The organism is Streptomyces yangpuensis (genome assembly GCF_001005295.1).
GTDB lineage: Bacteria > Actinomycetota > Actinomycetes > Streptomycetales > Streptomycetaceae > Streptomyces > Streptomyces yangpuensis.
In genome coordinates, this window is record NZ_LBMK01000008.1 from 113190 (window position 1) to 169875 (window position 56686).

General features: G+C 73.1%; 51 protein-coding genes, 1 tRNA gene and 1 pseudogene (1 of these 53 running past the window's edge). 30 read left to right on the top strand and 23 right to left on the bottom strand.

Annotated elements, in window-relative coordinates; all coding sequences use genetic code 11:
- Positions 1 to 111 precede the first annotated feature (111 nt).
- From AAT21_RS29680 to AAT21_RS29690, 3 genes are all read left to right on the top strand, one after another.
- The gene (locus AAT21_RS29680; protein ID WP_046780222.1) at positions 112 to 849 is read left to right on the top strand and encodes a class I SAM-dependent methyltransferase; all 738 of its coding nucleotides are present in this window, start codon (positions 112 to 114) and stop codon (positions 847 to 849) included.
- Between the two features lie 128 nt (positions 850 to 977).
- Positions 978 to 1391, top strand: coding sequence for a rodlin (locus AAT21_RS29685; RefSeq protein ID WP_046780054.1), 414 nt, complete (start codon positions 978 to 980; stop codon positions 1389 to 1391).
- Positions 1392 to 1742: 351 nt separating this feature from the next.
- Positions 1743 to 2042 carry a hypothetical protein gene (locus AAT21_RS29690; protein WP_046780055.1) on the top strand — a complete coding sequence of 100 codons (300 nt, stop codon included), beginning with the start codon at positions 1743 to 1745 and terminating at the stop codon, positions 2040 to 2042.
- A gap of 293 nt (positions 2043 to 2335) precedes the next feature.
- Here AAT21_RS29690 and AAT21_RS29695 read toward each other — a convergent pair whose 3' ends face one another.
- The 6 genes from AAT21_RS29695 to AAT21_RS29720 all read right to left on the bottom strand — a co-directional run bounded on the left by AAT21_RS29695 (position 2336) and on the right by AAT21_RS29720 (position 6231).
- The gene (locus tag AAT21_RS29695; protein ID WP_046780056.1) at positions 2336 to 3166 is read right to left on the bottom strand and encodes a class I SAM-dependent methyltransferase; all 831 of its coding nucleotides are present in this window, start codon (positions 3164 to 3166) and stop codon (positions 2336 to 2338) included.
- Positions 3167 to 3275: 109 nt separating this feature from the next.
- Positions 3276 to 3506 carry a hypothetical protein gene (locus AAT21_RS29700; protein ID WP_046780057.1) on the bottom strand — a complete coding sequence of 77 codons (231 nt, stop codon included), beginning with the start codon at positions 3504 to 3506 and terminating at the stop codon, positions 3276 to 3278.
- Between the two features lie 80 nt (positions 3507 to 3586).
- The gene (locus AAT21_RS29705; protein WP_107081428.1) at positions 3587 to 4822 is read right to left on the bottom strand and encodes a mannosyltransferase family protein; all 1236 of its coding nucleotides are present in this window, start codon (positions 4820 to 4822) and stop codon (positions 3587 to 3589) included.
- Positions 4823 to 4936: 114 nt separating this feature from the next.
- On the bottom strand, positions 4937 to 5389 hold the full coding sequence (locus AAT21_RS29710) for a flagellar basal body-associated FliL family protein (RefSeq protein WP_046780059.1): 453 nt from the start codon (positions 5387 to 5389) through the stop codon (positions 4937 to 4939).
- Positions 5382 to 5879, bottom strand: a complete 498-nt coding sequence (locus AAT21_RS29715) for a SigE family RNA polymerase sigma factor (RefSeq protein ID WP_046780060.1) — start codon at positions 5877 to 5879, stop codon at positions 5382 to 5384. The genes AAT21_RS29710 and AAT21_RS29715 overlap by 8 nt, the downstream gene beginning before the upstream one ends.
- A 278-nt stretch (positions 5880 to 6157) precedes the next feature.
- A tRNA-Met gene (locus AAT21_RS29720) sits at positions 6158 to 6231 on the bottom strand.
- A 289-nt stretch (positions 6232 to 6520) separates the two neighbouring features.
- Here AAT21_RS29720 and AAT21_RS29725 point away from each other — a divergent pair.
- The 3 genes from AAT21_RS29725 to AAT21_RS29735 all read left to right on the top strand — a co-directional run bounded on the left by AAT21_RS29725 (position 6521) and on the right by AAT21_RS29735 (position 7829).
- Positions 6521 to 6724 carry a cold-shock protein gene (locus AAT21_RS29725; protein WP_030036890.1) on the top strand — a complete coding sequence of 68 codons (204 nt, stop codon included), beginning with the start codon at positions 6521 to 6523 and terminating at the stop codon, positions 6722 to 6724.
- 84 nt (positions 6725 to 6808) lie between these two features.
- The gene (locus AAT21_RS38495) at positions 6809 to 7081 is read left to right on the top strand and encodes a MerR family transcriptional regulator (protein WP_052758047.1); all 273 of its coding nucleotides are present in this window, start codon (positions 6809 to 6811) and stop codon (positions 7079 to 7081) included.
- Between the two features lie 46 nt (positions 7082 to 7127).
- A complete protein-coding gene (locus AAT21_RS29735; RefSeq protein WP_046780061.1) occupies positions 7128 to 7829 on the top strand; it encodes a ribonuclease H family protein in 702 nt (233 codons plus the stop codon).
- An 11-nt stretch (positions 7830 to 7840) separates the two neighbouring features.
- Here AAT21_RS29735 and AAT21_RS29740 read toward each other — a convergent pair whose 3' ends face one another.
- Complete coding sequence (locus AAT21_RS29740) at positions 7841 to 8596, bottom strand: LamG domain-containing protein (protein ID WP_235439271.1); 756 nt, start codon at positions 8594 to 8596, stop codon at positions 7841 to 7843.
- A gap of 220 nt (positions 8597 to 8816) precedes the next feature.
- Between AAT21_RS29740 and AAT21_RS29745 the strand changes: the two genes are divergently transcribed.
- Genes AAT21_RS29745 through AAT21_RS29755 form a run of 3 tightly spaced genes read left to right on the top strand, consistent with a single transcriptional unit; the run spans position 8817 to position 14044 of the window.
- Positions 8817 to 9671, top strand: a complete 855-nt coding sequence (locus AAT21_RS29745; protein ID WP_157879816.1) for a hypothetical protein — start codon at positions 8817 to 8819, stop codon at positions 9669 to 9671.
- Positions 9671 to 11830, top strand: a complete 2160-nt coding sequence (locus AAT21_RS29750; RefSeq protein WP_046780062.1) for a bifunctional serine/threonine-protein kinase/ABC transporter substrate-binding protein — start codon at positions 9671 to 9673, stop codon at positions 11828 to 11830. Before AAT21_RS29745 ends, AAT21_RS29750 begins: the two co-directional genes overlap by 1 nt.
- 6 nt (positions 11831 to 11836) lie before the next feature.
- The gene (locus AAT21_RS29755; RefSeq protein ID WP_046780063.1) at positions 11837 to 14044 is read left to right on the top strand and encodes a bifunctional serine/threonine-protein kinase/ABC transporter substrate-binding protein; all 2208 of its coding nucleotides are present in this window, start codon (positions 11837 to 11839) and stop codon (positions 14042 to 14044) included.
- A 41-nt stretch (positions 14045 to 14085) separates the two neighbouring features.
- On the opposite strand, the gene AAT21_RS29760 is transcribed toward AAT21_RS29755, so the two are convergent.
- Positions 14086 to 14706 (bottom strand): L-threonylcarbamoyladenylate synthase, encoded by a 621-nt coding sequence (locus AAT21_RS29760; protein WP_046780064.1) that lies wholly within the window; start codon positions 14704 to 14706, stop codon positions 14086 to 14088.
- 227 nt (positions 14707 to 14933) lie between these two features.
- Here AAT21_RS29760 and AAT21_RS29765 point away from each other — a divergent pair, with 227 nt between their 5' ends.
- From AAT21_RS29765 to AAT21_RS29785, 5 genes are all read left to right on the top strand, one after another.
- The gene (locus AAT21_RS29765) at positions 14934 to 17072 is read left to right on the top strand and encodes a SpoIIE family protein phosphatase (RefSeq protein ID WP_046780065.1); all 2139 of its coding nucleotides are present in this window, start codon (positions 14934 to 14936) and stop codon (positions 17070 to 17072) included.
- Between the two features lie 43 nt (positions 17073 to 17115).
- Positions 17116 to 18345, top strand: a complete 1230-nt coding sequence (locus AAT21_RS29770; protein WP_046780066.1) for a serine hydrolase domain-containing protein — start codon at positions 17116 to 17118, stop codon at positions 18343 to 18345.
- A 70-nt stretch (positions 18346 to 18415) separates the two neighbouring features.
- Positions 18416 to 18940, top strand: a complete 525-nt coding sequence (locus AAT21_RS29775; RefSeq protein WP_046780067.1) for a GNAT family N-acetyltransferase — start codon at positions 18416 to 18418, stop codon at positions 18938 to 18940.
- 60 nt (positions 18941 to 19000) lie between these two features.
- Positions 19001 to 19765 carry a class I SAM-dependent methyltransferase gene (locus AAT21_RS29780; RefSeq protein WP_046780068.1) on the top strand — a complete coding sequence of 255 codons (765 nt, stop codon included), beginning with the start codon at positions 19001 to 19003 and terminating at the stop codon, positions 19763 to 19765.
- A 43-nt stretch (positions 19766 to 19808) separates the two neighbouring features.
- Positions 19809 to 20207 (top strand): Cif family virulence factor, encoded by a 399-nt coding sequence (locus AAT21_RS29785; protein WP_046780226.1) that lies wholly within the window; start codon positions 19809 to 19811, stop codon positions 20205 to 20207.
- A gap of 385 nt (positions 20208 to 20592) precedes the next feature.
- Here the strand turns inward: AAT21_RS29785 and AAT21_RS29790 are convergent, their stop codons facing one another.
- Positions 20593 to 21180: a sigma-70 family RNA polymerase sigma factor gene (locus AAT21_RS29790; protein WP_235439272.1), complete on the bottom strand. Its 588-nt coding sequence runs from the start codon at positions 21178 to 21180 to the stop codon at positions 20593 to 20595.
- A 79-nt stretch (positions 21181 to 21259) separates the two neighbouring features.
- Between AAT21_RS29790 and AAT21_RS29795 the strand changes: the two genes are divergently transcribed.
- Positions 21260 to 22132: an alpha/beta fold hydrolase gene (locus AAT21_RS29795; RefSeq protein WP_046780070.1), complete on the top strand. Its 873-nt coding sequence runs from the start codon at positions 21260 to 21262 to the stop codon at positions 22130 to 22132.
- Between the two features lie 163 nt (positions 22133 to 22295).
- Here the strand turns inward: AAT21_RS29795 and AAT21_RS29800 are convergent, their stop codons facing one another.
- Complete coding sequence (locus AAT21_RS29800; protein WP_046780071.1) at positions 22296 to 23480, bottom strand: cytochrome P450; 1185 nt, start codon at positions 23478 to 23480, stop codon at positions 22296 to 22298.
- The gene (locus AAT21_RS29805) at positions 23470 to 24177 is read right to left on the bottom strand and encodes a cyclodityrosine synthase (protein ID WP_079026043.1); all 708 of its coding nucleotides are present in this window, start codon (positions 24175 to 24177) and stop codon (positions 23470 to 23472) included. The genes AAT21_RS29800 and AAT21_RS29805 overlap by 11 nt, the downstream gene beginning before the upstream one ends.
- A 274-nt stretch (positions 24178 to 24451) precedes the next feature.
- Here AAT21_RS29805 and AAT21_RS29810 point away from each other — a divergent pair, with 274 nt between their 5' ends.
- Complete coding sequence (locus AAT21_RS29810; protein WP_046780072.1) at positions 24452 to 25405, top strand: TAXI family TRAP transporter solute-binding subunit; 954 nt, start codon at positions 24452 to 24454, stop codon at positions 25403 to 25405.
- Positions 25406 to 25446: 41 nt separating this feature from the next.
- Here the strand turns inward: AAT21_RS29810 and AAT21_RS29815 are convergent, their stop codons facing one another.
- The 3 genes from AAT21_RS29815 to AAT21_RS29825 form a co-directional block, all read right to left on the bottom strand.
- Positions 25447 to 26826 carry a sensor histidine kinase gene (locus AAT21_RS29815; protein WP_046780073.1) on the bottom strand — a complete coding sequence of 460 codons (1380 nt, stop codon included), beginning with the start codon at positions 26824 to 26826 and terminating at the stop codon, positions 25447 to 25449.
- Positions 26823 to 27506 (bottom strand): response regulator transcription factor, encoded by a 684-nt coding sequence (locus AAT21_RS29820; RefSeq protein WP_079026044.1) that lies wholly within the window; start codon positions 27504 to 27506, stop codon positions 26823 to 26825. Before AAT21_RS29820 ends, AAT21_RS29815 begins: the two co-directional genes overlap by 4 nt.
- Positions 27507 to 27574: 68 nt before the next feature.
- The gene (locus AAT21_RS29825) at positions 27575 to 28960 is read right to left on the bottom strand and encodes an MFS transporter (protein ID WP_235439273.1); all 1386 of its coding nucleotides are present in this window, start codon (positions 28958 to 28960) and stop codon (positions 27575 to 27577) included.
- 305 nt (positions 28961 to 29265) lie between these two features.
- On the opposite strand from AAT21_RS29825, the gene AAT21_RS29830 reads away from it, so the two are divergent.
- Positions 29266 to 30606 (top strand): phytase, encoded by a 1341-nt coding sequence (locus AAT21_RS29830; RefSeq protein WP_052758049.1) that lies wholly within the window; start codon positions 29266 to 29268, stop codon positions 30604 to 30606.
- Positions 30607 to 30670: 64 nt separating this feature from the next.
- Here AAT21_RS29830 and katG read toward each other — a convergent pair whose 3' ends face one another.
- Entirely contained in the window at positions 30671 to 32902 is a 2232-nt protein-coding gene (katG, locus tag AAT21_RS29835; protein WP_046780074.1) for a catalase/peroxidase HPI, read from the bottom strand.
- A gap of 297 nt (positions 32903 to 33199) precedes the next feature.
- Here katG and AAT21_RS29840 point away from each other — a divergent pair, with 297 nt between their 5' ends.
- The 3 genes from AAT21_RS29840 to AAT21_RS29850 all read left to right on the top strand — a co-directional run bounded on the left by AAT21_RS29840 (position 33200) and on the right by AAT21_RS29850 (position 34577).
- A complete protein-coding gene (locus AAT21_RS29840) occupies positions 33200 to 33658 on the top strand; it encodes a Fur family transcriptional regulator (RefSeq protein WP_046780075.1) in 459 nt (152 codons plus the stop codon).
- 89 nt (positions 33659 to 33747) lie between these two features.
- Positions 33748 to 34116 carry an STAS domain-containing protein gene (locus AAT21_RS29845; RefSeq protein ID WP_046780076.1) on the top strand — a complete coding sequence of 123 codons (369 nt, stop codon included), beginning with the start codon at positions 33748 to 33750 and terminating at the stop codon, positions 34114 to 34116.
- Between the two features lie 14 nt (positions 34117 to 34130).
- A complete protein-coding gene (locus AAT21_RS29850) occupies positions 34131 to 34577 on the top strand; it encodes an ATP-binding protein (protein WP_052758050.1) in 447 nt (148 codons plus the stop codon).
- Positions 34578 to 34628: 51 nt separating this feature from the next.
- Here AAT21_RS29850 and AAT21_RS29855 read toward each other — a convergent pair whose 3' ends face one another.
- The 4 genes from AAT21_RS29855 to AAT21_RS29870 all read right to left on the bottom strand — a co-directional run bounded on the left by AAT21_RS29855 (position 34629) and on the right by AAT21_RS29870 (position 37301).
- Positions 34629 to 35534 carry a SigB/SigF/SigG family RNA polymerase sigma factor gene (locus AAT21_RS29855; RefSeq protein ID WP_046780078.1) on the bottom strand — a complete coding sequence of 302 codons (906 nt, stop codon included), beginning with the start codon at positions 35532 to 35534 and terminating at the stop codon, positions 34629 to 34631.
- A gap of 107 nt (positions 35535 to 35641) precedes the next feature.
- Positions 35642 to 36373, bottom strand: coding sequence for a metallophosphoesterase family protein (locus tag AAT21_RS29860; RefSeq protein ID WP_046780079.1), 732 nt, complete (start codon positions 36371 to 36373; stop codon positions 35642 to 35644).
- Positions 36370 to 36624, bottom strand: coding sequence for a hypothetical protein (locus AAT21_RS29865; protein WP_052758051.1), 255 nt, complete (start codon positions 36622 to 36624; stop codon positions 36370 to 36372). Before AAT21_RS29865 ends, AAT21_RS29860 begins: the two co-directional genes overlap by 4 nt.
- On the bottom strand, positions 36621 to 37301 hold the full coding sequence (locus AAT21_RS29870; protein WP_052758052.1) for a nucleotidyltransferase family protein: 681 nt from the start codon (positions 37299 to 37301) through the stop codon (positions 36621 to 36623). Before AAT21_RS29870 ends, AAT21_RS29865 begins: the two co-directional genes overlap by 4 nt.
- 263 nt (positions 37302 to 37564) lie before the next feature.
- Between AAT21_RS29870 and AAT21_RS29875 the strand changes: the two are divergent.
- The 5 genes and pseudogenes from AAT21_RS29875 to AAT21_RS29895 all read left to right on the top strand — a co-directional run.
- Positions 37565 to 38218, top strand: a pseudogene (locus AAT21_RS29875) (HAD family hydrolase); the annotation flags it as partial.
- Positions 38219 to 38304: 86 nt separating this feature from the next.
- The gene (locus AAT21_RS29880; protein ID WP_046780081.1) at positions 38305 to 38823 is read left to right on the top strand and encodes a DUF6328 family protein; all 519 of its coding nucleotides are present in this window, start codon (positions 38305 to 38307) and stop codon (positions 38821 to 38823) included.
- 182 nt (positions 38824 to 39005) lie between these two features.
- Entirely contained in the window at positions 39006 to 42989 is a 3984-nt protein-coding gene (locus tag AAT21_RS29885) for a Pls/PosA family non-ribosomal peptide synthetase (protein ID WP_046780082.1), read from the top strand.
- Positions 42990 to 43084: 95 nt separating this feature from the next.
- Entirely contained in the window at positions 43085 to 44407 is a 1323-nt protein-coding gene (locus AAT21_RS29890) for a M1 family metallopeptidase (protein ID WP_046780083.1), read from the top strand.
- A 234-nt stretch (positions 44408 to 44641) separates the two neighbouring features.
- Positions 44642 to 45121 (top strand): hypothetical protein, encoded by a 480-nt coding sequence (locus AAT21_RS29895; RefSeq protein WP_046780084.1) that lies wholly within the window; start codon positions 44642 to 44644, stop codon positions 45119 to 45121.
- A 76-nt stretch (positions 45122 to 45197) separates the two neighbouring features.
- Here the strand turns inward: AAT21_RS29895 and AAT21_RS29900 are convergent, their stop codons facing one another.
- Positions 45198 to 45683, bottom strand: a complete 486-nt coding sequence (locus AAT21_RS29900) for a hypothetical protein (RefSeq protein ID WP_235439274.1) — start codon at positions 45681 to 45683, stop codon at positions 45198 to 45200.
- A 281-nt stretch (positions 45684 to 45964) separates the two neighbouring features.
- Between AAT21_RS29900 and AAT21_RS29905 the strand changes: the two genes are divergently transcribed.
- The 3 genes from AAT21_RS29905 (at position 45965) to AAT21_RS34780 (ending at position 51762) form a co-directional block, all read left to right on the top strand.
- Entirely contained in the window at positions 45965 to 47884 is a 1920-nt protein-coding gene (locus tag AAT21_RS29905) for a VanW family protein (RefSeq protein ID WP_079026046.1), read from the top strand.
- Positions 47885 to 48067: 183 nt separating this feature from the next.
- Positions 48068 to 50701 (top strand): SpoIIE family protein phosphatase/ATP-binding protein, encoded by a 2634-nt coding sequence (locus AAT21_RS29910; RefSeq protein WP_235439275.1) that lies wholly within the window; start codon positions 48068 to 48070, stop codon positions 50699 to 50701.
- A gap of 62 nt (positions 50702 to 50763) precedes the next feature.
- A complete protein-coding gene (locus AAT21_RS34780; protein ID WP_052758053.1) occupies positions 50764 to 51762 on the top strand; it encodes an RNA ligase family protein in 999 nt (332 codons plus the stop codon).
- An 18-nt stretch (positions 51763 to 51780) separates the two neighbouring features.
- On the opposite strand, the gene AAT21_RS29920 is transcribed toward AAT21_RS34780, so the two are convergent.
- Complete coding sequence (locus AAT21_RS29920; protein WP_052758054.1) at positions 51781 to 53883, bottom strand: SpoIIE family protein phosphatase; 2103 nt, start codon at positions 53881 to 53883, stop codon at positions 51781 to 51783.
- A 268-nt stretch (positions 53884 to 54151) separates the two neighbouring features.
- On the opposite strand from AAT21_RS29920, the gene AAT21_RS29925 reads away from it, so the two are divergent.
- Positions 54152 to 54505 (top strand): hypothetical protein, encoded by a 354-nt coding sequence (locus tag AAT21_RS29925; protein WP_046780085.1) that lies wholly within the window; start codon positions 54152 to 54154, stop codon positions 54503 to 54505.
- 57 nt (positions 54506 to 54562) lie between these two features.
- Here the strand turns inward: AAT21_RS29925 and AAT21_RS29930 are convergent, their stop codons facing one another.
- Positions 54563 to 55699: a pyridoxal phosphate-dependent decarboxylase family protein gene (locus AAT21_RS29930; RefSeq protein WP_235439285.1), complete on the bottom strand. Its 1137-nt coding sequence runs from the start codon at positions 55697 to 55699 to the stop codon at positions 54563 to 54565.
- A 323-nt stretch (positions 55700 to 56022) separates the two neighbouring features.
- Positions 56023 to 56562 carry a flavoprotein gene (locus tag AAT21_RS29935; RefSeq protein WP_046780086.1) on the bottom strand — a complete coding sequence of 180 codons (540 nt, stop codon included), beginning with the start codon at positions 56560 to 56562 and terminating at the stop codon, positions 56023 to 56025.
- A 59-nt stretch (positions 56563 to 56621) separates the two neighbouring features.
- Between AAT21_RS29935 and AAT21_RS29940 the strand changes: the two genes are divergently transcribed.
- Positions 56622 to 56686: the 5' end (the start) of an SgcJ/EcaC family oxidoreductase gene (locus AAT21_RS29940; protein WP_046780087.1), read on the top strand. It continues 343 nt past the right edge of the window; the window shows 65 of its 408 coding nt (coding positions 1-65); it begins with the start codon at positions 56622 to 56624; the stop codon falls past the right edge of the window.

Below are 56686 nucleotides of genomic sequence, written 5' to 3' on the forward strand. Positions count from 1 at the left end.
TCCGCCTCTCCCCGTACCGACGGTGATCGTACGGTCACTCCTGCGCCGCGGGCCCCCACCACACCGGCGCCCCACTGCACGGAGGGCCGGCCCAGCGGCATCATGGGCGGCATGACGACCGAATCCCGTGCTCGTTCATTCAGTTCCGCGGCGGCGCGCTACGCCGCGAACCGCCCCTCGTATCCGCCCGAGCTCTTCGACGCGCTGGCGGAACTGGCCGGCTTTCCCCTGGCCGGCGCCCGCGTCGCCGACGTGGGCGCGGGTACGGGAATCGCCACGTCCTTGCTGGAGGCGCGCGGCGCCCGCGTGGTGGGGGTGGAACCGGGCGAGGGCATGGCCGCCGAGTTCCGGCGCCGCAACCCCCGCACCCCGCTGGTCCGCGCGGACGGCAACAGGCTGCCGCTGTCCTCCGGATGCCTGGACCTGCTGACGTACGCGCAGTCCTGGCACTGGACCGATCCGGACCGCGCCGTTCCCGAGGCGCTGCGGGTGCTGCGGCCGGGCGGCGCGCTCGCCATCTGGCACAACGACCCCGATGTCACGGTCGGATGGATCGCGGAGCAGCAGGCGCGCATCGAGGCCCGGTTCGGGCCCGGCTGGTACATCAACGAACGGGCCCGCCCACAGGACGGGCTGCGGTTCACCGATCGTCACCTGTCGTGGTCGCGCCGCGTCCCCGTCGACACGCACCTGGCCAAACTGTCCACCCATTCCCTCTTCCTCGTCGGCGAACCCGGGACGGACGGCTTCCTGGCCGACGAACGGGCCCTGCTGATACGGCGCTTCCCCGACGGCTGGGTGGAAGAGCACTACGTGGTCGAGCTGAACGTGGCGGTCCGGAGAGCGTGACGAGGCCGGGGAGATGAGGGCGGGGACGGGATGCCGCCGTTCGGGTGAAGGACCGGAACCCGCCGTCGCCCCGTCCGTTGATCAAGGCGCTTACCCCCATGCACTCGTGCGGACATAAGGACCCCCTGATGCTCAAGAAGATTATGGCCACCGCCGCCGCCACCGCATCCATCGTCGGCGCGGGCGCCGCCGTGGCGGCCCCGGCCATGGCCATCGGCAACGACAACGGTGTCAACACTGTCAACGGCAACGGTGCCCAGCAGATCTACGGCAACCAGAAGACCCACGGCGACCAGAGCCCGCAGCTCGGCCTGGTCCAGGGCACGCTGAACAAGCCCTGCATCGGTCTGCCGGTGAAGGTCAACGCCCAGTCCGTGCTGGCGCTCATCGCCAACGTCGGCGTCCAGGACATCAACGTCCTGTCCAACCCGCAGAACCAGCAGTGCACCGAGAACTCCACCCAGGCCAAGGGTGACGAGCCGCTCTCGCACATCCTGGACAACATCCCGGTCCTGTCGGGCAACGTCTCGGCCGGCAGCTGACGAGTTCCCTCGTACGAGCCGGGGCCTCCGACGCCTGCGCGAGTGCCCACGGGGCCCCGGCTTGTTCCACCCGGATCCGCCGATCCGGCCTTCGAACGGCGCGCGGCGGCCGCACGGCCGCCGACGTGGGCACCGATCTCCCCACCACAGAGCCTCCGCCCGACCGGGCCGGAGGCTCTGTCGCGATCCGGAAGCGGGCGAGTCCCGGCGGCAGGGGCTACCGAGGGTTCCGGGCTCCTGGATCGTCTACGTGCTCTGGCCGCTGACCGCCGTGGCCCTCGCGGTGATCGTGGTGTGGCGCCGCGACGTGTGAACCAGCCGGGGGACGCACCATCCGGTAGCTTCGGTTCCATGACCACTGAGCCGCAGAGCTTCGAGATCCTGGTGGTGCCCGAGCACATCGAGAACCTCCGTGGGGCCTCCCCGGCGGACCGCGCCCTGAGGTCGGCCGTGGTCGAGGCGACCGGCGAGCAGGGGGCCTCCGGATATCCCCGGTACAGGGGGCAGGGCGTGGAGGCCGACATCGACCCCGCCACGCGCACCATCGAGGCCCTGCTCATCGACGGCGCGGAGCTGGACTACGGGCTGATCGCCATGGTCGCCCCCAAGGACCGGGGCCGGGGCGGCGGCCGCCGTACGCAGGGGACGTAGGGGGCCGCGGCCGGGTGAAGCCGGGCGGGTCGTCCCCGCCCCAGCGGCAGGCGTCCGGCCCGGACCGCCGGCGCGGGGTCCGGGCCGGACTCGGGTGGTGCGGGCGGGCCTCGCTCACCTGGAGGGTGACGTCGTCCACGACAGCTCTACCGGGCGGCGGCCCGCGCCTACCTGGCCAACGTCGACAAGGACCGCTCCGCCGGGAGTGGTGGGACGCGCACGCGGAAGTGCACCCGGTCATCGAGTGACCGGGCGCGCAGGCCGCACCAGGGGAGGCGGGGAGGCGGGTGGCGTCAGCTCCGCCGGTGGGCGGTCAGCAGCAGGTACTCCCACTCCATCACGCCGTCGGTGGTGTGTTCGGCGGCGAGCGCGTCGAGCGCCGCGTCCAGGGCCGCGACCTTCTCCGGATCGTCGCCCACCGCGCGGTACACCGCGATGGTCGGCCCGTAGCAGGCCTTGAAGAACTCCCGGAAGTCCGGCGGGTTCTTGAAGAGGGTCACGGGGACCGTCCGGCGGCGGGCGACGACATCGGTGACCGCGTCACCGAGCAGCTCGTGGACGTACTCCTCGTTCCCCCACAGCGGCGGCGGCTGCACACCGGGCGGGGGCGGCGGGGCGTACGGCTTCATCGTCGCGAACAGCCGCCCGACGAAGCCCTCGGGGGTCCAGCTGATCAGCCCGACCGTCCCGCCGGCCCGGCACACGCGCAGCATCTCGTCGGCGGCGGCGCGGTGGTGCGGGGCGAACATGATGCCGATGCAGGACATGACGACGTCGAACTCGCCGTCCGCGAACGGCAGCGCCTCGGCGTCCGCCTCCCGCCACTCCAGCTTCGCGCCCTGTACGGCGGCCAGGTGCCGTCCGACCTCCAGCAGCTCGGGGGTCAGGTCGGACGCCACGACGTCCGCCCCGGCCAGCGCGGCCGGGATGGCGGCATTGCCGGAGCCCGCCGCGATGTCGAGGACCCGGTCACCGATCTGGATCCCGCACTCCTTCACCAGCAGCGGCCCCAGCGGGGCGACGACGTGGGAGGCCACGGACGGGTAGTCGCCCATGGCCCACATCGCACGGTGCTTGGCCTTCAGACCGCGGTCGGCCTGCTGCGCCTCGTTCGCATCGGTCATGACAGACGTCCTCCAGCGCCTCGAAGCGGTCCTTCCCCGAGACTAGGGACACTTCGGCGGACCGGCCCGTCGGCGGGGCCACCCGGGTGCCGGTGCCCGGCCGGCCGGGTCAGTCGCGGGCCGTGCGGCCGCCGAAGTCGCGCGCGAAGCCTTCCCGGAATCCGGGTCGTTCCAGCGCGTCCTCGAAGGCCCGTGTGGCGCGGGCGAGCGCGGTCGCGTTCTCCTGGGCGGTGGTGAGTTCGGCGAGGTACGCGCGCAGGCTCAGTCCGCGGTCGGCGGCGAGCACGGCGAGCCGGTCGCGCACATCGGTGTCGACCTCGACGGTGGTGGTGTCGGCCATCCTCCGAGTATGCGCGTCCGGCGCCCGGCCGGGGGCCCGTTCGCCCGGCCGGTACCCCCGCCGTCCGGCCGGCCGTCCCGCTATCCCGCCCAGCGTCCGGTGAGGAAGGTGATGGCCACCGTGGTGCACAGCGGCCCGGCCACGTACAGGTAGGCGCTGCGCACCCGGGGCCGGCGCAGGCTCCAGCCGGCCAGGGCGATCCACAGCGGCCACCACAGCAGGGTGGAGCGGGGTACGGAGGTGTACCAGTAGGAGGTGCCCAGCGCCCACAGGGTGAGGGCGATGTAGAGCGCCTCGGGCCAGCGGCGGCCCCGTACCAGCACGGCCAGCAGGACCACGCCGGTCACCATCGCCAGGAGCTCCGCCTGCCACATCAGGGCGTAGCCCGTGGGCTGGGTGTGCCCGAAGGCAGCCGTCCAGGTGTGGGACCAGGCCTCCCACGGCAGGTGGAACTCCCGGTACCAGCCGCGCTCCTGGGAGTGCTTCCAGGCCATCCAGTCCCCGGTCCACGCATGCAGGTACCAGCTGTGGAGCAGCGGCGGGAGGGCCGGCAGGAACAGCCAGGGGGCGCTGCGCCAGACGGTACGGGTCCGGGCGGTCAGCAGGAAGTGGAGGGCGAGCGCGGCCGCGAGGAAGAGTCCCGTGACCCGCATCGAGCAGGCCAGGCAGGTCAGGACGGAGGCGGAAGCCCAGTTCCCGCGCTGCGCCGCCAGCCAGGCGGGCAGGGCCAGCGCGAGGAAGAGCGACTCGGTGTAGCCGGCGGCGAGGAACACGGCGCAGGGCGAGACCAGCAGGAAGGTCACCGCGCGCCGGCCGGCTTCGTCGTTGCCCAGCAGGTCGCGGGCGATGCGGGCGAGGGCCAGGACGGCGACGCCTCCCGCGACGAAGGAGATCAGTGCTCCGGAGGCGGCCCAGGAGGGGACGACGGTGTGCACGGCGCGCAGGACCAGCGGGAAGCCGGGCAGGAAGGCCTCGCGGTTGTCCCAGCCGACGGTCCAGGGGCCGGTGGCGTCGGGGAAGTAGCCGTCCCTGGCTATGCGGACGTAGAACGTCCAGTCCCAGCGCTGCCAGGGCGTGAGCAGCGACGCGGGCCGGTGGCTGTCGCCGTCGGCGGGGAACAGCCAGCCGACGGCGCCCGCGGTCGCCCAGATGCCGGCGCGGGTCAGCAGGTAGAGCCACAGCACCTCGCGGTCGGCCGGCCCGAGCATGCGCAGGGCCGGGAGCGAGCGGCGGGGGCGAGGGGCGGCGGGACGGCCGGCGGGCGCGGGCCGCGAGCGGGGGACCTCGGCCGGTCGGTGCGGGGCCGAAACGGACATAAGCGGATCTCCTGGCCGTCTGAGGGTGTGCGGAACCGCCGGCCGGGGTTCCCGGGCCGGTGTCCGCAGGCGGCGGTGTGGGGTGGGGTGAAGCCGGGGCGAGTGCCGTGGCCGCTACCGCGGCAGTTGCGTGCTGGTGCTGGTGCTGGTGCCGGAGGGAGGCGGCGAGCCGGGGTACGTTCTGCGGGGCGGGGTGGCGCTCATCGTCGCGGTGGCGGTGCCCGTGCCCGCGGTCGCGCTGGGCGGAGTCAGCCAGGCCCTGGTGCCCTGAGGCGAGGGAAGCACGGACGTCGGCAGGGAGGTCGGCAGATCGGAGGGCGGTACGGGAGAGGGGGTCGTCGCCGGGAGCATCGGTCGGCCGCTGTCGTGTGGCAGGAACGCGGCCAGTGCGGCGCCGGATCCGCCGAGCAGCAGACAGCAGGCGGCCGCGATGCCCATGATCCGGCGCCGCCGGACCCGTTCGCCGTGCTGCTCGATGACGGAGACGGGCGGGAGCGTGGTCGCGGACTGCCCGGCGGAAGCCGCGGCGCGGAAGGCCGACCGCAGCGGGTCGTGGGACTCAGGCATCGGGGGCCTCCTCGGTGCTCGGATCCTGCAGGTGATGTGAGAGCGCGGCCCGGCCGCGGGTGAGGTGGGTCTTGACCGTGCTGGCGGACAGTGAGGTCTCGGCGGCGATCTGCTCGACCGTCAGGTCGCACAGGTAGTGCAGCGCCATCGTGCGGCGCTGCTTCAGGGGCAGCCGGCGCAGCGCCTCGACGAGGGCCACCGCCTCGGGCCCCGGCCCCTCCACGTGCTGCACGGGAGTACTGCGCCGCCAGGCGTCGGCGGAGCGCCTGCGCACCCGCCAGCGGCTGACCGCGAGCCGCCACGCGACGGTGCGGATCCACGCCTCCGGCCGCCCGTCCCGGTCCAGCTGGCGCCGCCGCCCCCACCCCCGGACGAAGGCCTCCTGCACCACGTCCTGTGCCTCGTGATGATCACCGAGCATCACGTACAGCTGTCCTGTGAGCCTTCCCGCCGCTTGTGCGTAGAACGCTTCGAACTCCTCGACGGTCAAAAATCGCTCCCGAATCCATGTATCCCTCTCACCGGGCATACGCCCGGCGCACCGCATCCGGTCGACATCGGACGACATGAACTTCTGTGACTGCCGTCACATGGCGGGCGGCCCGCTCATCGTCGCGCCGGCCGCGGCGGGGACGGTGGCGCCACGAGCCCAGAGGGGGGCCGGACAAGGCCGGACAGGGCCCCGGGGCCGGGCCCGGACGGGGCAAGGGCAGGGTCCGGAACGGCGGAAGGGCCCGGATCCACAAGGATCCGGGCCCTTCCGAGCAGTAGCGGGGACAGGATTTGAACCTGCGACCTCTGGGTTATGAGCCCAGCGAGCTACCGAGCTGCTCCACCCCGCGTCGGTGGACCTCACCCTACGGCATCCGGGGGACCGTCCTCGATGCATTTTCGGGCCGCACTTGCCCGGCAAGTCGGTACAAGGGCGAATTCCCGCCGCGCAAGCGAGATCATTCCCCCTGGTGACAGTGCGTACGTGCGTGTACCTTCTCCGGTAGCTGTCGTGGTTCGAAGTGCCTTGCCCGCGCCTTCCGGCGTGGGCAGTTTTGCTGTGTTGTGCCGTAGGACCAGGGCGATCACCTCCGTCCTCCACGCCGTGTGGAGGACTTACGTCAACGGGAAGGCATGAACATGGCTACGGGAACCGTGAAGTGGTTCAACTCGGAAAAGGGCTTCGGCTTCATCGCCCAGGACGGCGGCGGCCCGGACGTCTTCGCCCACTACTCGGCGATCAACGCCACGGGCTACCGTGAGCTCCAGGAGGGTCAGGCCGTGACCTTCGACATCACGCAGGGCCAGAAGGGCCCGCAGGCGGAGAACATCACCCCCGCCTGATCCCCGGCCGGCCCGGGCACTGGCCCGGGCTCCGGAGAACCGTTTCCTCCCCCAGGTGAACCGGGGGAGTGCACGATCAGGGCCGTGCGGCATCGCCGCACGGCCCTGATCCGTCCCCGGCCCGGCTGCTCCGGCCGCCGGTTTCCCCCGGCCGGGATCCGCGCCCTGCCGGACACCGACGCGGACCACGGCGCCACCCGGCAGTGGCGCGCCCTCGCCGAGAGCAAGCTCCCCGAGCTGGACCGCTTCATCCGGCAGACGCAGATGCTGCGCGACGCCGTCGCCGGCTGCCTCGCCTGCGGATGCATGAACTTCGACACGTGCGGGCTGCCCGCCGAGGGCGGACCGGGCTCCTGACCGGCCGCGGGCCCTACCGCCACCGGGGATGAGGCATGATCGGGGGATGTCTGATCGCATCATTGCCGCCTGTGACGGAGCGGCGAAGGGTAACCCCGGACCCGCCGGCTGGGGATGGGTCATCGCCGACGCCGAGGGACGCCCCGAGCGCTGGGAGGCCGGTCCGCTGGGGCGGGCCACCAACAACATCGGGGAGCTCACCGCGCTCCAGCGGCTGCTGGAGGCGCTGACGCCGGGGACGTCCGTCGAGGTGCGGATGGACTCGCAGTACGCGATGAAGGCCGTCACCCAGTGGCTGCCCAACTGGAAGCGCAACGGCTGGAAGACCTCCTCCGGCCAGCCCGTCGCGAACCGTGAACTCGTCGAGGAGATCGACCGGCTGCTGGCCGAGCGCGATGTGACGTTCCGCTACGTTCCCGCGCACCGCGAGGACGGCGACCACCTCAACGCGATCGCCGACCAGGCCGCCAGCGACGCCGCGCTCCGGCAGGAGGCCGCGGGCACGGCCCTGGGGAACGCGGACATGCCCGTACCGGCTCCCGCCGCGCCCGCGCGCCAGAAGTCCGGTACGGCGAAGAAGCGGGCGTCCGCCGGTTCCGCGACAGGTCGGGGGAGCCGGGCCATCAAGGCGAAGTTCCCCGGCAGCTGCCCCTGCGGGAAGCCGTACGCCGTCGGGGACATGATCGCCAAGAACGGCACCCGCTGGGGCCACGAAACCTGCGCCACGGCGGCGGCCGACACCGCGTAGCGGCCGGTGGGTCAGGGGCGGGTCACGCGGAGGTAGGCCACCTCGTACGACATCGAGGACACGCCCGGCTCGGGCTTCGGGTGATAGCGGCCCGCGCAGACCGAGAGGTTGACGATCAGGTAGGCGCGCCAGCGGCGGCCCACCCCGCGGCGGTCGGCGAAGACCTGCTTGCCGTTGACCCACCACACGACGGAGCGGGAACCGAACTCGACCTTGAGGTCCACCCAGCCGCCGGGGCGGATCGCCGGGTCCCGGTGGTAACGGGAGCCGCCCCGCACGTGGTTGGACAGTTCGAGCAGGTCGGGGTTGTCCGGGTGGTACTCGAAGACGTCGATCTCGTTGTCGCCGTCCAGCCAGGTCCAGATCGCGGGCCAGGCGCCGAGTTCGACGGGCAGCCGTACCCGGGACTCCAGTACGTCACCGGTCCGCACCATGAACCCCTCCTCGCTGCCCTCGGTGGTCAGCAGGCCCGCGTTCCAGTTGCCGTCCGGGCGGCGGGCGGCGCGGAAGGTGCCGGTCCGGCTGAAGGAAGGGTCCGACACGAGGTGGTCGAGCTTGTTGTCGCCCGGGTTGGTGGGGCCGCCGTTCGGATAGGCCCAGGAGCGTCCGGCGACCCACTGGCGGGTCGAGGTGAAGTCCGCCGTGAAGACCGGGGTCCGGGCGACCGCCGCGCTTTCGTCGTCACGTCCGGGTGTGGAGGAGGCGGAGTCGGAGGAGGTGGGGCGTCCGAGGAGGCGTCGGAGCCGGTCGAGAATCTGAGTGAGCACATCGCTCCTTCCCGAGAACGTGAGCTCTTGCAGCATGCCCGCTTCCGGGGGAATGCATACCGGTCAACCGGTTTGTGTTTCGGCCGGGTTCCGCTCCGGAGAGCCGGGCCGGGAGCCGCACGGGCCTGGACCGGCGTGATCCCGGCCGCCAACAACGGTTGCGCATAAGACAGTTGCGCGCCCCCACTGCGGGGTACCATCCGTGCCGTTGGGGGGTACTGTGACACGACGCCATGTCGCGCTGCGCGCCTACGACGGTGCGGCAGCAGGTTTGTTCTCGGTGGCCGTCATGGCCGCGGTGGCCGCAATGGCCGGGTGCACGGCCGACGGGCCGGCCGACGGGAAGGACGGGAGCGGGGCGACCAGCCACGCCCCGCCGACGTCCCCCGCCCCGGCGGCGTCCACCACCGCGCCCTCGGCCGTCTCCCTCGTACCGGAACTGGACGAGTCCAAGCAGCCGAAGACGGCGGCCGAGGCCCGGGAACTCCTCGCCCGGATCCTCATCACCGAGGACGCCTTCGGCCCGGGCGTGGTCCGCAGCACACCGTTCGAGAGCAGTTCCGGCCGCTGGCCCGTCCTCGACGAGGGGTGCGTCTGGCAGACCGCCGACCTGCCGCAGGACGTACTCGCCACGAACACCCGCTACTTCCAGATCCCGGCCGCGGACGGCCACGGCCGCGTCCGGCTCAATGCCACGGTGACCGTCCACCGCGACCGCCGGGAATCGGGCTGGGAGACGGCACGCGCCATGGAGGAGGTCCTGCGCTGCCCCGACCAGAAGGTCCGCGAGGGAGAGCAGCTGGGGGGCCTGCTGGGCAACGCCATGTACCAGGGGGAGCAGCTGAACAACTGGAGCGAGGACGCCTTCAACGAGATCGGCACCTACACCAGTGAGCAGGACGGCGGACCGCACCGGTACTTCTGGTACCAGGCGCAGTTCGGCCCGGTCACCGTGGCCATCGCGGGCAAGGGCGCCGAGGGCTTCAAGGACGAGACCCTCACCCAGCTCGTCGTCCAGGGCAACAGCCGCATGATCGCGCAGGCCAAGCAGGCCCTCGGAAAGGCGGCCGGCTGATGGAGCAGCTGCATCCCTCGGACCCGTCCCGGATCGGCGGCCACCGCCTCCTCGGACGGCTCGGCGCCGGCGGTATGGGTGTCGTCTACCTCGGCCGCACGGACGACGGCGCGCTCGCCGCCGTCAAGGTCATCCGGGCCGAGTACGCCGAGGAGTCCGACTTCCGGGCCCGGTTCCGCCGCGAGGCCGAGATCGCCGCCGAGGTCGAGAGCCCGTGGGCCGTCAGGATCACCGGCGCCGACCCCGACGCCCGGGAACCATGGCTGGCCACCTCCTTCGTCGCCGGCCCGTCCCTGGCCGAGGCCGTCTCCGCCCACGGCCCGCTCCCGCTGCGCGCCGTACGGATCCTCGGCAAGGCCCTGGCCAAGGCCCTGCAGGTGATGCACGCGCAGGGCCTCGTCCACCGCGACGTCAAACCCGGCAACGTGCTGCTCGGCATGGACCGGCCCCGGCTCATCGACTTCGGTATCGCCCGGGGCGGCGAGCACACCGCCCTGACCTCGGCCGACGCCGTACTCGGCACCCCCGGCTTCATCCCGCCCGAGCAGGCCGAGGGCCGCCCCGCCGAACCGTCCGGCGACGTCTTCTCCCTCGGCTGCCTCCTCGCCTACGCCGCCACCGGCCGGCTGCCCTTCGGTGCGGGCACCGTGGAAGCCGTGCTCTACCGCACCGTCCACGACGAGCCCGACCTCGGCCCGGAGCTGCTCGCCGACCCCGAACTCACCGCCCTGCTGCGGACCTGCCTCGCCAAACACCCCGACATCCGGCCCACCGCCGCCGGGCTCGACGAGGCCCTCGTCGAGGACACCCCGGGCGAGGGGACCGACTGGCTGCCCGACCCGGTCGTCGCGACCATCGCCGAACGGGCCGCCGCCCTGCTCGCCCTGCCCGGTATCGAGGAGACCGTCGCCGACCCCGAGGCCGCCCCCGCACCCGGCGGGACCGGCCCGGCGTCGTCCCGCAGGCGGTTCCTCCAGATCGCCGCCGGGGCCGTTCTCGCGATCGGCGGCGGCACGGCGGGCTGGCTGGCGCTGCGCGAGGACGAGGAACCGAAGGGCACATCCGCAACCGCCGCCCGCGCCTGGGTGATCGGCGTACAGGCCGACCTCTCCGGCCCGCAGAAGGCGGCCGGCATCGCCCAGGAGCGCGGCGTGCGGCTCGCCGTCGACGCCTTCAACTCCCGCAAGGACAAACCCTTCACGCTCACCGTCGCCACCGCCGACGACGCGGGCGGAGCGGACCGCTCCGCGGCCGCCGCCACCAGCCTCATCTCCGACCCGGACGTACTCGCCGTGATCGGCCCCACCGGCAACGCCACGGTCACCCCGTGCCTGGAGCTGTACGGCGAGGCGGCGCTGCCCCTGCTCACCGTCTCGGCCCTGGCGAGCGCCTTCAGCGTCGCCGACCGCCGCAGCTTCTTCCAGGTCAGCCCCATCTCCTTCATCCAGGGCTCGGCGCTGGGCCGCCAGCTCGCCCGGCAGCGCGGGGTGAGCAGGCTGGGCGTCCTGTGCGACCGGGACGGCGACGTGGAGGGCTGGCAGGCGATCCTGCACGCGACCCGCACCATCGCCGGCCACGTCCCGGGAGCCACCGTCTATCCACGGGTCGTCCCGCGCGGCACACAGGACCTGTCCCCGGTCGTCACCGACATGCTCGCGCACGGCGTCGACGCCTTCTTCTACGCCGGCACCCCCCAGGGAGCGGCCAGGACCGCCGCCCTGCTGGCCGCCGCCGGCTACCGGGGCCACCGGGCGGCCGACTACGCCGTCATGGGCCCGGAGTTCCTCGCCGCCGCGGGCCCGGCCGCCGAGGGCTGGCAGTTCGTCGCCCCCTACACCGGCCCCGAGGCCCCCGAGACCGCCGAACTTGCCCGCGCGCACCAGGCGGCGTACGGCACCGCGCCCGACATCTGGACGGCGGAGGCCTACGACGCGGCGAGCCTGGTCATCGACCGGCTCGTCACGGCGGCCCGCGGCGGGGGCCGCCCGGCCCGCGCCGACCTGCTCACCGCCCTCGCGGAAGGCTCCTACCGCGGCCTGACCAAGGAGTACGCCTTCGGCAAGGACCGGACGGTGAAGGACAACGCCTACTTCCTCCACCAGGTGGAAGGCGGCCGGATCCGGTACGTGGGCCCCGTCGCCCGAGCCGCGGCCGGATAGCGGCGGATGCGCCCCCTCCTCCCCGCCGATCCGGCCGCGATCGGCGGGAACCGTCTGCTGGGCCGCCTGGGTGCGGGCGGCATGGGCACCGTCTACCTGGGCCGTTCTCCCGAGGGCGTGCTGGTCGCCGTCAAGGTGATCCGCGCCGACCACGGCGCGGACCCCGCCTTCCGGGCCCGGTTCCGCCGCGAGGCGCAGGCCGCCGCCGGGCTGACCGGACGCTGGATCGTCCCCGTGGTCGCCGCCGACCCGGACGCCCGCGAACCCTGGCTGGCCACCCCGTTCGTCCCCGGCCCCTCCCTGGCCGAGGCGGTCGGCGGATACGGGCCCCTGCCCGCCAGGACCGTACGCATCCTCGGCGTCCGGCTCGCCGAGGCCCTGGCCGAGGTGCACGCGGCCGGGCTGATCCACCGCGACGTCAAACCGGGCAACGTCCTGCTGGCCCCGGACGGGCCCCGCCTGATCGACTTCGGGATCGCGCGGGCGGCCGGGGCGACCACGCTCACGGCCGTGGACGCGGTCGTCGGCACCCCCGGCTACCTCGCACCGGAGCTGGCCCGTGCGGGCGGCCCCGTCGCGGGTACGGCCGCAGACGTGTTCTCCCTCGGCTGCGTCCTGGCGTACGCGGCGACCGGGACCGGCCCGTTCGGCGGCGGGCACGCGGCCGCGGTGGTCTTCCGCACCGTCCACGAGGAGCCGGAACTCGGTTCACTGCCGGTCGAGTTGCGCGAGGCGGTCGTCGGATGCCTGCGGAAGGAACCGGCGGACCGGCCGACCCTCGCCGAGCTCACCGCCCTCCTCGGCCCCGACCCGAGCGGCACGGACCATCGCGGCGCCGCCGCGGGCGGTACGGACCCGGGCGGCACGGACCCGAGCGGCACGGACCCGGCGGCGGCCGGGGACTGGCTGCCCGCCCCGCTGCCCCGGATCATCGCCGAGCGCTCCACCCGGGCCCTGGACCTGCCCGCCCCGGAACCCACCCGGATCGACGCACCCGAGCCCGCCCGGCCGTTCACCCGCAGACGGCTGCTCGCGGCCTGCGGAGCCCTGGTCGCCGCCGCCGCGCCGGTCGCCTGGTACACCACCCGCGGACCCGGCGGCCGCGGGACGGCCGCCCCCGAACGGAACCTCCCGGTCCTGACCCTCGGCCTGCAGGCCGACCTCACCGGGCCCGGCCGGGCGACCGGCCAGGCCCACGAGCGCGGCATGCGGCTCGCCCTGGACCACCACAACGCCCGCTCCGACGCCGCCTTCCGGCTGGCCCTGCGCGTCGCCGACGACGGCGGGGACCCGCAGCGAGCCGCGCAGGCCGTCAAGGAACTGATCGCCGACCCGGCCGTGCTCGCCGTGACCGGCCCCACCTGGGACGCGGCCGTGCCGGCACTGGCCGACGCCTGCCTCGCCGCGGACCTCACCCTGGTGCTGGTGTCGGTGGACACCCCTGCCAACGCCACGACGCTGTGGCGCACGGCGTGCGCCACCCGCCCGAACGACGAGGGCCTCGCCCTCCCCGTTCTGCACTACCTGTCCCGGGTGCGGATCTCGCGCCGTACGGCGGTCGTCGAGGACGCGGCGAACGGAGCACCGGCGTGGCAGGTCACCCGGGCGCTCCAGCAGAGTCCCCCGGCGCAGGGCACGGTGAGCGTCCACCGCATCCCCGAGGGCGGCTCCGACTTCGCGGGCACCGTACGCGCACTGACCGAAACCGGCGCCGAGGGCGTCGTGTACGCCGGCACCTCGCCGCAGCGGGCCGGCGAGCTGGCCCGCGCACTGGCCGACGCCGGCTTCCCGGGCCCCCGCGTGGGACTCCAGCACGCCATGGAACCGGCCTTCCACACCGCGGCCGGCCAGGCAGCCGAGGGCTGGGTGTTCAGCGCCCTGTTCATCGATCCGCCGGCCGCGTCCGGCACCGCCGATTTCGTCGCGGCCCACCGCAGCGCCCATGGCGAACCGCCCGCGCGCTGGGCCACCGAGGCGTACGACGCGGTGGGGCTGCTGGCCAGCGCCCTGGCCGGGCTGGGGGGCGAGGGCCGCGACAGGGCGGGCCTGTCCCGCCGGATCTTCCGTACCACCCACCAGGGCCTCGCCAAGGCAGTCGCCTTCGACACCAGGACGCGAGCCCTGACCGGGGACAACCTCGCCCACCTCTACCGGGCCGAATCGGGCCGGTTCCGCTACCTGGGCCGGTACGCGGACGTACGCACCGACCCGTGAGCGGACCACTCGAACCGTGCGGATCACTCGAACCGTGCGGACTACTCGAACCGTGAGGTGTCGCCGGCTCCCCGGCGGACGATCTCGGCCTCACCGGAGGAGAAGTCGATGACCGTGGTCGGCTCGGTGCCGCAGTCACCCGAATCCAGTACGGCGTCCACCTCGTGGTCGAGCCGCTCCTTGATCTCCCAGCCCTGCGTCATCGGCTCGGCCTCGTCCGGCAGCAGCAGGGTGCTGGACAGCAGCGGCTCGCCGAGCTCGGCGAGCAGGGCCTGGGTGACGACGTGGTCGGGGATCCGGACACCGACGGTCTTCTTCTTAGGATGCAGCAGCTGACGCGGAACCTCCGAGGTCGCAGGGAGGATGAAGGTGTAACTGCCCGGTGTGGCCGCCTTGATGGCGCGGAACACGTTGTTGTCGATCTGCACGAACTGCCCCAGCTGGGCGAAGTTCTGGCACACCAGGGTGAAGTGGTGACGGTCGTCCAGGTTGCGGATCGACCGGATCCGGTTGATGCCCTCCCGGTTGCCCAGCTGGCATCCCAGTGCGAAGCAGGAGTCAGTGGGGTAAGCGACGAGCCTGCCCGAGCGGATCATGTCGACCACGTTGTCGATGGTGCGCCGCTGGGGGTTCTCGGGGTGCACGTCGAAGTATTTCGCCATCCGCCGAGCCTACGCCGTCACGGCGCCGCCCCCGACAGCCCCGGGACCCGACGGCCGCCCGGCCACGGCCGCTCCGGACGCTTCCCGGCGGTTTCGGAGGGACCATGAGAGGTGACCGTACGCCCCGGACCTCCCCCGGACCTCCCCGGACCGCCCCGCACCAGGGCCGGACGGGACGGGCCGGGGCGGGTGCCGCCGGGCGACGGTGCCGGAAGGGAGCGTCGCCGATGGGTGCGATCGACGAGCCGGGGGCCAGTGGGCGGCGGCCTGCCGCGGCCGGGCTCGCCCCGCCGAGCGGGCTGCTCGACGTACTGAACGTGGCGGCCGTCGTCCTCGACGCCGACGGCCGGGTCGCCCTGTGGAGCCCGCAGGCCGAGCAGCTGTTCGGCTGGACGGCCGCCGAGGCCCTGGGCCAGCCCGCCGCCCGGCTGCTGGCCGCACCGCAGCACGTCGGCCTGGTGACGGAACTCTTCGCGCGGGTCATGGGCGGCGCCGGCGACTGGGCGGGTGCCTTCCCGGTGCGGCACAAGGACGGCAGCACCCGCCTCGTGGAGTTCCGCAACATGCGGCTCCTCGACGACCGCGGCGACCTGTACGCCCTGGGCATCGCCACCGACCGCACCACGCTGCGGCAGCTGGAGCGGGACCTCGCCCTGTCGGCCCGCCTCGTGGCCCAGTCCCCGATCGGACTCGCGGTCCTCGACACCGAGCTGCGTTACGTCCTGGTCAACCCCACGCTGGAGCGGATCAACGGGCTGCCCGCCTCCGAGCACATCGGCCGGGGCGTCCGGGAGGCCCTGTCCTTCCTCGACGACACCGAGGCCGCCGAATCGGCGATGCGCCAGGTCCTGGCCACCGGCACACCGCTGCTGGAGCAGTTCACGGCCGGACGCGCCCACGGCGGGCACCGCGCCGAACACGCGTGGTCGGTGTCCTACTACCGGCTGGAGGACGCCACCGGGCGGGTCCTGGGCCTGGCCACCTCCGTGGTGGACGTCACCCAGAGCCACCAGGCGGCCCTGGAGATCGCCCGCAGCCGCCGCCGCCTCGCCCTGATCGCCGACGCCACCGTCCGTATCGGCACCACCCTCGACCTCGACCAGACCGCGCGCGAGCTCGCCGACGTCGTCGTGCCGGAGCTCGCCGACATCGCCGCCGTCGACATCCTCGACTCCGTCCTCGAAGGCCGGCCCACCCTCAGGTCGTCGGCCCACGAGCCCGCCGTGTTCCGCGCCCTCGCCGTCGCGGCCGCCTACCCGAGCGAAGCCGTCCGCGCCGCGGACCCCCCGGGGGACATCGCCCGCTACGCCGCCGACCGGCTGGTCACCCAGTCCGTGACGACCGGCCACCCGGTCCTCGTCGCCCACGTGCAGGCGAGGGACATCTCCCGGATCGCCCGCGACAGCAACGCCGCCTCCCTCCTCTCCCGCGCCGGACTGCGCTCGTACCTGGCCGTGCCGCTCATCGCGCGCGGCGAGGTCCTCGGCGCCCTCGACCTCAAACGCACCCGCAACCCGCTGCCCTTCAACGACGACGACATCGTGCTCGCCGGCGAACTGGCCGCGCGCGCCGCCGTGTGCATCGACAACGCCCGCTGGTACCGCAACGCGCACCACACCGCCCTCGCGCTCCAGCACCACCTCCTGCCCCACCACCCGCCGCCCACGCCCGGCCTGGAGGTCGCCTCGCGCTACCGGCCCGCCGCGGCCAGCAGTGAGATCGGCGGCGACTGGTTCGACGCCATCGCGGGACCGGACGACACCACCGTCCTCGTCATTGGCGACGTCATGGGCAGCGGCATCAACGCCGCCGCCAGCATGGGGCAGTTGCGCACCGCGACCCGCACCCTCGCCGAACTCGCCCTCGACCCGCCCCAGGTGCTCCAGCAGCTGGACCGCACCACGGCCGCCCTCGAGGAGACCATCGCCACCTGCGTCTACGTCGTCCACGACCCGCACCGCGCGCAGTGCCGCATCGCCGTCGCCGGCCACCTCCCGCCCGTGCTCATCCGCTCCGGCCACGCACCCAGGCTGCTCGACCTGCCCACCGGAGCACCGCTGGGCGTGGGCGGCATCCCCTTCGAGGCCACCACCGTTGCCATGGAGCCCGGTGACCAACTGGTCCTCTACACCGACGGTCTGGTGGAGACCCGCGACCAGCCCATCGACGAACGGCTCGCCCTCCTGCTGGAGCTGCTCGCCGACACCGGCGGCCCCCTGGAGGAGACCTGCGACCGGCTCCTGGACTCCCTGCGCCGTCCCGACGACCACGACGACGTCGCCCTGGTCATCGCCCGCGCGCGGGCCCTCACACAGGGGCCGGACGCACCCTCGCCGCGCGGCCCGGCCGGTGCGGGCCTAGGCTGACCGTGTATGCCGTGCCCTGGTCCTCGTACCGCAGGAGGCATAGGTGAAAACGACGCACGAACGGCTCCGCAGGGCCTGCGCGGCCACCGCCGCGGCTTGCCTGCTTCTCACCGGGGCCGCGACGGCTCCCGCGTACGGGGCGCCCACCCCCGGACCGACCGCCACCGCCACTCCCTCCCCCGACGCCGGCGGGGAGTTCAAGGCGATCACCCCGGCGGTCGCGGTCCAACTCGACACCGCCATCCGGCAGGTCATGCGTGAGGCCGGCGTGCCCGGCGTGATCGTCGGCCTGTGGGCACCCGGCAAGGGCAGCTACGTGAAGGCCTTCGGCGTGGCCGACAAGACGACCGGCGCGCCCATGCAGACCGACTTCAACACCCGCATCGGCAGCCAGACCAAGACGTTCACGGTCACCGCCCTCCTCCAGCTGGTCGACCAGGGCAAGGTCGGCCTCGACGACCCCATCGGCGACTACATCTCCGGGGTGCCGAACGGCGACCTCATCACCCTGCGCGAACTGGCCGGTATGCGCAGCGGGCTGTTCAACTACAGCGAGGACCCGGACTTCGACAAGGCGTTCACCTCCGACCCCGACCGCCGTTTCACCCCGCAGCAGCTGCTCGGGTACTCCTTCAAGCACCCGGTGCAGTTCGCGCCGGACGCGAAGTTCCAGTACTCGAACACCAACCTGATCCTGCTCGGCCTGGTGATCGAGAAGGTCACCGGCCGGCCGCTCGCCGAGGTCATCGACAAGGACGTCGTGGCGGCGGCCGGACTGCGCCGCACCTTCTTCCCGACCGGGTCCGAGTTCCCCGCACCGCACGCGCAGGGCTACACCGACCAGACCGCGTCCGGGAAGGTCGAGGTGTCGACGGACTGGGACCCGTCCTGGGCCTGGGCGGCCGGGGCGATGATCTCCGACCTGCAGAACCTGCGGAGCTGGGCGCGCACCCTCGCCACCGGCACCCTCCTGACGCCCGAGACGCAGGCCCAGCGCCTGAAGACGACCTCCGTCGGCATCCCCGGCGCCGGCTACGGCCTGGGCCTCTTCGACGTCCAGGGCTGGATCGGCCACAACGGCTCGCTCCCGGGTTACGAGAGCCTCGGCGTGTACCTGCCGCAGGCGCAGGCCACCATGGTCGTCATCCTCAACACCGACATCCTGCATGACGGCCAGGAGCCCAGCACGCTCTTCGGCGAGGCGATCACCAGCATCGTGACGCCCGGCAACGTGTACCCCGGCCACAAGCCGTCCGAGCCGAAGTCCGGCTGAGGCGGGACCCGGGCACCCGCCGGGCAGGACGACGGGTCGGTCGGATGATCCGACTGTTAGGGTCCCAGGCATGCCCCAGCTCATCGCCCCCAGCCCCCACCTGCACGGATCCTGGACCGCCGCGCAGGAGGAATGGGGGCCCGACGCCCACATGGACGGCGCGGGGCTCGGCTCCGACGACGACGTCGACAGCCCGGAGGGCTTCGCAGCCTGGACGCGGAAACTGCGCGGCTACGCGGACCGCTCGATGCCGGTCGACCACGGCCGGGTCCACGCGACGTACTGGTGGATCACCGAGGGCGACACCTACCTGGGCGCCATCGACCTGCGCCACTACCTCAACGGCTTCCTCCTCGACGCCGGCGGCCACATCGGCTACGGCATCCGGCCCTCGGCCCGCCGACGGGGCCTCGCCACCTGGGCCCTGTCCGCCGTCCTCCACGAGGCGCGCGTCCTCGGGATGGACCGGGTCCTGCTCACCTGCGACCCCGGCAACGAAGGGTCCGTCCGCACCATCGAGCGCTGCGGCGGGGTACTGGAGGACGTGCGCGAGACCCTGATCGGCCCCAAGCGACGGTACTGGATCACCCTCTGACGATGCCCGCGCCCGTGTGGTGGACGTGCCGCACGGCCGTGGTGGCCCGATAGTGGGGCTGTGAGCGAAGAGGACACCGCCTGGTCCGGACACGAGGGAGCGCAGGCGTTCGCGGCCGTGGAGGCGGCCACGGACTGGCTCCTGGGCTACCCGTTCGTCCTGCGGGCGCTGGCCGCCGACCGCATCGGTGCCGGAAAGGTCCTGGTGGACTACGGATGCGGGCCGGGCAAGGTGGCCGACCACGCGGCCCGCGTCCTCGGGGCCAGGGTCCTGGGCGCCGACACCTCCCCGGAGATGCTGGAGCTGGCCCGTGCCTCGGCGACCGCGGTGGCCGAATACCACCTGGTCGAGAACGGGCGCGTGACGGACCTGCCCGACGGCTGCGCCGACGCGGTGATGTGCAGCCACGTACTGGCGTCGCTGCCCACCGAGGACGCCCTGCTCGGCGTGTTCACCGAGATCCGCCGGCTCCTGCGGCCGGGTGCCCCGTTCGTGCTGCTGACCACCGATCCGGCCTGCGCCGGCACGGAGTACGCCTCGCTGCAGATCGGTGAGCCGGGCGAGGCGTACGCACCGGGCGACGAGGTCACCGTGCGGCTCCGGCGCACCGACGGATCCTGGCAGCGGATGCGCAACCACGCGTGGCCCGTGACCGTCTACCCGGCGCTGCTGGAGCGCGCCGGCTTCCGCGACATCGTCCGGCACCGGCCGTCGGTGGACGAGGCGCTCGCCGTCGCCGACCCGGACCTCGTCGCGAGCCGGCCGTGGTCGGCCGAGCGGGCCCGACCGCCCCTGGTGATCACGAAGGCGCGGGCGGCCCCGTGATTGCGGACGGCGGATCCGGCGGATTAGTGTCGCGTCCATGTCCATGTCCAAGGCCGAGATCGACACGCTGACCGCCGAGTTCTTCGGCTGCTTCGACAACCGCGGCGGCAAGGCCGCCGACGTGGACCGGATCCGCCGCCTGGTCGTGCCCGGGGGAGTGATCGTCATGACCGGCCCGCGGTTCACCGTCTATACCGTGGACGAGTTCATCGAGCCCCGGCGGGAACTGCTCGCCGGCGGACGGCTGGCGGAGTTCGCCGAGTGGGAGACCTCCGAACGGACGGAGATCGCGGGCGACATCGCGTCGCGCTTCGGCGAGTACCGCAAGTCCGGCCTCCTGGACGGCGAACCGTTCGAGGGCGGCGGCACCAAGACCATCCAGTTCGTCCGCACCCCGGACGGCTGGCGGATCGCCGCGTTCTCCTGGTACGACCGGCCCTGAGCGCCCGGTCCTTCAGGACCCGCCCTCCCGGTCGCCGCAGCAGCCGTCCCCGAGTATCTGGTCCAGGACCGGTGCCAGTCGGCCGGGCCCGGTCCAGGCCACGGTTCCGCCGTCGGCAGGTCGGTACCGCGGACCGCGCGTTCCCCGCAGGGCGTTCGTGCAGGACACCGCCGCGCAGGGTCGCCCGGGATCGCCGTCGACGAGGGTCGGGCCGGCGATCCGGCCCGGTTCGACCGTGCCGAGCCGGTCCGCGGCCTACGACCGCACGACGAATCCGGCGATGGCGAGAAACGCCCGGCACGTGATCCGGGAGGTGCCGGCGGAACGCGGAACGCGGGACGGGGTGAGGGCGGGTGGGCACGATGTGAGCGCCCGGCCGCTTCCTTCAGGCCTCACCCCTGAGGCGGTCGCGCTGGAGCTGACGGGCGACGGTCCGGCGTACGGAGGCCGGGGCCGATCCGGCCGGGGCCGGCGTCGAGCCCACGTCGAGGCCGCGGCTGATCTCGTCGTACGTGCTCCGGAAGAGGGCGGGCAACTCGGCGGCGCCCTGCCCGAGGTCCTCTTCGAGGAGGCGTCGCAGCTCCTCGGTGGTCTCGGGGGTGAAGTGCTTGCGCCCCCTGGCGAGGGCGCCGACGAAGCGTGTGCAGTGTGCGGTGTCCAGGGAGTCGGCGACCTCCTCCGCCAGTGCCCACAGGCGCCCTTCGAGCCACGGGACGTCGTGCTGGTCCAGGGCGAGTCCGAGGCGCGGCAGCGGTTCGCCGGCCGTCAGCCGTGTCATCTGTTTGGAGACGGCGGGCTGGCTCATGTCCGTGATCCGGGCGATCTTGTCCTGGGTCCAGCCGAAGCCGGCGAACAGCTTGATCATCTCGGTGCGCAGCCTGCGCATCTCCTCGCCCGCCCGGATGACCTCGTTCATCCCGGCGAGCATCCGCGCTGCCTCTTCCTCGGTCAGTGAGCCGTATCGATCTGCCACAACCCGGTTATACACCCGGCGGGGCCGTTTCGTCATAACCAGGTTGTACAACCTGGTTATGACTGCCAGGATGCGCGTCATGACCACCCCCGCATCCGAGTCCGAGTCCGAGTCCGTGACCGAGTTCGTGTTCGCCGCGCCCGACGGGACCCACCTGGCCTACCGCAGCCACGGCGGCGGCGACCCGCTCGTCTGTGTCCCGGGAGGCCCCGCGGACTCCTCCTACCTCGGCGACCTCGGAGGCCTGTCGGCACACCGCCGCCTGATCGTCATGGACCTGCGCGGCACCGGCCGCTCCGCGGTTCCGCGGGACACCTCGTCCTACCGCAGCGACCGCCTCGTCGACGACATCGAGGCGCTGCGCGAGCATCTCGGCCTCCACCGGATCGACCTGCTCGGCCACTCCGCCGGAGCCAACCCCGCCATGCAGTACGCGGCCCGGTATCCGGAGCGCGTCGGCAGGCTCGCCCTGATCACCCCCAGCACCCGCGCCGTCGGCATGGTGGTCACGGGGGAGACCCGGCGGGAACTCGCCCGGCTGCGGGCCGGCGAACCGTGGTTCCCGGCGGCCTTCGCCGCGCTGGAGTCGCTCATCGCGGGCACCGGTGGCGACCGCGACGCCATCGCCCCCTTCTTCTACGGTCGTTGGGACGACGAGGCACGGCGCCACCACGCGGCGGGCCGCCCCGGCAACCCGGAGGCCGTCGCCCGCTTCGGCGCCGAGGGCGCCTTCGATCCGGAGGCGACCCGAGCAGGGCTGGCGGCGGCCCTGCGGGCCCCGGTCCTCCTGCTCGCCGGGGAGTTCGACCTGAACAGCCCGCCCCGGTCGGTCGCCGCATGCGCGGAGCTGTTCCCCGACGCCACGCTCGTCGTGCAGCGGGGAGCGGGCCACTACCCCTGGCTCGACGACGCCGGCCGGTTCGTGGCCGCCGCCGCGGCCTTCCTGGCCTGACGCCGCGCGTCCCTGGTGCCCGCTGCCCGCTGCCCGCTGCGTCCGCTGCCCGCAAGTGGCACCCGCCCGTACGCCCCCCGTGCGTACGGTGACTGCCCCGGCCGGATTCCCCCCGGCCGGGGCCGTCCTCACGGTGCGGGCGCGCAGCCGCGCGCCGGCGCCGCTACCAGAGGACGGGCAGCCGCTCCGGGATGCGCTTCATGAAACGGGTGCGCCAGACGAGCTGGTCGAACGGGACGGCCAGCTGGAGCCCGGGCATCTTCTCCAGCAGCACCTCGATGGCGATCTCCGTGTGCCGCCTGCCGAGCGCGGTGGCCGGGCAGTAGTGCGGTCCGCCACCGAAGGACAGATGCGTACCGGCGTTCGCGCGGTCGATGTCGAAGGTGTGCGGATCGGCGTAGACCGCCGGGTCGGTGTTGGCGGCCTCGACCAGGACCAGCAGCAGCTCGCCCTTCTTGACCTCGACGTCGCCGAGGGTGACGTCCTCCAGCGCGAGCCGCGGCAGGCCGTCGGCGATCGACAGGTTGACGCGCAGCAGCTCGTCCACGGCGGACGGGATCTTCTCCGGGGCCTTGCGCAGCTGCTCCCACACGTCGGGGTTCTGCAGGAGCGAGACGATCGCCATGGTCAGGAAGCCCATGGTGGAGATGACCCCGGCGCCGAACAGGGTGACGCCGACGGTCGCCAGCATCTCGTCCGTCAGGTGCGCGTAGTCGGGGTCCTCGCGCAGCGCGGCGAGTTCCGCCATCAGCCCGACGGTGGCCGGGTCGTCGAGGCGCTCCACCATGTACGCCATGTCGCGGTCCCAGTTGAGCTTGGCGCCCGTGACGGGGCAGGCCGAGTTCATGAACGCGATGTCCAGGCTGGCGGCCAGGCGCGGGGCGTCGGCCTCCGGGATGCCGAGGATGCGGCAGTGGAGGTTCTCCGCGTACGGGTTGGTGAACGAGGCGCGCAGGTCGACCGGCGCACCGCTGCGCAGGATCTCGTCGACCAGGGTGTTCGCCTGCTCGCGCATCCAGCCTGTGAGGTCGCCGGTCTTCGGGTTGATCGCCTTGAGCACGGCCTTGCGCAGGCCCGCGCCGGTGATGTTGCCCATGTTGTTGACGACCTCGGGCGGGATCGTCAGCGCGTACTGCCGGGGCACTCCGGGAGCCGAGGTGTCCTTCAGGCTGAACCGGGGGTCCTCGAGGACCTGCTTGCAGAGCGAATGGGACGAGACGAGCCACGCCTCGTCACCGGCTATGGTGCGGACGCGCTTGACCGGCTCGTCGCGCAACTGCTCGACCTCGGCAGGGAGTCGGTCACCGCGAGCGGAGAACGGGAAGTCGAGGAGGGTGTCAGCGGTCATCGGAGTCTCCTTCGGCGGGGGTGATGATGGCGTGGCCCTGGTTGCGTGAGGCACGAAGCCCCGAGCCACGCGAGTAGAGCAGTTCCGCCATGGGCAGGAGCTGGTGGTAGCAGTTGAGGGAGGACGGCACGCCCAGGATGGCGGGCGTGTCGAGGAAGAGCGGCGCCTCGGCGCAGACGTACTCCAGGCAGACCTCGCGCTGGCGGGCCGTGGCCGTCTTCCCGTTCAGGACCTTCGAGGAAAGGAACGCGTCGACAAGGGAATTGCAGGTCTCCCGGAACTCCGGGTCGATGTCGAGCAGGTTGTTCAGATGGTTGTGGAGGGTCCGGTACGCCGGGATGTCGGTGAGGGACGACATCGGACGGGCCCGGAGGCGGACGCCGGTGGGGTCGGCTTCGGCGGCGGCGTTGTTGACCTTGGCGCGGACTCCGCGCAGGTTCTTCACCGCCTTGCGGCGGGCTTCGTCCTCGCCGTATCCGAGGGCCTCGTACATCTCCGCGACATGCATGTCGGTGTAAATGAGGTCGACCTGTGCGAAGTTGCGCATGCCCCACTGGGCGAGGTCGAGAACACGCTGGGCCGAGAAGTAGCTGTTGCCCGGCGAGATGCCGATGACGGCGTGATCGCCCTCATCGTTGATCACCTGGCAGTGCGGGGTGTATGGCCGGACTGTGAAGACTTCGGTTGCTGTCGTCAACAGGGGTCGGGTCCTTTGCGCCGCAAGTCCCGTGGGGCCCTGTGCCCCGGGTGTGGCGGCGACGTGATGGAAGGTACCCGAACTCTGAGCGACCTTCCATGTCTCCTGGGTAGTAACTCATCTTTCGGACAGACCAGTTGACCTGGGCATCTTTCAATCTTTCAACAAGTCCTCACGGCAGCCCGGGCGGTCACGCGCCACGCGTCGTGTGCCGCATCATGATGGGCCACCCCGCACACCCCGTTCGTCCGACGAAACCTCAGGAGGCCGGCAGTTGACCGGACCGTCGCGCCGCGCCGTGCTGGGCGCCGGGATCGGCGCCGTCGCGGCGTCGCTCACAGGGTGTTCGGGGAACTCCGGCCCCGTACGCCGGCTGCGGCTCGCGACGGGCCCCGAGGGCGGGCCGTACAACGCCTTCGGCAAGGCCCTGGCGCTCGCCGTCGGCGCGAGCGACCTGCCGCTGGAGATCGTCCCCGTGAGTACGGCGGCGAGCGTGAACAACCTGCGCAGCCTCGACGAGGGCTCCGCAGAACTGGCCCTGGCCATGGCGGACGCCGCCGAGGACGCCGTGCTGGGGCGCGAGTCCTTCCCCGGGCCCGTCGCGGTGACGGCACTCGCCCGCGTCTACGTCAACTACACGCACCTGGTCGTCCCGGCCGACGGGCCGGTCCGCGCGGTGACGGACCTCGCCGGCCGCCCGGTCGCCGCCGGTGCGACCGGTTCCGGGGTACGGGTGGTCGCACAGCGGGTGCTGCGAGCCGCCGGACCGGCCGCACCGGCCGAGGAGCGCCCGCTGGGCCTCGCCGCGTCGGTGGCGGCACTGCGCGAGGGCTCGGTCGACGCGCTGTTCTGGTCCGGGGGCGTGCCCACCCCGGCCCTGTCCACGCCGGCGGCCGAGCGGCCCCTGCGCTTCCTGCCCCTGGACGCCTACGTGGCCCCCCTGCGGGCGCGCTACGCCCCCGTCTACACGGCGGTCACCCTGCCGGCCGGGGTGTACGGCCTCACGGAGCCGGTGGGCACCATCGGCGTCGGCAACTACCTCCTGGCCCGCCCGGACGTGGAGGAGCACGTCGTACGGGACCTGCTGCGGGTGGTCTTCGACCAGTGGCGCGACCTCCTGCGGGAGGTGACGGCGGGCGCCCGCCTGGAGCCGCGCTTCGCCATCTCGACGGGCCGCGTCCCCCTCCACCCGGGCGCGGCCGCGTACTACCGCTCGGTCTACGGCTAGTGCTGTGACCCGGTGAACCTTCTAGGGGGTGTCCGGCGGATCTACGGGGCGGCCGGGGGCGGGGGGAGGCGGAGGTGGGCCGTCAGGCCGTGGGGGGTGTTCGGGGCGAGGTCGAGGGTGCCGCCGCTGAGGCGGGCGATCTCGTCGGCGATGGCCAGGCCCAGGCCGCTGCCGGGGATGTTCTGGTGTCCGGGGGCGCGGGTGAAGCGCCGCAGCAGCGTGCCCAGTTGGTCGTCCGGGACCCCCGGGCCGTCGTCCGCGACCCGGACGACCGTGCTCCCGTCGGGCCGGTGCGCGGCGCTCACCTCGACGCGGCCGCCGCTCGGCACGAATTTGACCGCGTTGTCCAGGAGCGCGTCCAGGATCCGGCCCGCCGCGTCGGGCAGGGCGTGCGCCCACAGGCCGTCCGCGACGCCGACGGCCGTGAGGTCCAGCCCCGCCGCGCGGAAGACCGGAGCCCAGGCCGTCACCCGGTCCCGTACCGCCCGCGACACGTCCTGTCCGGCCGGCTCGGCGGCACCGGACTCCACCCGTGCCAGGGCCAGCAGACCGTCCAGCAGTTCCGCCAGGCGCTCGGCCTCGTCCAGGGCCCGGGCGTGCTCGGCGAGGCCCGGCCCGGGGGTGACGTGCGGCTCGACGTTCTCCAGCTGCAGCACCAGCGTGGCCAGCGGGTTGCGCAGCTGGTGGGAAGCGTCGGCGACGAAGTCGCGCTGACGGCCGATGGATTCGGCCACGGCGTCCGCCATGGTGTTGAAGTGCCTGTGCAGACGGCGCAGTTCGGGAGGGCCGGTGTCCGAGCCGGCCCGGGCCCGGAGGCTGCCGGCGGCCAGCCGCTCCACGGCCCGGTCGAGGTCCAGGACCGGACGCATCAGCCAGCGGGCGATCCAGGCGGCGACCAGCGCGGCCGCCGCGAAGGAAGCGAGCGCCCCGGCCGCGATGAGCGACCAGCGGACCGTGACGTCCCGGCGTGCGGCAGCGGTGGGGACCGCCAGCAGCACCGCCCCGCTGACCCGCTCGTCCCGGCCCACCGGCTCGGCGAGCACGACGCCGTCCGGACCCCACGGCCGCAGGGTCGGCAGCCGGTCGGTGGACCGGCCGGTCAGCGCGCGGCTGCGCGCCTCCACCGCCCCCGCGCCGGGTGTGCTCCCGGCACGCACCAGCGTCGCGCCCGCCGTGTCGACCACCACCACGCCCGCCCCGTACAGGTCGGCGTACCGGCCGATCTCGGCCGCCAGCTCCGCCCGGTCGGCATCCGTACGCATCCGCTCCGCGAGATCCGCGAACCGCACGGCCTCCGAACGGCGCTGGAGGAGCAGGTGCTCGGTGCGGCCCCGCGCGTACCCCTCGGCCAGCGGCAGGCACAGGAGCAGCGCCGCCACCCCCATGAGGACCGTCAGCACGGCGAGGAGCCGTCGCCTCACCGCTCCCCGCCGAGCTGGTAGCCGTACCCGCGGACGGTGCGCACGAGCCCGGAGCGGCCGGTCTTGGCGCGGATCCCGGCAACGTGCACGTCCAGCGAGCGCGAGGCGGCGAGGAAGGCGTCGCCCCAGATCCGGTCCAGGATCTCCTCGCGCGAGTGCACCTCGTCCGGCCGGATGGCCAGGAGCGCCAGGACGTCGAACTCCCTTCGTGTGAGGCGTACTTCGACCCCCGCGACGGTGACCGTACGGCCCGCGGGGTCCACCTCCACGTCCCCGCGGCGCACCACCGCCGGGCCCGGGACGGCGCGGTCGGCGCGGTCGGCGTGCGCGTCCGTCCGGCGCCGTACGGTGTCGATACGGGCCATCAGCTCGGCCATCCGGAACGGCTTGACGACGTAGTCGTCGGCGCCCGCCCGCAGACCCTGCACGATGTCGCGCTCCTCGCACCGCGCGGTCACCACGATCAGCGGCACACCGCAGACGGTCCGCAGCCGCCGCAGCAGCTCTATCCCGTCCAGGTCGGGCAGCCCCAGGTCCAGCAGGACGAACTCGGCCTCGCGCGTGTGGCGCAGCGCGTCCTGGGCCCGCGCCACGCGGCGGACGGTGTGTCCGCGCTGGGCGAGGGCGGTGCCGAGCGCCTGGGCCATCCGGTCGTCGTCCTCGACCAGCAGCGCGTGCACGGGAGCCCCCCTCGCCGTCCCGGGATCCGCGGCCCGCGCGGGCCGCGGGCCCAGGCTACCGCCGCCGCTCAGCGCACCGCCTCGACGGGCTTTCCGGTCGCACCGGCTCCCGCCGCGGCGTCCGCGTCCGCTTCCGCCCGGCTGAGGGCCGCGTCTCGGGTGTCCGGCATCAGCACGTACGTCACCAGGGAGATCAGCGCGCACCCGGAGACGTACCAGAAGAACATGGTCTCGTGACCACTGTTCTTGAACCAGAGCGCCACGTACTCCGCCGTGCCGCCGAACAGAGCGTTGGCGATGGCGTACGGCAGTGCCACGCCCAGGGCGCGCACCCTGGTGGGGAACAGTTCGGCCTTGACCGCCGCGTTGATGGACGTGTAGCCGGTGATGATCACCAGGGCGAGCAGGGACAGGCCGAGCGCGGACCAGTACGAGGACGCCGACCCCAGCGCGGTCATGATCGGGTACGTGCCGATCGTGCAGCCCACCGCGAAGGTGATCAGCAGGGGACGGCGGCCGATCCGGTCGGACAGCATGCCGGCGAAGGGCTGGAGTACGGCGAAGAGGGTCAGTGCGGTGAAGCTCACCAGGGTGGCGGTGGTCTTCTCCATGCCCGCGCTGCCGACGAGGTACTTGGTCAGGTAGGTGGTGTAGGTGTAGTAGGCCACGGTGCCGCCGAGGGTCAGAGCCATGACCAGGCCGGCTTGCCGACGGTAGTGCCACAGGGCCGTGAGCGTGCCCCGCGTGCTGTCGTCGTGGGCGTCCTCGCCGGACGCCTCCTCCTGGAAGGCGTCGGTCTCCTGGAGCCGGCGCCGCAGCCAGAAGACGACCACGGCGAACAAAGCCCCGAGCACGAAGGGGATCCGCCAGCCCCAGCTCTCCAACTGCGCCGCGGTGAGCGTGTGCTGCATCGTGATCAGGATGCCCAGGCCCAGCAGCTGGCCGCAGGTCATCGACACGTACTGGAAGGACGAGCCGAGGCCGCGCCGGTTGCGGGCGGACGCCTCGGTCAGGTACGTGGCGCTGGCGGCGTACTCGCCGCCGATGCTCATCCCCTGGAGCAGACGGGCCAGCAGCAGCACCAGGGCGCCGAAGTATCCGGCCTGGCCGTAGGTCGGGGCGACGGCGATGAGCAGTGCGGCCACCGACATCATGGTGACGGTGAGCGTGAGCGCGCTCTTGCGCCCGTGCCGGTCCGCGGCGCGGCCGAGGATCCACCCGCCGACGGGGCGCATCAGGAAGCCGACCGCGAAGATTCCCGCGGTGTTCATCAGCTGCGTGGTCGGGTTGTCCCCGGGGAAGAAGGAGTCGGCGAAGTAGATCGCGAAGCTGGCGTAGACGAACCAGTCGTACCACTCGACGAGGTTGCCGAGGGAGCCGCCGACCAGGGCGAGCCGGCGCTTGCGGCGCTCCTCCCCGGGCGTGGGGACGACTGGGACGGCGGACGAGGACATGGCGGCTCCAGCGGGAAGTCCCTGATGGGAGTGGGGAGAACGGCCCCTGAGGCGGGGGAGTGTCCAGAGCATGGGGCCGCCGCCGGAGCCGGACAAGCTCCGCCGCGCAGATCTAACGTTCCGCTAAGGAAGCGGGACGGACGCGGGACGGACGCGGGATTTCACGACGCGGTCATGCTCACGTCATGTCCGCTCCATGGTGGTCACCCGCTGGTGGCCCACGGTGGGGGCGGCCCGGCCGCGGAGCACCCGTGGGACCCGACTCCGCGGCCGGCCGCACCCGACCCCCGTGACCAGGAGGCAAGATGAGCGCGTTCCCGAGCAGGCGGACAACGGCGGTCGGCGTGGCCGCCGTCGTGGCCCTGGGCGTGATCGCCGTACCGGCGCACGCCCGCGCGGACCGCGGCACACCGCCGCCCCTGCCGCAGGTCCCCGCTTCCGTTGAGACGCCCTCCCTCTTCGACGACGAGGCCGGCGGCAACGCCAACGCCGACGACCCCGCGATCTGGCGCAACGCGCAGGACCCCGACCGCAGCCTGGTCATCGCCACCGCCAAGGAGGGCGGACTGCGCGTCTACGACCTGGACGGGCGCCAGGTCCAGTCCCTGCCGGCCCCGCCGCCGCCCGGCGCCGGGCACAAGCCCGGACGGTTCAACAACGTCGACCTCGTCACCGGCCTGCGCTTCGCCGACGGACGCCACGACGTGGCGGTCGTCTCCGACCGCGGCCGCGACCGGCTGCGCGTCTACCGGATCGACCCCGGGCGGCCCACCGCACCCCTGGTCGACGTCACGGACGAGACGGCCGCCCCGCTGGTGTTCTCCGCGGACCAGGACGAGGTCGACGACCAGCGGACCGCCTATGGCCTGGCCGCGTACACCGACCGCCGCAGCGGCCGCTCCTTCGCCGTCACCAGCAGGCGCCACGGCACCGAGCTGGCCCTGGCCGAACTCCGGCCCACCGCAGGGGGGAAGGTCGGCTACCGCACGGTCCGCACCACCGCGCTGCCCGCCACCTTCACCCTGCCCGACGGAACGCCGTGGTCACCGTGCGGCGAGCCGGGCGAACTGCCCCAGGTCGAGGGCATGGTCGTCGACCCCGACACCGGCGACCTCTACGCCGGCCAGGAGGACGTCGGCATCTGGAAGCTGGACGCCGACCTGCGCTCCCCGGCCCGCCTGATCGAGAAGGTCCGCTCCTTCGGGGTGCCCGGCACCTGGAACCCGCAGACCGAGGAGTGCGACGCGGGCGCCGACCCGGGCTTCGGCGGCCGGCACGTGTCCGCCGACGTCGAGGGCCTCACCATCTGGCGCGACCCGAAGCACCCCCGGCACAGCGGCTACCTCCTCGCCTCCAGCCAGGGCGACGACACCTTCGCCGTCTTCGACCGCGAGAACGGCAACGCGTACGTCCGCAGCTTCCGCGTCGCGGCGGGCACCGGGCCCGGAGCGCCCGACGGCTCCCAGGAGTGCGACGGCGCCGCCGTCACCAGCGCGCCGCTGGGCAGGAGGTTCCCCGAGGGGCTGCTCGTCGTCCAGGACGGCCACAACACCCCCGCGACCACCGGACCGGACGGGGAGACCCGCACCGACACGGACTTCAAGTTCGTAGACCTGGGAAGGCTGAAGCGCGCGGCACGCCTGTGACCCGGAAACCACCCCCGGCCGGCACCATGCGGTGCCGGCCGGGCCGGATGTCCGGATGCCCGGATCAGACGAGGTCGAACCGGTCCAGGTTCATCACCTTGTCCCACGCCGCGATGAAGTCCTTGGCGAACTTCTCCTTCGCGTCGTCGCTCGCGTAGACCTCCGCGAGTGCCCGCAGCTCCGAGTTGGAGCCGAAGACCAGGTCGGCACGGGTACCGGTCCACTTGACCTCGCCGGTGGCGCTGTCACGGCCCTCGAAGGTGTTCGCGTCCTGCGCCGTCGCCTTCCACTCGGTCCCCAGGTCCAGGAGGTTGACGAAGAAGTCGTTCGTCAGCGAACCGGGGGTCGTGGTGAACACGCCGTGCCGCGACTGCTGGTGATTGGCACCCAGCACCCGCAGGCCGCCGACGAGGACGGTCAGCTCGGGCGCGCTCAGGTTCAGCAGGTTCGCCCGGTCCAGCAGCAGATACTCGGCCGGGAGCCGGTTGCCCTTGCCGAGGTAGTTGCGGAAGCCGTCGGCGGCCGGCTCCAGCGCGGCGAAGGACTCCACGTCCGTCTGCTCCTGCGTGGCGTCCACCCGGCCCGGCGTGAAGGGCACCCGCAGGTCGAACCCGGCGTCCCTGGCGGCCTGTTCCACCGCGGCGGCGCCCGCCAGCACGATCAGGTCGGCGATCGAGATCCGCTTGCCGCCGTCCTGGGCGGCGTTGAACGCCTCCTGGATCCCCGTCAGGACGCGCAGCACCCCGGCGAGCCGGTCGGGCTCGTTGACCTCCCAGCCGGCCTGCGGCTGCAGACGGATGCGGGCGCCGTTGGCACCACCGCGCTTGTCACTGCCGCGGAAGGAGGACGCCGACGCCCACGCGGTGGACACCAGCTGCGACACCGTCAGGTCCGATGCGAGGACCTGCGCCTTCAGGGAGGCGACGTCCGCGGCGTCGACCAGCTCGTGGTCCAGCGCGGGCAGCGGGTCCTGCCACAGCAGTTCCTCGGACGGTACCTCGGGACCGAGGTAGCGCACGACGGGGCCCATGTCGCGGTGGGTCAGCTTGAACCACGCGCGGGCGAAGGCGTCCGCGAACGCGGCCGGGTCCTCCAGGAAGCGGCGCGAGATCTGCTCGTAGGCCGGGTCGAAGCGCAGCGACAGGTCGGTCGTCAGCATGGTCGGGGCGTGCGTCTTCGACGGGTCGTGCGCGTCGGGCACGGTGCCCGCGCCCGCGCCGTCCTTGGGCCGCCACTGGTGGGCGCCGGCCGGGCTCTTGAACTGCTCCCACTCGTAGCCGAAGAGGATCTCGAAGAAGCTGTTGTCCCACGTGATCGGGGTGTTGGTCCAGATGCCCTCCAGACCGCTGGTGATCGCGTCCCCGCCCTTGCCGGTGCCGTACGAGCTGGCCCAGCCCAGGCCCTGCGCCTCGATCGGGGCGGCCTCGGGGTCGGCGCCGACGCTGTCGGCCGGGCCGGCGCCGTGGGTCTTGCCGAAGGTGTGGCCGCCCGCGATCAGAGCCACCGTCTCCTCGTCGTTCATCGCCATCCGGCGGAACGTCTCACGGATGTCGCGGGCCGCCGCGAGGGGGTCCGGGTTGCCGTTGGGGCCCTCCGGGTTGACGTAGATCAGGCCCATCTGGACGGCGCCGAGCGGGCTCTCCAGCTCGCGGTCACCGGTGTAGCGCCGGTCGTCGAGCCAGGTGGTCTCGGGGCCCCAGTACACGTCCTCGTCCGGCTCCCAGACGTCGGCGCGGCCGCCGCCGAAGCCGAAGGTCTCGAAGCCCATCTGCTCCAGGGCGACGTTGCCGGTGAGGATCATGAGGTCGGCCCACGACAGGCTCTGGCCGTACTTCTTCTTGACCGGCCACAGCAGACGGCGGGCCTTGTCGAGGTTGCCGTTGTCCGGCCAGCTGTTGAGGGGCGCGAAACGCTGCTGGCCGGCGCCCGCGCCACCGCGTCCGTCGCTGATCCGGTACGTGCCGGCGCTGTGCCACGCCATGCGGACCATGAAGGGGCCGTAGTGGCCGAAGTCCGCGGGCCACCAGTCCTGCGAGGTCGTCAGGACCTCCGCGATGTCCCGCTTGACCGCGGGCAGGTCGAGGGCCTTGAACGCCGCGGCGTAGTCGAAATCCTCGCCCAGCGGGTTCGCCACCGCGGGGTTCTTGGCGAGGATCTTCAGGTTCAGCCGTTCGGGCCACCACTGGCGGTTTCCGCCGCCCTGCGTGGGGTGCGCGGCGCGCTCGTGCGCGACGGGACAGCCGCCCCCGCCCTGCGCCTTGTCGTCCGTGACGATTGCATCGTGGTTCTCGGACATGGGAATCCTTCCGTACCAGGGGGATCGCGGTGCTCAGGACCGAATGCGGTGGAACAGGCGGGACACGGTCCCCGCGCACGGGGCCCGGCCTCGGCGGCCGACCCGACGCCGAGGCCGGGCCCCGTCCGTCCCTTACTCCCGCAGCTCGGGAGTCTTCCTGCCTCTTGGTTATCAACGGATCCGATCCTACGATGGACTCAATCCAAGTCAAGATGAGTACCAAGCCCATATCCGATCGGATTCCGGAAGCCGACCGGGCGCACGCGGGCGCCCGACGAACCCGAGGGGGGAGCCGAGATGAGTGACCTGCTGGAACGGCTGCGGGGGCGCGGCTGGCGGCTGACGTCCCAGCGGCGGGTCGTCGCGGAGGTCCTCGACGGGGAGCACGTGCACCTGACGGCCGACGAGGTGCACGCCCGCGCGACCCTGCGGCTGCCGGAGATCTCCCGGGCCACCGTCTACAACGCCCTGGGCGAGCTGGTGGCCCTCGGGGAGGTCGTCGAGGTCACCACCGACGGCCGCGCCAAGCGCTACGACCCCAACGCGCACCGCCCGCACCAGCACCTGGTGTGCTCCGGATGCGGCCTCATCCGCGACGTCCACCCGGACGGCGACCCACTGGCGGTGCTGCCCGCGGCGCAGCGCTTCGGCTTCGCCGTGTCCGAGGTCGAGATCACCTACCGTGGCCTATGCCCGGCCTGCGCCCGGGCCGTGCTCCCTCCCACCCCCTCGATTGACCCCGGCACCGTGGGGTAGGCGCCGAGCAGAACCAGCCGGTCGCGGCGAGCGGTGGCCGGCAGGACGATGGCACTCGAACCCGCGCACGTGGGAAGAGGTGGTTCCCTATGGCCCCGCCGGAGGACGGTGACAGATTCGCCGTGGACGTGCGGTCCGAGGGCGACGTGATGGTCTTCGCACTCACCGGAGAGCTGGACCACGACACGGCCGAACCCTTGCGCGCCGCCCTCGCCGCCGCCGTCGACGGCGGCGCGCGCAGGCTGCTGGTGGACTTCTCTCAGCTCCGGTTCTGCGACTCCACGGGACTGAACGTCCTCCTGCACAGCAGGCTCTCCCTCCGGGAGGAAGGCGGCAGCATCTCCTTGGCCGGGCTGCGCCCACCCGTCGCCCGCATGTTCCGTATCACCGGTGCGGACGGGATCTTCCCCGTACACCCCGATGTGGCGCACGCGCTGGCCGAGCCGCGCCACGGGTGAGGGAGGAGCGCGCCATGGAGCCGCGGTCCACCGATCGGAGCCGGAGTCTCCTGCTGACGGGCATGACGGACGCCGTCACCCGCTGCCGTGACTTCACCCGTGAGGCCCTTGTCGACTGGCGGTGGATGCCGGACAACCGCGACGACTCGGAGGACGTCCTGCTGCTGGTGTCCGAGGTCGTCGCCAACGCCTGCCTGCACGCGGGCGGCCCCCGCACGCTCCTGCTGGAGTGCACGGACGAACTGCTGCGCGTCGAGGTCACCGACGACAACCCCGTCGCCCCCACCCCGCGCTCCCGGCCCGATCCGGCCCGGCCGGGCGGATACGGGCTGCTCATCGTGGAACGGATCGCCCGGCGGTGGGGCACGCTGCCCCTCGCGGACGGCAAGTGCGTGTGGGCGGAGATCGACTCGCCGCTGCGGTCCCCGGACGCCCGGGGACCGCAGCCCGTCTCTTCATAGAACCTGTGTCCTCGCAGGCCGGTGGTTCGGCGCAGGCCGGTTCGGCGCCCATCAGGGCGTGGAGACGTCCTCCTGCGCTGCACCCTCCTGCTCCTCGCCGCCGCCGGGGTCCTCCAGCATCCCGGCGCGCAGCCTGGCCATGATCCGGCTCAGCAGCCTGGACACGTGCATCTGCGAGATGCCGAGGCGCTCGCCGATCTGCGACTGGGTGAGCTCTTCGCCGAAGCGCAGCTGCAGGACCAGCCGGTCGCGCTCGCCGAGAGCGGTGAGGAGCGGCTTCAGGGTCTCCAGGTCCTCGATGAGCTCGTACGCCTCCTCCTCCGTGCCCAGCGAACGGGGCAGGGCCCCGCCGTCGGAGTCCTGGCCGACGGAGGTGCTGAGGGATTCGGCGACGTAGCAGTTGGCGGCCTGTCGGCCCTCGGCCAGCGCGTCGTCGCTGACGCCGAGGCGTTCGGCGAGTTCGTGGTCGGTCGGCCGGCGGCCCAGGTCCTGTTCCATCGCGTCGCAGGACTTCGCCATGTCCAGCCGGAGTTCCTGGAGGCGCCGGGGCACCTTCACGGACCAGCTCGTGTCCCGGAAGAAGCGCTTCATCTCGCCCGTGATGGTCGGCACGGCGAACGTGGCGAACTCGACCCCGCGCTCGACGTCGTACCGGTTGATGGCCTTGATCAGGCCGATCGTGCCGACCTGGACGATGTCCTCGAAGGGTTCGCTGCGGTTGCGGAAGCGCCGGGCCGCGTACTTCACCAGGCTGAGGTTCAGCTCGACCAGGGTGTTGCGCACATAGGAGTACTCCGGCGTGCCCTCGGCCAGGGCGCGCAGCCGGTGGAAGAGCGCCACGGACAGGCTCCGGGCGTCGTCCGTGCTGACGGCGAGGGGGTTCTCCGGAATCTCGATGGTGTCCACCGGGGATCCGGTATGGACAGGGTCCGCGGTGTCGCTGGGCAGGGGGGTCATCAGTGTCCTCCGACGGGTCGGGGAGCCGCGCGGAGCGCAGCGGGGCCGTCGTGGGTTTCCCGTCGGGTTATATACCCGATCGGGGCGCGCTGACCCTTCCGGAGGTCTCAGTCCGTCGGCGGGGAGAGGTGGTACACGGCGAAGGCGCGGTCGATGACGGGCATGGCGACGTTGCGCACGCGCACCCCGCCGCCGGTCATCCCGTGCTCGGTGCCCAGGTGCGCGTGCCCGTGGACCGCGAGGTCCGCACCGGCCTCGTCGATGGCCTCGGCCAGCAGATAGCTGCCGAGGAACGGGTAGATCTCGGGCGGTTCCCCCGCCAGGGTGTCGGGGACGGGCGAGAAGTGGGTGAGGGCCACCCGCAGCCCGCAGCCCCGGGTGCGCAGCTCCCGCAGGGAGCGGCCGAGCCCGTCCGCGCAGGCCCGGGAGTACCGGATGAAGGCCTTCATCTCCGGTTCCCCGAACTCCGTGGCGCTGCGGCCCGCGAAACCCCCGCCGAAGCCCTTGGTGCCGGCGATGCCGACGGTGACGCCCCGGACGTCGAAGGTGACGCCGTCGCCCTCGAGGACATGGACGCCCTCCGCGGCCAGCTCGCGCGCCACGAGGTCCGGCTGATCGCTCTGGTAGTCGTGATTGCCGAGGACGGCGACGACCGGTACGGGCAGTCCGGCGACCTCCTCCGCGACCACGCGGGCCTCCTCGCGGGTGCCGTGCCGGGTGAGGTCCCCGGCCAGCAGCAGCAGGTCCGCGCAGTCGCCGAGCGTGTCGAAGGCGGGCCGCAGGACGCCCGCGCTGCCCGGGCCGAGGTGGATGTCCCCGACGGCCGCGACGCGGATCACGACAGCACCTCCGCCGCCCCGGGCGGGCCGACCCGGTGCACGGTCAGGTCCTCGTGCCAGGGCACGCCCTCCAGCTCGTCGGCGACGATCCGCAGCACGGCCGCCCGGGAACCGGCGTCGGCCAGGGTGCCCCAGACCATCACCCACGCGCCGCGCGCCTCCACACGCACACCGAGTTCGGCGATGTCCTCGCGCGCCAGGCGGTCGCGCAGGTGTTCCACGCGGTAGTCGAGGTTCTCCACGGACATCATGAGGTCCCCTTTCCCCGGTCGATGACGCGGAGCCGGTCGAGCAGGTACAGGAAGGAGTCCGGCAGCGGCTCGTCCCGGTGTACGTGGTCCAGCCGAGCCCAGTCGATCTGCTCGCGCAGCATCCGGGCCATGGGCAGCAGGTCGCCGAAGTCGCAGTAGTGCTCGGAGAGGGCCGCGAGCAGGCTGTCCATCAGGTCGGTGGGGGAGAGGACCGGCATCCAGACCGAGTCCACCGACTTCACGCTGGCCCGTTCCAGCAGCTCCGTATCGACCGGCCGGCGGGCCAGCTCGAAGATCAGGTCGATCTCCTCCCCGCCCGTGCGGCCTTTGACCAGCCAGTCCTCGGCGGCCCGGCGCATCTCGATGCCGCCGTCCTCCAAGGCCTTGATCGCCGCGTCGGCGTCCTCGCGCCGCATGCAGAAATCCGTGTCGTGCTGGAACCGGGCCGGGACACCGTGGGCGAAGGCGGCCACGCTGCCGGCGAGCGCGAAGGGCTGCCCGGACTGCTTCAGCAGCGCGGCCACGCGTTTGGTGACCTCCAGGATCGCCTGGGTGTGGTCCTTGGGGAGCTGTCCGTCGGTCATGGTGGGCGGGCTCAGGGTCTCCGGTGGAGGGGCCCCGCCGGCCCCGTCGGCCCCACCGGCTCCGTCGGCAGCATCGGCAGGAGGCTTCTTCACGGAGGTCCTCCCTCGTTCGGTCCTGCACATCCGGGACGCATCCCTGCCCGGACGGCAGGCGCCTAACCCGTCCGGCGCCGCCGAAACCCGCGCGGCGGGCCCCGGCCGGCGGGCGGTCGAGCAGCGGGCGGTCGAGCAGCGGGCGGTCGAGCGGACGGTCGGGCGGGACGCGTGGGCGGGGACGCACCGGGTAGGCGCCGTACGAAGCGGGGGCCGCCGGGCGTTCCGGGGCTCCCGGCCACCGACAGCATGGAGGCGAAAGGATGAACCGCGCCGCTCTGTTCGACGTCGACGGAACCCTCGCCGACACCAACCACCTGCACGTCACGTGCTGGTGGGAGGCGCTGCGGCAGGCAGGCCACGCCGTGGCGATGCACGACATCCACCGCGCCATCGGGCTGCCGGGCGAGGACCTCCTCGGCCACCTTCTCGGGGAGGGCCGCGACACGGGCGGGGACGAACGGCTAACGACGGCGCACGACACGCTGTACGCCACCTACTTCGACCGGCTGCCCGCTCTCGACCGCGCCGCCGAGCTGCTGCGCGAGCTCGACCACAGGGGCTGGCGGGTCGTCCTGGTGACGTCCGCGAGCGACGCCGAGCTCACCGCCCTGCGGGGGGCCATCGGCGCCGACGACGCGATCACCGCGACCGCGAGCGCCGACGACACCAGCGCGGGCAAACCGGCTCCGGACCCCGTGCACCACGCCCTGGAACTGGCCGGCGCGGCCGCGCGCGACTCCGTCTTCGTCGGCGACACCGTGTGGGACATGACGGCCGCCACGAGGGCTGGTGTCGTCTGCGTCGGACTGCTCAGCGGCGGGATCCCCCGGCGGGACCTGGAGGACGCGGGAGCCCGCGTCGTCTACCGGCACCCGGCCGACCTGCTGGCCGGTCTGGACGACAGTCCCTTCGCCGACCCGGCCGGGGACTTCGCACGCAGTAATCGGGCACGTGCGTCAGGGGCCGCCCGGCCCGCCGCACACGAACCCAGGGAGACGGCATGTCCGACGCCACCGCCGAGCGGAACGACACAGGGGACGACGAGCGGTACGACGCACGGGACGAGACCGAGAAGGAACGCGCCGACCGGCAGTGGCAGGAGCTGATCCAGGAGATCCGCGTCGCCCAGACGGGCGTACAGATCCTCTTCGGTTTCCTGCTGACCGTGGTCTTCACCCCGCTCTTCCACGACCTTCCCCAGACCGACAAGACGATCTACATCGTCACCATCGTTCTCGGTTCCCTGGCGACCGGTGCCCTGATCGGTCCCGTCGCCTTCCACCGCGTCGTCTCGGGACGACAGATCAAGCCCGAGGCCGTGGCCTGGGCCTCCCGGCTCACCTTCGTCGGCCTCGTCCTGCTGCTCGCCACCTGCACCGCGGCGCTCTTCCTCGTCCTGCGGGTGGCCACCCACGACGCCGTCGTGCCGTGGCTGGTGGCCGGCGTGGTGGCCTGGTATCTCCTGTGCTGGTTCGCCCTGCCACTGTGGGCGCGGGTCCGCTACACGGTCGAGAAGTGAAGGCTTCCGGTCCCGTACGGCCGACCTGACGGCGGCAATCGGCCACACCCGAAGCTTCGACGGGAAAATTCTTGACTGCGCACTAGGCTGGTGGGTTGTTCGGCTACAGACCGGGACAAACAGGGTAAATCCGGTCTCCGCCGATGAACCGGACCAATTGCCGGAACGACACGCGAGGGCCGATGCCAGCCACACCCGATCGCACCGAACTCGCTCTCCTCGACGACCGCGGCACGCACGACGCCCCGGACGGAGAAACGGGGACCCACGAGGAGCCCGGCAAACCGGCCCGCTTCCGCGCCGGACCCGCCGCCCCGCCCCGCACCCTCCTCGACATCCTCAAGGCCTCCGTACGGGCGTACCCCGACGAACCGGCCCTCGACGACGGCACCACCCGCCTCACCTACCGGGCCCTGGCCGCCGCGGCCGACCGCGGCCGCCGCGCCCTCGCCGCCGCCGGGGTCGCGGCCGGCGACCGCGTCGGCGTACGCGTCCCGTCCGGCACCAACGAGCTGTACGTGGCGATCCTGGCCGTCCTCGCGGCCGGCGCCGCCTACGTACCCGTCGACGCGGAGGACCCCGACGAACGGGCCGACCTGGTCTTCGGTGAGGCCGGAGTACGGGCGGTCGTGGGCGCCGGCCTGCGCATCGACACCGTCGACCCCGACCCGGTCACCGCCCTCGACGCCCTCGCCCGTACCGGCACGCCCGGCCGCGGCGGCGGTGACCGCTCCGCGCGCCCCGGCCCCGAGGACGACGCGTGGATCATCTTCACCTCCGGCTCCACGGGCAGGCCCAAGGGCGTCGCCGTCACCCACCGCAGCGCCGCCGCCTTCGTCGACGCCGAGGCCGCGCTCTTCCTCGCCGAGGAGCCGATCGGGCCCGGCGACCGGGTCATGGCCGGCCTGTCCGTCGCCTTCGACGCCTCCTGCGAGGAGATGTGGCTGGCCTGGCGGTACGGAGCCTGCCTCGTGCCCGTCCCGCGCAGCCAGGTCCGCAGCGGCGCCGACCTCGGCCCCTGGCTGGTGGAACAGGAGATCACCGTGGTCTCCACGGTCCCGACCCTGGCCGCACTCTGGGAACCCGAGGCCCTCGGGGAGGTCCGGCTGCTCATCTTCGGCGGCGAGGCCTGCCCGCCCGAACTGACCCAGCGCCTGGTCACCGAGGGCCGCGAGGTCTGGAACACCTACGGCCCTACCGAAGCCACCGTCGTCGCCTGCGCCGCACTCCTGACCGGCAAGGAACCCATCCGCATCGGCCTCCCGCTGAACGGCTGGGAACTCGCTGTCGTCGACGGGTCCGGGGACCCGGTCCCGATGGGCGGCAGCGGCGAACTCGTCATCGGCGGCGTCGGCCTCGCCCGCTACCTCGACCCCGCCAAGGACGCCGAGAAGTACGCCCCCCTCCCAGCCCTCGGCTGGCAGCGCGCCTACCGCAGCGGCGACCTCGTCCGCGCGGAACCGGAAGGGCTCGTCTTCCTCGGCCGCGCCGACGAGCAGATCAAACTCGGCGGCCGCCGCATCGAACTCGGCGAGGTCGACGCCGCCCTCCAGGCCCTGCCCCACGTGGCGGGCGCCGCCGCCGCCGTCCGCACCGCGCGCAGTGGCAACCAGCTGCTCGTCGGTTACCTGGTCACCCAGGACGGCTGGGACCGCGCGGCGGCCGTCGAACGCCTGCGCGCCGAGCTGCCCGCCGCCCTCGTACCGCTCCTCGCACCCGTCGCCGAGCTGCCCACCCGTACCTCCGGCAAGGTGGACCGCGACGCCCTGCCCTGGCCGCTGCCCGAACTGGAGACCGCCGGCTCCGCCGAAGAACTCCACGGCACCGAGGCGTGGCTCGCCGAGCAGTGGCGCGAAACCCTGGGCGCGGCCGTCACCAGCGCCTCCGACGACTTCTTCGCGATCGGCGGCAACAGCATCGCCGCCGCGCAGCTCACCACCCGGCTGCGCACCCGCTACCCGAGCGCCGCCGTCCTCGACATCTACCAGCAGCCCACCCTGCGCAAGCTGGCCCGCCGCCTGGAGAAGTCCGCCCCGGACAGCGGCGCGGCCCGCCCCGTGGCGCCCGTTCCGCTGCGCTCCCAGGTCCTCCAGACGCTCCTGCTGCTCCCGCTGCTCACCGTGCTCGGCCTGCGCTGGACGGTCGCCCTCCTGGCACTGGGCAACGTCCTGCACCGGTTCGGGCCCTACCCGTGGGCGCCAACCGCCTCCTGGTGGCTCGTCGCCGCCGGCGCCGTCCTGCTCTTCAGCCCCCCGGGGCGCCTGGCCGTCGCCGCCGGCGGCGCCCGCCTGCTTCTGCGCGGGGTGAAACCCGGACGGCACCCGCGGGGCGGCAGCGTCCACCTCAGGCTCTGGACCGCCGAGCGGCTGGCCGAATACGCGGGCGCGACCTCCCTGACCGGCTCCTGGCTCGAACGCTACGCCCGGGCCCTCGGCGCCAAGGTCGGCCCCGAGGTCGACCTGCACGCCCTGCCCCCCGTCACCGGCATGCTCAAGCTCGGCCGCGGCTGCGCCGTCGAGTCCGAGGTCGACCTGTCCGGGCACTGGCTGGACGGGGACCAGCTGGAGATCGGCCCCGTCAGGATCGGCGCGGGAGCGGTCGTCGGCACCCGCAGCATGCTCTTCCCCGGCGCACGGATCGGCAAGCGGGCCGAGGTCGCCCCCGGTTCCGCCGTGGTCGGCACCGTCCCGACCGGCCAGCGCTGGGCCGGCGCCCCCGCCGTCAAACTCGGCAGGGCCAAGCGGAACTGGCCCGAGGAACGCCCGCCGCGCGCGGTCCACTGGCGGGCCATGTACGGCGCCACCGGCTTCGGCCTCACGGTGCTGCCCGTCCTCGCCACCGTGCCCGCCCTGCTCGTCCTGAGCCGGTTCGTCCCCGCGGACGCCGGGCTCGCCGGGGCCCTGCGCGGAGCACTGGTGGCAGTGGTGCCCGCGGCCCTCGCCTTCGGCCTCGCCTACGCGCTGCTCCTGCTGGTCGCCGTACGCCTGCTGAGCCTCGGCCTGCGGGCCGGCACCCATCCGACCCACAGCCGCATCGGCTGGCAGGCCTGGACGGTCACCCAGCTGATGGACCGGGCCCGGGAGACCCTCTTCCCGCTCTACGCCGGCCTGATCACCCCGGTCTGGCTGCGGCTGCTCGGCATGAAGATCGGCCGCGGGGCCGAGGTGTCCACCGTACTGGCGCTGCCGAGCCTCACCACCGTGGGCGAAGGCGCCTTCCTCGCCGACGACACCCTCACCGCCCCCTTCGAACTCGGCGGCGGCTGGGTGCGCATCGGACGCTCCGCGATCGGCCGCCGGGCCTTCCTCGGCAACTCCGGCATGGCCGCACCCGGCCGCACCGTGCCCGACGACGGGCTGGTCGGCGTCCTGTCGGCCGCGCCGAAGAAGGCCAAGAAGGGCAGCTCGTACCTGGGCCTGCCACCGGTCAAACTGCCCCGGTCCAGCGCCGACGCCGACCGGAGCCGGACCTACGATCCGCCCGCCCGCCTGCTGTGGGCGCGCGCCCTGGTGGAGCTGTGCCGGCTCGTCCCCGTCTTCTGCTCGGCGGCCCTGGCCGTGCTGACCGTGGCGGCCCTGTGCGCGCTGACCGCGTGGAGCGGCCTGGGCGTCTGGGGCGCCGCGCTGCTGTCCGGGGCCGTCCTGCTGGCCGCCGGTACGGTCGCCTGCTGCGCAGCGGTCACCGCGAAGTGGGTCCTGGTGGGCCGGCACCGGCCCGGCGAGCACCCGCTGTGGAGCGGCATCGTATGGCGCAACGAACTCGCCGACACCTTCGTCGAGGTCCTGGCCGTGCCCTGGCCGGCCGGATCCGTACCCGGAACACCGTTGATGACCCTGTGGCTGCGCGGGCTCGGCGCCCGCATCGGCCGCGGCGTGTGGTGCGAGAGCTACTGGCTGCCGGAGACCGACCTGGTCACGCTGGGCGACGGCGTCAGCGTGAACCGCGGCTGTGTGGTGCAGACACACCTCTTCCACGACCGGATCTTGAGGACGGATACTGTGATCCTCCGTGAGGGCGCCACCCTGGGCCCCGGCGGAATCGTCCTGCCCGGAAGCACGGTCGGGGCGCGCAGCACCCTGGGCCCCGCCTCCCTCGTGATGGCCGGGGAGTCCGTCCCCGCCGACACCCGCTGGCTGGGCAACCCGATCGAGGCGTGGCGGTCCTGAGGGGCGGTGGCGCCGGCCGGGACGGCAGCGGCAGCGGGCACGGCAGGAGCACACCAGCACGTCGTACGAGCACGGCGCAGGGAGCGGAAGCGGCAGTGAGCGGCCAGACCACAGCGGTGTCGGACTCGTACTTTCCGGCCAACGGCGACGCCCGTTACCGGGTGCACCGGTACGAGATCGCCCTGGACTACCGTCCCGGCCCCAACCGGCTGGCCGGGACCGGCCGTCTCAGCGCCATCGCCGGCCGGGCGCCGCTGACCGAGTTCCACCTGAACCTGGCCGATTTCAAGCTGGGCCGTGTCCTGGTCAACGGGCGGGCCCCGCAGTACACCCACCGCGGCGGCAGGCTGCGCATCCGGCCGGCGAAGCCGCTGCCGGCCGGGGCCGCCTTCACCGTCGACGTGACCTGGTCGGGCAACCCCAAGCCGGTGCGCAGCCCCTGGGGCGGCCTCGGCTGGGAGGAACTGACCGACGGCGCGCTCGTGGCCAGCCAGCCGGTCGGCGCCCCCTCCTGGTACCCGTGCAACGACCGCCCCGCTGACAAGGCCTCGTACCAGATCTCCGTCAACACGCCGTCCGCCTACACGGTCGTGGCCGGCGGCCGGCTGCTCACCAGGACCACCAGGGCCAGCACCACCACCTGGGTCTACGAGCAGCCCGCGCCGACCTCCAGCTATCTGGTCGGCCTGTCCATCGGCATGTACCAGACCGTGCTGCTGGGCGACCCCGGGCTCGGCGGCGTCACGCAGAGCGCCCACGTGCCCGCCCACCTGCTGTCGCGCTTCGCCCGGGACTTCGCCCGGCAGCCCGCCATGATGCAGCTCTTCGAGGAGCTCTTCGGCCCCTATCCCTTCGGCGAGTACGCGGTGGTCGTCGCCGACGAGGAACTCGACGTGCCGGTGGAGGCCCAGGGCCTCTCCCTCTTCGGGGCCAACCACGTCGACGGCGTCCGCGGGTCGGAGCGCCTCATCGCCCACGAGCTCGCGCACCAGTGGTTCGGCAACAGCGTGACCATCGCCGACTGGCGCCACATCTGGCTCAACGAGGGCTTCGCGAAGTACGCCGAATGGCTCTGGTCGGAGCGTTCCGGCGGCCGCACCGCCCATGAGCAGGCGGCCGCCGCGCACCGGTCGCTGACCGCCCGTCCGCAGGACCTGCGGCTGGTCGACCCCGGCCGGAAACTGATGTTCGACGACCGTCTCTACCAGCGCGGGGGCCTCGCCGTGCACGCGCTGCGCCGCGCGCTGGGGGAGGAGGACTTCTTCCGCATGCTGCGCGACTGGGCCACCGTCTACCGCCACGGAGTCGTCAGCACCGCGGCGTTCACCGCCCATGCCGCCCGCTACACGGCCGATCCGCTGGACGAGCTGTATTCGGCCTGGCTGTACGAGACCCCCCTGCCGCCCCTGCCCGTGTAGTTTCCGGCCGGGTTGCGCTCCTGCCGGTCCACCGCTCCTTGGTGATCGCGCAGGTCGGAGCGTTGCCCGGAGCGGCCGGAAGTGGGCGGGGAGGGCCGGGGTCGCTCTTGCCGGGGGACTATGCGGCTGCCAGCATTCCAGCGCGCGCCCCGCGGAGGTCCCGGAAGGGAGCAGATCCCGGCACCTCCGACCGCATGGTTCCGTCCGGTGAACAACGAGCCAGGAGTGCATCCCGTGATCCGATCGAAACTGCGTACGCTGCTGCTCGGTGGCGGCAGTGCGGCCGTCATGCTGGCCACCGCCCTCGTCCCCGCCACCGCGTCCGCCTCACCCGCTCCCGAGGCCCGGGGCACGGCGGGCGCAGCTGCCGGCTTCTGGTCCTGCACCGTCCCGCCCGGCTACACCTTCACCTCCACCCAGAACACCCTCAACTGCGGGGGCAGCGGCTTCCGCACCTACTACTTCGTCCAGCCGCCTTCCGACGGCCTGTGGGCCTGCACCACGGCCGACGGGTTCACCTATTCCTCCACCCAGAACACGCTCGACTGTTCCACCGGTGGCGGCTTCCGCACCAAGTACCTGCTGCGCACCCCCAAGACCGGTCTGTGGGCGTGCACCGTCCCCTCCGGCTTCACCTACACCAGTACGCAGAGCACGCTCGACTGCTCGACCAGCGGCGGCTTCCGCACCAAGTACCTCCTGCGGGCCTTCTGACCTCTCGTCCCGCCCCTCCGTCCCCGCTGCCTGCCGGAGTGCGACACGCGTTCCGGCAGGCTCGGCGGTACGGGGTTCAGGGGGAGTCCGGTGCGGTGGAACTGCCCGGGTCCAGGCAGGTCAGGGACATCACCACCGGCGCCTGGATGCCCTGCGCGGCCTCCGGGGACGGGCGGCTCGTCAGCACGGTCCAGTTGCCCTTCGTAAGCGTCAGCGTTCCGCCGCCCAGGTCGGGGCCGGCCTGCCAGCCGTGCTCGGAGCGGGCGCGTGCGAAGGCCGCCTCGAGGGCGGAGCCCGCCGTCTCGGGGGCGTGCCGGCCCATCAGCCGTTCGGTGCACCGGCCCAGGCCGTCCGAGGGCTGCCTGGCCACCGTGATGCCCTCCGCGGCCAGGACCGACGTCATCTCCGACACCACCGCGTCGGCGGACAGGGCGGGACCCGAGTGGCGCGGGGGCAGCGGGCCGAGGTCCTGCAGCGCGGTGCCGCAGCCGGTGGCCGCCACCGTCAGCAGTACCGCCGATACCAGGGAGGCCAGGGCTGCGTGCCCTCGTCGCCGTCGCACGATGGTGTCCTCCGTCCGGGTTTGCCGCGCCTGTGCGGACGGCCAGTCTGCCATGGTGTCGATCTTGACGAGCCGCCGGTCACGGGCGCGGCGGACACCCGTGAGGCCGGGTGCCGGAGGACGGCCGCCACTCACGCGCGGGCAGATCCCAGGGCGTGAGAACCGTTACATTCATCCCTCAATTGCCCCTTTTGGGGGAATCATGAATGCCGGATCTGTCGTCTATGCGCCGCGTGAGCGGCCCGCGCCGTCCGGGGACGGTCGGCGCCACTGGGAGTGACATGGGACGCGTGCGCGGCTGGACGGGCAACCGGCGGATGGCCCTGCCGATGGTGGCGGGCGGAGCCGTCGTCCTCGGTCTGGGCGGCCTCTACGTCACCGGACTCGTGGCCGGCGGCGACGTCGACCAGGGCACGCGCGTGCGCGGCGTGGACATCGGCGGACTGCCCGCCGCGCAGGCCCGGCGTGTACTGGACCGGGAGCTCGGCCCCAGCGCCGCCGCACCCGTCGCCATGAAAATCGGTGACCACGTCGAGAAGGCCGATCCCGCGACGCTCGGCCTCTCGCTCGACACCGCCGCGACCGTCGACCGCGCCGTGCGCAAGGGCTACAACCCCGTCACCGTCATCGGCGGCCTCTTCGCGTCCGGCCGGCGCGACCTCGAACCCGTGATCCGTGCCGACGAGCGGAAGGGCCGGGCCGCGGTCGACCGCATCGCCGGGACCACCGCCCGCGCACCCCGCGACGGCGCCATCGCCTTCGAGAAGGGCGCTGCCAGGGCCGTCGCCCCTCTCACGGGCGTCACCCTCCTCCAGGACCGCACCCTCGACACGCTCCGTGACGCCTACCTGCGCACGGACACCACCCCGGTCGTGCTGCCCGTCGAGCGCACCGAGCCGGCCGTCGGCGCCGAGGAGACCGGACGGGCCCTGAAGCAGTTCGCCCAGCCCGCCATGTCGGGGCCGGTCGCGCTCACCGTCGCCGGGAAGAGCGTGTCGATCACCCCCGCCGTGCTGGGCGAGCACCTGAAGATGCGGCCCGACGCCCAGGGCCGTCTCGTACCCGCCCTCGACTCCAAGGGCCTGCTGGCCGAGCCTGCCGTGGCCCGTCCCATCGAGGAGGTCAGCCGTCCCGCGCTCGACGCCGCCCCCCGCGTCGGCCCCGACGGTACCGTGGTCATGGCCCAGCAGAGCCGTGCGGGACGCAAGGTGACCGAGGAGGCGCTCGGCAAGGCCGTGCTGCCGCTGCTGACCCGCACGGGCGCCGCCCGCAGCGGCGAGGTCGCCACCGTGGCCGTCCAGCCGGAGCTCACGAGCGAGGAGGCGCGACGGATCGGCATCAAGGAGAAGATCTCCTCCTTCACCGTCGAGTTCCCGGCCGCCCCGTACCGCAGCACCAACATCAGCCGCGCGGTGGAGCTGATCAACGGCTCCGTGGTCCAGCCGGGACGGGAGTGGAGCTTCAACCGCACGGTCGGTGAGCGCACCAAGGAGAACGGTTTCGTCGACGGCATCATGATCAATGACGGCCAGTACGTGAAGTCGCCCGGCGGCGGCGTCTCCGCGGTCGCCACGACCATGTACAACGCGGTCTTCTTCGCCGGCCTCAAGCCGGTCGAGCACGGTGCCCACTCCTTCTACATCGAGCGCTACCCCGAGGGCCGCGAGGCCACCGTCGCCTGGGGCACCCTCGACCTGCGCTGGATCAACGACTCCGGCCACGCCGTCTACGTACAGGCCGAATCCACCGACACCTCGCTGACCATCACCCTCCTCGGCACCAGGAAGTACGACGAGATACGCGCCACCAAGGGGCCGCGCACCAACGTCACGCCGCCCGCGAAGCGCACCGGCACCGGGCCGGCCTGCGAGGTCCAGACCCCGCTTGAAGGCTTCGACGTGACGGTCGGACGCGTCTTCGTCCAGGGCGGCAAGGAAGTCCGCAACGAGGAGTTCAAGACCCACTACACCCCGCGCGACGAGGTCGTCTGCACCCCGGAGACCCCCGAGTCAGGCGCGAGTCCGGCTCCGACGGCCCCTGCGGCCCCTGCGGCCCCTGCGGTGCCCGCGGCGCCTGAGGTGCCCGCGAGTCCGGCGGCCCCCGGGACCGCCGGTACTGCGCGGACGGCGCAGGCCGCGCCGGCCCCTGCCGGAGCCCCCGCCGGCGCTGCCGGCACCGCCGGCGTCCCCCGCTCGTCCTGAGGGACAGTACGGGACGAGGTGTGACACTCCCGGCGCGCATTGTGCATGCCGGGAGCCATGGAGGCCCGGAAGTGCTACAACTGGGTTCGTGACCATTCCTCGCCACCCGTGCCGGGCACGTCGGTGCGGTCACCTCTAGGCAAACGATTCAGAAGCGTCGCCGGCCAGGTATTCGTCCTCCAGGTGGCGATCGTGGTCCTGCTCGCCGCCGGGGCCCTGCTGGCCCTGGTGCTCCAGTCGCGGCACGACATCGACCGCGAGGCGCGCAACCGCTCGGTGGCCGTCGCCGAGACCTTCGCCCACCAGCTGGGCCTGCAGCCCGCGCTGAAGACGTCCGACCCCTCCACGATCCTGCAGCCCCTGGCCGAGCAGACGCGCAAGGCCGCCGGGGTCGACTTCATCGTGGTGATGGACACCAACGGCATCCGCTACAGCCATCCCCAGCCGGACCGCATCGGGAAACGGTTCGTCGGAACCATCGAGCCCTCCCTGCAGGGCAAGGTCCACACCGAGAGCGTCGAGGGCCCCCTCGGCAAGGAGATCCAGGCGGTGGTCCCCGTCAAGGACCCCGACGGCGAGGTCGTCGCCCTGGTGTCCGCCGGCCTGACCGTCGAGAACGTCAGCGGCGCCCTCGACCGCCAGCTCCCGGTGATCCTCCTGGCCATCGCCACGGGCCTGGGCCTGGCCACCGTCGGCACCTGGCTGATCAGCAGACGCCTGCGCCGCCAGACCCACGGGCTCGGCACGCAGGAGATGACCCGCATGTACGAGCACCACGACGCGGTGCTCCACGCCGTCCGCGAAGGCGTCGTGATCACTGACGGCGACGGGCAGCTCCTGCTGGCCAACGACGAGGCCAAACGCCTGCTCGGCCTGCCGGAGAACGCCGAGGGCCGCCCCATCCGCGACGTGCCCGGCCTGGAGCGCCGGATGGCCGACCTGCTGCTCTCCGGCCGCGAGGCCACCGACGAGGTGATCGGCTCCGGCGACCGGCTGCTCGTCGTCAACCAGCGGCCCACCCACCCGCGCGGCCGGCCCGAGGGCGCGGTGGTCACCATCCGCGACTCCACCGAGATGCAGATCCTGACCACCCGGGCCGAAACGGCCCGCAGGCGCCTCAAACTGCTGTACGACGCGGGCGGCGACATCGGCACCACCCTCGACGTGGTCCGCACGGCCGAGGAGCTCGCAGCCGTCGCCGTACCCCGCTTCGCGGACTTCGTCACCGTCGACCTCGCCGACCAGGTCATCGACGGCGACGAGCCCGCCCCCGGCGCCGACATGCGGCGCACCGCCATCAGCGGCATCCGCTCCGACCACCCCCTTTACCCCGTCGGCCGGCTGATCGACTTCCTGCCGTCCACCCCGCAGGCCCGCGGCTACGGCACCGGACGGGCGGAACTGGTCCCCGACCTCTCCCAGGCCCCCGGCTGGCAGGCCCAGGACCCGCCCCGGGCCCGCGCCATCGTCGACTACGGCATCCACTCGCTCATCGCGGCCCCCCTCATGGCCCGGGGCGTCGTCCTCGGCGTGGTCAACTTCTGGCGCTCGCAGAAACACGAGCCCTTCGACGAGGACGAGCTGTCCCTCGCCGAGGAACTCGTCGCCCGCGCTGCCGTCAGCATGGACAACGCCCGCCGCTACACCCGCGAACACGCCCTCGCCGTGACCCTCCAGCGCAGCCTGCTGCCGCGCGCCCTGCCCGAACAGAGCGCCATGGACGTCGCGCACTTCTACCTGCCCGCCCAGTCCGGCGTCGGCGGCGACTGGTTCGACGTGATCCCGCTGCCCGGCAGCCGGGTCGCCCTGGTCGTCGGCGACGTCGTCGGCCACGGCCTGCACGCCGCCGCCACCATGGGCCGGCTGCGCACCGCGGTGCACAACTTCTCCTCCCTCGACCTGCCGCCCGACGAGATCCTCGCCCGCCTGGACGACCTCGTACAGCGCATCGACCACGACCACAACCAGGACGCCGAGGACGCGGACGGCGGCGTGCTCGGCGCCACCTGCCTGTACGCCGTCTACGACCCGGTGTCCCAGCGCTGCACCATGGCCAGGGCGGGGCACCTGCCCCCGCTCCTGGTCGGCCCCGACGGCACCACACAGATCGTCGAGCTGCCCGCGGGCCCCCCGCTCGGCCTGGGCGGCATGCCGTTCGAGACCGCGGAACTGGAGCTGGCCGAGGGCAGCCAGCTGGTCCTCTACACCGACGGGCTGGTGGAGGAGCGGACCCGGGACATCAGCGAGGGGCTGGAACTGCTCCGGGCGGCGCTCAGCCACCCCGACCGGGACCCCCACGACAGCTGCCGGGCCGTCCTCGACATGCTGCTCCCCGCCCGGCCCACCGACGACGTGGCCCTGCTCATCGCCCGCACCAGGACACTCGGCCCCGACCGGGTCGCCCAGTGGGACGTCGCCTTCGAACCGAGCGCGGTCGGAGCCATGCGCAGCGTCGCCGCCAAGAAGCTCGACGAATGGGAGCTGACGGAACTCGGCTTCGCCGCGGAGCTGATCCTCAGCGAGCTGGTCACGAACGCCCTGCGGCACGGCAGCGGACCGGTGCGGGTACGGCTGCTCCGCGACCACAACCTGACCTGCGAGGTCTGGGACGGCAGCAGTACGGCCCCCCACCTGCGCTACGCCGCCACGACGGACGAGGGAGGGCGCGGCCTGTTCCTGGTCGCGCAGCTCAGCGAGCACTGGGGCACCCGCTACACCCCCGAGGGCAAGGTCATCTGGGCGGAACTGGCTCTGCCGGGCACCCCGGGCGGCGGCGAGACCGTCCTCTCCGCCTTCCTCGACGTGGACCCCCTCTGACGGCGCCCGCCGCGGCGGAAAAGGAACTGACCGGCACCGGGCGTGATCGCTACCATCGCCCGGTGCACCGTGAACCCGAATGGTCCCCGTACCCGAAGATCCCCGCGAACACGCGGCTGGGAGAGGCCCGCGGCCGGACGTGGGTGGCCCACGAGAAGATCCACGGCGCCAACTTCGCCGTCGTCTGCGACACGGCCGGTGCGCACCCCGCCAAGCGGCGCGAGCTGCTCGGCGACGGCGGACTCGACGACTTCTTCGGCGTCGGCCGGATCTGGCCCGCCCTGGCGGTCGCGGCGACCCGCTGCGCGCGGAGCCTGAGGGAGGCGGCGGGCGCCGCGCCCTCGGCGGTCGTGACCCTGTACGGCGAACTGGCCGGCGGCCGCTACCCCCACCCCGGCGTACCCGCGGTACCGGGCGCGGCGGCCGTGCAGACCGGCGTCTGGTACGCCCCCGATCTGGTCTGGCTGCCCTTCGACGCGACCGTCACCGGCGAGGACGGCCCGCACTGGGTCGGCGACCGCACCCTGCGCGCCGCGGCGGCGTCGGCAGGGCTGCTCTGCGTGCCGCTGCTGGCCGAGGGCCCCCTCGCCCGGCTCCAGGAGCTGCCGGTGCTCTTCCCGACCCGGCTGCCGGGCCTGCTCGGTCTGCCGGCCCTGCCGGACAACCTGGCGGAGGGCGTGGTCGTCAAGCCCGCGGGGGAGTCGCGCGGGCCCGCCCGCCCGATGGCCAAGGCCAAGCAGCCCGCCTTCGCCGAGGACGAACGGTTCGACGGCGCGCGCCCCTACCAGGTACCCGCCGAAGGCGCCGCCGGCGTCCCCGGCTGGCTGCTCGCCCACGGTACCGGCCTGCTCACCCCGGCCCGCGCCGCGTCGGCCGTCAGCAAGCTGGGCCCCCGTACCGCGCCCGCGGACGTGGCCGCCGAGATCGCGCGGGACGCCGCCGAGGAGGTCGCCCACGAGCTCGGCGGCCTGGACGGGGCCACCCGGCGGGCCCTGGAGAACTCCCTCCACGCCGGAGCCCTCGGCCTGGCCCGCTTCGACGCCGACGACCGCCGCTCCTGAGGCCCCGGCCCACGGGACTCAACGGCCGTTCAGGTGGTGCGTACCGTTCGGGTGGTTCATACCGACACGGGCGGTCAGGAGGGCGATGTCGTCGTCGGCGGACGCCGGGACGAGGTGGGCGATCAGCGAGTCGCACAGGTGGTCGAGCGGCTGGAGGGGCTCGGTGAGCAGGCCGGTCAGCTCGCCCAGCCGCTCGTCGATGTCGCGGTTGCGGGCCTCGATCAGGCCGTCCGTGTAGAGCACCAGCAGGCTGCCCGCCGGGAGCGTGAGGTCGGTGGTGGTGAAGGTGACCCCGCCGACACCCAGCGGGGCCCCGGGCGGGGTCTTGACCAGGTAGACGGTGCCGTCGGGCTCGGCCACGGCCGGCGGCGGGTGACCGGCCCGGGTGATCGTGCAGCGGCCGGTCGCCGGGTCGCAGACCACGTACAGGAACGTGGCCAGCATCGGCTCCGCGAGGTCGGCTAGGGTCGCCTCCAGCTGCTGGAGCAGCGCCGTGGGCGGCATGTCGAGGCGCGCCAGCGCCCGGACGGTCGCGGAGAGGCGCCCCATCACCGCGGCGGCCGCGATGCCGTGCCCCATCACGTCCCCCATGAGCAGGCCCGCCCTCCCGCCGGCGAGGGGGACGACGTCGTACCAGTCCCCGCCGACCTCGTTGACGTCGCTGGCCGGCAGGTAGCGGTGGGCGATCTCGATGCCGGGCGGCGGGGTGACGTGCTGCGGCAGCATGCTGCGCTGCAGCACGACGGCGGTCTCGTGCTCGTGGTGGTAGAGACGGGCGTTGTCGATGCTGATGGCGGCCCGGGCGGCGAGCTCCCCGGCGAGAGTGACGTCGTCGGAGCCGAAGGGCTCGAAGGGCCGTGTGCGGTAGAAGGAGGCCACACCGAGGACCAGCCCGCGCGCCACCAGCGGGACCATCATGAACGAATGCACGCCCGTCTCGACGAGCTGGGCGGGCTTCGGGGTGTGCCGGGAGGCCGAGGCGGCCGCCATGGAGTCGAGGTGGGCGATCAGGAAGGGCTGACGGGCCGCGAGCGCCTGGGTGTACGGCGCGGTCGCGGGGAAGGTGAGGGTCCGGCCCAGCGGGGCGAGGATCTGCGTGACCGCGGATCCCGTCAGCGGGGCCTTGCCCAGACGGCGCAGCGCCACACCCCCGGTCAGCCCCATGCCCGGCTCGTTGCCGCGCGCCAGCGAGTCCAGCACGTCGACGGTGACGGCACTGGCGAGGTGCGGGACGGCCAGGTCGGCCAGCTCCTGCGCGGTGCGTTCCAGGTCGAGGCTGGCGCCGATCCGGGAGCTGGCCTCGGTGAGCAGGGCGAGCCGGCGGCGCCCGGCCTCGGCCTCGGTGTGGTCGCGCTGCTGCGAGGTGATGTCGAGCAGGGAGGCGATCACGCCGATCGGCCGGCCGGCCGGGTCCTCCACCCGTACGTAACTGCACGCCCACACGTGGTCGTGGTCCGGGTCCGCGGGGGTCCGGCCGGTGCGCCGGCGGTTGAGCACCGGCTCGCCGGTCGCCAGGACCTGCCGCATGGCCTCCTCCATCTCGCCCGCGTTCACCTCCGGCAGCACCTCGGCGAGCCGCCGGCCCACGTGGGCGGACTCCGCCAGCCCGTTCATCGCCTCCAGCGCCGGATTGACCTGGAGGAACCGCAGCTGCGTGTCGAGTACGGCGATCCCCACGGGCGAGCGGGCGAACAGGCCGTCCCACACCGCCGAGGAGCCACGGATCCGGCGCGCCGCGTGCGCGTCCGCGGCGAACACCAGCACCGCCGAGGCGCCGTGCCGCCGGTCGGGTACGGGGCAGGCCCAGATCTCCAGCTCCAGCGGGTGGCCGTTGCGATGCCAGGCGGTCACCGTGCCCATCACCCCGCGGCCGGTGGCGGCCGTCTCCCACAGAGACCGGCCCAGACTGCGGTCGGCGCCGGGGTGGAGAAGATCGGCGATGTGCCGTCCGAGGACCTGCGGCGGGCCGTAGCCCAGCAGCTCCTGCGCCCCGTGGTTCCAGCGCACGATCGTGCCGTCACCGCTCGTGGCCACGAGCGCCACCGGCAGGGCGCCCAGCCACCCGCCGGCGTTCTGGGCCGCGCCGCTGATCAGGTCCTCGAGCGGCATCTCCTCATGCATCCCGCACCCGCTCCTTCCGGGCCCCTCCATCACCTTCATCCTCGCTCCGAGCGACCGGCGGCGCCCCCCGGCCGCCGGACCCCGTACCCGGACCCTGTACCCGGACCCGGCGTCCGCGGTGCGGCGTCGGCGTGTGCAGGCGAGCGGCCCGCGGTGGCCGGCCCGAACGCCCCGTTCATCCGGTCGGCCGAGCACAGCAGGCCATGCGCGCCACCCCGGGCCACGCTGTGGGCAAGGACCGAACCACCGCACAGACGAGGACCGCACCATGTCCCAGAGGCGACGTATCGGCATCATCGCGGGGGCCGCAGCGCTGCTGCTCGGCGCAACCGCTTGCTCGGGTCTGGGGCGGACCACCGTCGGCCAGCTCAGCTTCCGCGGCCACGACTCGCCGGTTGAGATCAACTACAACAACACCCTCGTCACGGGCTGCCACCGGATCGCCATCCCGGACGGGGCCACCCACGTCGAGAACAACACCCTCGTCGACGTCATCCTGTACCAGAACCACGACTGCAGGCAGACGAACGATCCGAACAACGGCATCTACGTGGCGACGACCCTGTCGAACGTGACGGCCCCCAGGACCAACCCCTGGCGCAGCTTCAGCGTCGTCCACTGACGCGACCGGCGCCGACAGCGAGGCGAGGGCCGCGACGGAGGAGACGGGCAGTCGGACTCAGAGGCCGGTGGTGGCGCGGCGGATCGCGTCCAGGGCGCGCGTCACGTCGTGCTCGTTCGTGGACCAGTTGCTCACCGAGATACGCATGACGCGCCGGCCGTGCCAGGTGGAGCCGCTGATCCATGTCGTGCCGTCGTCGAGGAGCCGGGTGAGAACCCGCTCGGTGCGTTCGTCGTCGCCGAACTCCGCGCACACTTGGGTGAACACCACCTCGTTGAGTACCCGGGCACCGCCGATTCCGGCGATGCCGTCGGCGAAGGCGCAAGCGTGCCGGCACAGCCGGTCGACGAGTTCGGCCACGCCGGAGCGGCCGAGGGACCTGAGCGCCGCCCACACGGTGAAGGCCCGGCCGCGCCGGGAGAGTTCGGGCACCTTGTCGACGGGGTCCCCGTGTTCGTGCTGGATGAGGTAGTCGCCGCGCTGGCCCATCGCCGCCCGCAGCGCGGACGGGTCACGCACGACGGCGAGACCGCAGTCGTAGGGCACGTTCAGGGTCTTGTGGGCGTCCGTCGCCCACGAGTCGGCGTCCGCGCAGCCGGCCGTCAGGTGCGCATGGCGCGGCGAGGCGGCCGCCCACAGCCCGAATGCTCCGTCGACGTGCACCCACGCGCCCGCCTCACGGGCGGCGCGGACCGTCTCGGTGAAGGGGTCGAAGGCACCGGAGTGGATGTCCCCGGCCTGCAGGATCACGATGGCCGGGCCTTCTCCGCCCGCTGCCAGGACGCGCCGCAGGTCCTCCGGCACCATGCGTCCCTGACCGTCCGCCTTCACCAGGGCCGGGGCGCCGAGCCCCAGGTAACGCAGCGCCAGGTCCACGGCCATGTGCCGGTCCTCGCCGGCGACGGCCCGTACGGGCGGACCACCGACCAGCCCGTCCCGGGCGACGTTCCGGCCGGCGCGACGCAGCAGCTCGTCGCGCGCGGCGGCGAGGCAGGTGAAGTTCGCCATCGTGGCACCGGTGGTGAAGCCGACGGCGCTGTCGTCGGGCAGACCGAGCAGATCGAGCAGCCAGGCGCCGGCGACCTCTTCCGCAGCCGCGTACGCGGGCGAGGCGGCCCGCATCACGGAGTTCTGGTCCCAGGCGCTGACCAGCCAGTCCGCGGCCAGCGCGGCAGGCTCCGTACCACCGACCACGAACCCGTAGAAGCGGCCGCTCGGGAAGGCGGTCAGTCCCGGCTCGCACGCGGCGGCCAGCAGATCGACGACATCGGCCGGAGCGGCGGGGGNGCGGGGGCGTCGGGCAGCTCGGTACCGAGCGCGCGCACGATCTCCTCGACCGAAGCGCGTGCGGGAACCCGCCGTTCGGACAGGCTCGCGAGCCACCGGACGGCATGGCCGTGCGCCCGCCGGAGCGCGGCCTCGCGCGCGTCCATACCTCGGACTATGGGACAGGAGCCGTGGCCGCGCAAGCCGCGGCCCGTACCCTCCGTCCTCCGTCCTCTCGGCGGCCCGCCCGCTCAGTGCTGGACGGGGGCGGGGGCGAGGACGGGGTCGAGGGCGCCCAGGGCCGTGGCCCAGGGGAAGGGGACCGGGGTTTCGGCGGGGGTGTTGTCGTGCGGGAGGAGCCGGACCCCGGCGTTGCGCAGGGTGGCGAGGGAGATGTCGTACTGCGGATGCGCGGCGAGCGCGCTGTTGGTGCAGGAGATGGCGGTGACGGGAGTGCCGTTGCCGAGGGCCTCGGCGGCGAGGCCGACGGTCAGCCGGTCGGTGAGGCCGAGGGCCCACGCGTTGACCGTGTTGAAGGTGGCGGGGGCGTAGAGGATCGCGTCGGCGGCCGGCCACTGCTCAGGTTCGCCCGGGAGCTGGTACTGCCAGAGCACGGGGTGGCCGGTGAGGGCGGCGAGCCCGTCGAGGCTCCCGGCGAGCCAGTGCGCGGCGGTGGGGGTGAGTCCGAGGCACACGTTCCAGCCGCGGGCCTGGGCGTCTTCGACGACATGGGCGACGTCGAACACGGGTGGGGCGGCGGAGCAGAGCAGATAGAGGGTCTTCATGGTCATGCCGCATTATGATCATATCGCTTGACCTCAAGTGCGGTTGAGGGAGCAGGATCGAGCCCATGGACATCGAGCACGCGGCCACGGCCGCCGACATCAAGGCGATCGAAGAGGTCGTCGCCACGGT

Coding starts and splice junctions, on each gene's coding strand:
- AAT21_RS29680 (WP_046780222.1), top strand. CDS start 112: ATGACGACCGAATCCCGTGCTCGTTCATTCAGTTCCGCGGCGGCGCGC.
- AAT21_RS29685 (WP_046780054.1), top strand. CDS start 978: ATGCTCAAGAAGATTATGGCCACCGCCGCCGCCACCGCATCCATCGTC.
- AAT21_RS29690 (WP_046780055.1), top strand. CDS start 1,743: ATGACCACTGAGCCGCAGAGCTTCGAGATCCTGGTGGTGCCCGAGCAC.
- AAT21_RS29695 (WP_046780056.1), bottom strand. CDS start 3,166: ATGACCGATGCGAACGAGGCGCAGCAGGCCGACCGCGGTCTGAAGGCC.
- AAT21_RS29700 (WP_046780057.1), bottom strand. CDS start 3,506: ATGGCCGACACCACCACCGTCGAGGTCGACACCGATGTGCGCGACCGG.
- AAT21_RS29705 (WP_107081428.1), bottom strand. CDS start 4,822: ATGTCCGTTTCGGCCCCGCACCGACCGGCCGAGGTCCCCCGCTCGCGG.
- AAT21_RS29710 (WP_046780059.1), bottom strand. CDS start 5,389: ATGCCTGAGTCCCACGACCCGCTGCGGTCGGCCTTCCGCGCCGCGGCT.
- AAT21_RS29725 (WP_030036890.1), top strand. CDS start 6,521: ATGGCTACGGGAACCGTGAAGTGGTTCAACTCGGAAAAGGGCTTCGGC.
- AAT21_RS29735 (WP_046780061.1), top strand. CDS start 7,128: ATGTCTGATCGCATCATTGCCGCCTGTGACGGAGCGGCGAAGGGTAAC.
- AAT21_RS29750 (WP_046780062.1), top strand. CDS start 9,671: ATGGAGCAGCTGCATCCCTCGGACCCGTCCCGGATCGGCGGCCACCGC.
- AAT21_RS29755 (WP_046780063.1), top strand. CDS start 11,837: ATGCGCCCCCTCCTCCCCGCCGATCCGGCCGCGATCGGCGGGAACCGT.
- AAT21_RS29760 (WP_046780064.1), bottom strand. CDS start 14,706: ATGGCGAAATACTTCGACGTGCACCCCGAGAACCCCCAGCGGCGCACC.
- AAT21_RS29765 (WP_046780065.1), top strand. CDS start 14,934: ATGGGTGCGATCGACGAGCCGGGGGCCAGTGGGCGGCGGCCTGCCGCG.
- AAT21_RS29775 (WP_046780067.1), top strand. CDS start 18,416: ATGCCCCAGCTCATCGCCCCCAGCCCCCACCTGCACGGATCCTGGACC.
- AAT21_RS29785 (WP_046780226.1), top strand. CDS start 19,809: ATGTCCAAGGCCGAGATCGACACGCTGACCGCCGAGTTCTTCGGCTGC.
- AAT21_RS29795 (WP_046780070.1), top strand. CDS start 21,260: ATGACCACCCCCGCATCCGAGTCCGAGTCCGAGTCCGTGACCGAGTTC.
- AAT21_RS29800 (WP_046780071.1), bottom strand. CDS start 23,480: ATGACCGCTGACACCCTCCTCGACTTCCCGTTCTCCGCTCGCGGTGAC.
- AAT21_RS29825 (WP_235439273.1), bottom strand. CDS start 28,960: ATGTCCTCGTCCGCCGTCCCAGTCGTCCCCACGCCCGGGGAGGAGCGC.
- AAT21_RS29830 (WP_052758049.1), top strand. CDS start 29,266: ATGAGCGCGTTCCCGAGCAGGCGGACAACGGCGGTCGGCGTGGCCGCC.
- katG (WP_046780074.1), bottom strand. CDS start 32,902: ATGTCCGAGAACCACGATGCAATCGTCACGGACGACAAGGCGCAGGGC.
- AAT21_RS29840 (WP_046780075.1), top strand. CDS start 33,200: ATGAGTGACCTGCTGGAACGGCTGCGGGGGCGCGGCTGGCGGCTGACG.
- AAT21_RS29845 (WP_046780076.1), top strand. CDS start 33,748: ATGGCCCCGCCGGAGGACGGTGACAGATTCGCCGTGGACGTGCGGTCC.
- AAT21_RS29850 (WP_052758050.1), top strand. CDS start 34,131: ATGGAGCCGCGGTCCACCGATCGGAGCCGGAGTCTCCTGCTGACGGGC.
- AAT21_RS29855 (WP_046780078.1), bottom strand. CDS start 35,534: ATGACCCCCCTGCCCAGCGACACCGCGGACCCTGTCCATACCGGATCC.
- AAT21_RS29865 (WP_052758051.1), bottom strand. CDS start 36,624: ATGATGTCCGTGGAGAACCTCGACTACCGCGTGGAACACCTGCGCGAC.
- AAT21_RS29880 (WP_046780081.1), top strand. CDS start 38,305: ATGTCCGACGCCACCGCCGAGCGGAACGACACAGGGGACGACGAGCGG.
- AAT21_RS29885 (WP_046780082.1), top strand. CDS start 39,006: ATGCCAGCCACACCCGATCGCACCGAACTCGCTCTCCTCGACGACCGC.
- AAT21_RS29905 (WP_079026046.1), top strand. CDS start 45,965: ATGGGACGCGTGCGCGGCTGGACGGGCAACCGGCGGATGGCCCTGCCG.
- AAT21_RS29920 (WP_052758054.1), bottom strand. CDS start 53,883: ATGCATGAGGAGATGCCGCTCGAGGACCTGATCAGCGGCGCGGCCCAG.
- AAT21_RS29925 (WP_046780085.1), top strand. CDS start 54,152: ATGTCCCAGAGGCGACGTATCGGCATCATCGCGGGGGCCGCAGCGCTG.
- AAT21_RS29935 (WP_046780086.1), bottom strand. CDS start 56,562: ATGACCATGAAGACCCTCTATCTGCTCTGCTCCGCCGCCCCACCCGTG.